At 38.6% G+C, this 57671-nt stretch carries 57 protein-coding genes, 1 tRNA gene and 1 pseudogene (2 of these 59 running past the window's edge); 51 read left to right on the forward strand and 8 right to left on the reverse strand.

What is annotated here, in order from left to right:
• The 15 genes and pseudogenes from selB to G6W45_RS00655 form a co-directional block, all read left to right on the forward strand.
• Window positions 1–701, forward strand: the 3' portion of a protein-coding gene (gene selB / locus G6W45_RS00585; RefSeq protein ID WP_194167177.1) for a selenocysteine-specific translation elongation factor. 1120 nt of this gene lie to the left of the window's left edge; only the last 701 of its 1821 coding nucleotides appear in the window; its start codon lies beyond the left edge, outside the window; the stop codon is at window positions 699–701.
• A gap of 53 nt (window positions 702–754) precedes the next feature.
• A complete protein-coding gene (locus tag G6W45_RS00590) occupies window positions 755–1495 on the forward strand; it encodes a thioredoxin fold domain-containing protein (RefSeq protein ID WP_194167178.1) in 741 nt (246 codons plus the stop codon).
• 302 nt (window positions 1496–1797) lie between these two features.
• Window positions 1798–2004, forward strand: coding sequence for a twin-arginine translocation signal domain-containing protein (locus G6W45_RS00595; RefSeq protein WP_194167179.1), 207 nt, complete (start codon window positions 1798–1800; stop codon window positions 2002–2004).
• Window positions 2005–2081: 77 nt separating this feature from the next.
• Window positions 2082–2276: pseudogene (locus G6W45_RS10025) on the forward strand (hypothetical protein); the annotation flags it as partial.
• A gap of 60 nt (window positions 2277–2336) precedes the next feature.
• Window positions 2337–4991, forward strand: a complete 2655-nt coding sequence (locus G6W45_RS00605) for a formate dehydrogenase subunit alpha (protein ID WP_242039049.1) — start codon at window positions 2337–2339, stop codon at window positions 4989–4991.
• Window positions 4992–5002: 11 nt separating this feature from the next.
• Window positions 5003–5563 (forward strand): formate dehydrogenase FDH3 subunit beta, encoded by a 561-nt coding sequence (gene fdh3B / locus G6W45_RS00610; protein WP_021090689.1) that lies wholly within the window; start codon window positions 5003–5005, stop codon window positions 5561–5563.
• Between the two features lie 269 nt (window positions 5564–5832).
• Entirely contained in the window at window positions 5833–7773 is a 1941-nt protein-coding gene (locus tag G6W45_RS00615; protein WP_194167180.1) for an FTR1 family iron permease, read from the forward strand.
• A 20-nt stretch (window positions 7774–7793) separates the two neighbouring features.
• Window positions 7794–8315 carry an iron transporter gene (locus tag G6W45_RS00620; RefSeq protein ID WP_084041674.1) on the forward strand — a complete coding sequence of 174 codons (522 nt, stop codon included), beginning with the start codon at window positions 7794–7796 and terminating at the stop codon, window positions 8313–8315.
• Between the two features lie 49 nt (window positions 8316–8364).
• Entirely contained in the window at window positions 8365–9744 is a 1380-nt protein-coding gene (locus G6W45_RS00625; protein ID WP_194167181.1) for a Fe-S-containing protein, read from the forward strand.
• Entirely contained in the window at window positions 9741–11033 is a 1293-nt protein-coding gene (locus tag G6W45_RS00630; protein WP_087578347.1) for an ABC transporter permease, read from the forward strand. Before G6W45_RS00625 ends, G6W45_RS00630 begins: the two co-directional genes overlap by 4 nt.
• Window positions 11020–12162 carry an ABC transporter permease gene (locus G6W45_RS00635; RefSeq protein WP_194167182.1) on the forward strand — a complete coding sequence of 381 codons (1143 nt, stop codon included), beginning with the start codon at window positions 11020–11022 and terminating at the stop codon, window positions 12160–12162. The genes G6W45_RS00630 and G6W45_RS00635 overlap by 14 nt, the downstream gene beginning before the upstream one ends.
• Window position 12163: 1 nt before the next feature.
• Window positions 12164–12853, forward strand: coding sequence for an ABC transporter ATP-binding protein (locus tag G6W45_RS00640; RefSeq protein ID WP_054196145.1), 690 nt, complete (start codon window positions 12164–12166; stop codon window positions 12851–12853).
• Window positions 12843–13337 carry a TlpA family protein disulfide reductase gene (locus G6W45_RS00645; protein WP_103577010.1) on the forward strand — a complete coding sequence of 165 codons (495 nt, stop codon included), beginning with the start codon at window positions 12843–12845 and terminating at the stop codon, window positions 13335–13337. Before G6W45_RS00640 ends, G6W45_RS00645 begins: the two co-directional genes overlap by 11 nt.
• Before the next feature lie 8 nt (window positions 13338–13345).
• Window positions 13346–13924: a hypothetical protein gene (locus tag G6W45_RS00650; protein ID WP_194167183.1), complete on the forward strand. Its 579-nt coding sequence runs from the start codon at window positions 13346–13348 to the stop codon at window positions 13922–13924.
• 29 nt (window positions 13925–13953) lie between these two features.
• Window positions 13954–15201 (forward strand): DUF2920 family protein, encoded by a 1248-nt coding sequence (locus tag G6W45_RS00655; RefSeq protein ID WP_194167184.1) that lies wholly within the window; start codon window positions 13954–13956, stop codon window positions 15199–15201.
• A 44-nt stretch (window positions 15202–15245) separates the two neighbouring features.
• Here the strand turns inward: G6W45_RS00655 and G6W45_RS00660 are convergent, their stop codons facing one another.
• From G6W45_RS00660 to der, 6 genes are all read right to left on the reverse strand, one after another.
• Window positions 15246–17615, reverse strand: a complete 2370-nt coding sequence (locus tag G6W45_RS00660) for a tetratricopeptide repeat protein (protein WP_194167185.1) — start codon at window positions 17613–17615, stop codon at window positions 15246–15248.
• Window positions 17615–18859 carry a serine--tRNA ligase gene (gene serS / locus G6W45_RS00665; RefSeq protein WP_194167186.1) on the reverse strand — a complete coding sequence of 415 codons (1245 nt, stop codon included), beginning with the start codon at window positions 18857–18859 and terminating at the stop codon, window positions 17615–17617. The genes G6W45_RS00660 and serS overlap by 1 nt, the downstream gene beginning before the upstream one ends.
• Before the next feature lie 9 nt (window positions 18860–18868).
• The gene (locus tag G6W45_RS00670) at window positions 18869–19309 is read right to left on the reverse strand and encodes a hypothetical protein (RefSeq protein WP_021090475.1); all 441 of its coding nucleotides are present in this window, start codon (window positions 19307–19309) and stop codon (window positions 18869–18871) included.
• 12 nt (window positions 19310–19321) lie between these two features.
• Window positions 19322–20284: a tryptophan--tRNA ligase gene (gene trpS / locus G6W45_RS00675; RefSeq protein ID WP_194167187.1), complete on the reverse strand. Its 963-nt coding sequence runs from the start codon at window positions 20282–20284 to the stop codon at window positions 19322–19324.
• Between the two features lie 531 nt (window positions 20285–20815).
• Window positions 20816–21337: a shikimate kinase gene (locus tag G6W45_RS00680; protein ID WP_072593876.1), complete on the reverse strand. Its 522-nt coding sequence runs from the start codon at window positions 21335–21337 to the stop codon at window positions 20816–20818.
• Window positions 21318–22706, reverse strand: coding sequence for a ribosome biogenesis GTPase Der (der, locus tag G6W45_RS00685; RefSeq protein WP_072593875.1), 1389 nt, complete (start codon window positions 22704–22706; stop codon window positions 21318–21320). The genes G6W45_RS00680 and der overlap by 20 nt, the downstream gene beginning before the upstream one ends.
• 152 nt (window positions 22707–22858) lie before the next feature.
• On the opposite strand from der, the gene G6W45_RS00690 reads away from it, so the two are divergent.
• From G6W45_RS00690 to G6W45_RS00835, 30 genes are all read left to right on the forward strand, one after another.
• Window positions 22859–23749 carry a DMT family transporter gene (locus G6W45_RS00690; RefSeq protein ID WP_072593874.1) on the forward strand — a complete coding sequence of 297 codons (891 nt, stop codon included), beginning with the start codon at window positions 22859–22861 and terminating at the stop codon, window positions 23747–23749.
• 10 nt (window positions 23750–23759) lie between these two features.
• Window positions 23760–24566 (forward strand): 3-deoxy-8-phosphooctulonate synthase, encoded by an 807-nt coding sequence (gene kdsA / locus G6W45_RS00695; protein ID WP_194167188.1) that lies wholly within the window; start codon window positions 23760–23762, stop codon window positions 24564–24566.
• On the forward strand, window positions 24556–24885 hold the full coding sequence (locus G6W45_RS00700) for a DMT family transporter (protein WP_194167189.1): 330 nt from the start codon (window positions 24556–24558) through the stop codon (window positions 24883–24885). The genes kdsA and G6W45_RS00700 overlap by 11 nt, the downstream gene beginning before the upstream one ends.
• Complete coding sequence (locus tag G6W45_RS00705; protein WP_194167190.1) at window positions 24882–25205, forward strand: DMT family transporter; 324 nt, start codon at window positions 24882–24884, stop codon at window positions 25203–25205. The genes G6W45_RS00700 and G6W45_RS00705 overlap by 4 nt, the downstream gene beginning before the upstream one ends.
• Window positions 25206–25215: 10 nt before the next feature.
• Window positions 25216–25686: a 6,7-dimethyl-8-ribityllumazine synthase gene (ribH, locus tag G6W45_RS00710; RefSeq protein ID WP_194167191.1), complete on the forward strand. Its 471-nt coding sequence runs from the start codon at window positions 25216–25218 to the stop codon at window positions 25684–25686.
• A 1-nt stretch (window position 25687) separates the two neighbouring features.
• Complete coding sequence (nusB, locus tag G6W45_RS00715; protein ID WP_103580031.1) at window positions 25688–26083, forward strand: transcription antitermination factor NusB; 396 nt, start codon at window positions 25688–25690, stop codon at window positions 26081–26083.
• Window positions 26080–26760, forward strand: coding sequence for an orotidine-5'-phosphate decarboxylase (gene pyrF, locus G6W45_RS00720; RefSeq protein WP_194167192.1), 681 nt, complete (start codon window positions 26080–26082; stop codon window positions 26758–26760). Before nusB ends, pyrF begins: the two co-directional genes overlap by 4 nt.
• A gap of 149 nt (window positions 26761–26909) precedes the next feature.
• A complete protein-coding gene (locus G6W45_RS00725) occupies window positions 26910–27089 on the forward strand; it encodes a Pathogenicity locus (RefSeq protein WP_194167193.1) in 180 nt (59 codons plus the stop codon).
• Between the two features lie 106 nt (window positions 27090–27195).
• Window positions 27196–27286: transfer RNA gene (locus tag G6W45_RS00730), tRNA-Ser, on the forward strand.
• Window positions 27287–27774: 488 nt separating this feature from the next.
• Window positions 27775–32802, forward strand: a complete 5028-nt coding sequence (locus G6W45_RS00735) for a retention module-containing protein (protein WP_194167194.1) — start codon at window positions 27775–27777, stop codon at window positions 32800–32802.
• A gap of 100 nt (window positions 32803–32902) precedes the next feature.
• Window positions 32903–33496 (forward strand): LemA family protein, encoded by a 594-nt coding sequence (locus tag G6W45_RS00740; protein ID WP_103588873.1) that lies wholly within the window; start codon window positions 32903–32905, stop codon window positions 33494–33496.
• Complete coding sequence (locus tag G6W45_RS00745; protein WP_194167195.1) at window positions 33493–34350, forward strand: TPM domain-containing protein; 858 nt, start codon at window positions 33493–33495, stop codon at window positions 34348–34350. The genes G6W45_RS00740 and G6W45_RS00745 overlap by 4 nt, the downstream gene beginning before the upstream one ends.
• Window positions 34351–34415: 65 nt before the next feature.
• Window positions 34416–35096: a sulfate ABC transporter ATP-binding protein gene (locus G6W45_RS00750; protein WP_194167196.1), complete on the forward strand. Its 681-nt coding sequence runs from the start codon at window positions 34416–34418 to the stop codon at window positions 35094–35096.
• Complete coding sequence (locus G6W45_RS00755) at window positions 35077–35598, forward strand: 4'-phosphopantetheinyl transferase family protein (protein WP_194167197.1); 522 nt, start codon at window positions 35077–35079, stop codon at window positions 35596–35598. The genes G6W45_RS00750 and G6W45_RS00755 overlap by 20 nt, the downstream gene beginning before the upstream one ends.
• A gap of 23 nt (window positions 35599–35621) precedes the next feature.
• Window positions 35622–35999: a hypothetical protein gene (locus G6W45_RS00760; protein ID WP_194167198.1), complete on the forward strand. Its 378-nt coding sequence runs from the start codon at window positions 35622–35624 to the stop codon at window positions 35997–35999.
• A complete protein-coding gene (locus G6W45_RS00765) occupies window positions 35983–37152 on the forward strand; it encodes a beta-ketoacyl synthase N-terminal-like domain-containing protein (protein ID WP_346265353.1) in 1170 nt (389 codons plus the stop codon). Before G6W45_RS00760 ends, G6W45_RS00765 begins: the two co-directional genes overlap by 17 nt.
• Window positions 37149–37592, forward strand: a complete 444-nt coding sequence (locus G6W45_RS00770) for a hotdog family protein (protein WP_107709175.1) — start codon at window positions 37149–37151, stop codon at window positions 37590–37592. Before G6W45_RS00765 ends, G6W45_RS00770 begins: the two co-directional genes overlap by 4 nt.
• Window positions 37585–38304 carry a 3-oxoacyl-ACP reductase FabG gene (fabG, locus tag G6W45_RS00775; RefSeq protein WP_107709173.1) on the forward strand — a complete coding sequence of 240 codons (720 nt, stop codon included), beginning with the start codon at window positions 37585–37587 and terminating at the stop codon, window positions 38302–38304. Before G6W45_RS00770 ends, fabG begins: the two co-directional genes overlap by 8 nt.
• Window positions 38304–39557, forward strand: coding sequence for a beta-ketoacyl-ACP synthase (locus G6W45_RS00780; protein WP_107709537.1), 1254 nt, complete (start codon window positions 38304–38306; stop codon window positions 39555–39557). The genes fabG and G6W45_RS00780 overlap by 1 nt, the downstream gene beginning before the upstream one ends.
• 11 nt (window positions 39558–39568) lie before the next feature.
• Window positions 39569–39985, forward strand: coding sequence for an excinuclease ABC subunit A (locus G6W45_RS00785; RefSeq protein WP_107709171.1), 417 nt, complete (start codon window positions 39569–39571; stop codon window positions 39983–39985).
• On the forward strand, window positions 39985–40653 hold the full coding sequence (locus G6W45_RS00790; protein ID WP_194167199.1) for a beta-ketoacyl synthase chain length factor: 669 nt from the start codon (window positions 39985–39987) through the stop codon (window positions 40651–40653). Before G6W45_RS00785 ends, G6W45_RS00790 begins: the two co-directional genes overlap by 1 nt.
• Window positions 40643–41389 (forward strand): lysophospholipid acyltransferase family protein, encoded by a 747-nt coding sequence (locus G6W45_RS00795; RefSeq protein ID WP_194167200.1) that lies wholly within the window; start codon window positions 40643–40645, stop codon window positions 41387–41389. The genes G6W45_RS00790 and G6W45_RS00795 overlap by 11 nt, the downstream gene beginning before the upstream one ends.
• Entirely contained in the window at window positions 41373–41630 is a 258-nt protein-coding gene (apeE, locus tag G6W45_RS00800) for an ApeE family acyl carrier protein (RefSeq protein WP_021090881.1), read from the forward strand. Before G6W45_RS00795 ends, apeE begins: the two co-directional genes overlap by 17 nt.
• A 2-nt stretch (window positions 41631–41632) precedes the next feature.
• The gene (gene apeF, locus G6W45_RS00805) at window positions 41633–41878 is read left to right on the forward strand and encodes an ApeF family acyl carrier protein (RefSeq protein WP_021090641.1); all 246 of its coding nucleotides are present in this window, start codon (window positions 41633–41635) and stop codon (window positions 41876–41878) included.
• Window positions 41868–42413 carry a COG4648 family protein gene (locus G6W45_RS00810; protein ID WP_194167201.1) on the forward strand — a complete coding sequence of 182 codons (546 nt, stop codon included), beginning with the start codon at window positions 41868–41870 and terminating at the stop codon, window positions 42411–42413. The genes apeF and G6W45_RS00810 overlap by 11 nt, the downstream gene beginning before the upstream one ends.
• Window positions 42403–43959 (forward strand): AMP-binding protein, encoded by a 1557-nt coding sequence (locus tag G6W45_RS00815; protein WP_194167202.1) that lies wholly within the window; start codon window positions 42403–42405, stop codon window positions 43957–43959. Before G6W45_RS00810 ends, G6W45_RS00815 begins: the two co-directional genes overlap by 11 nt.
• A complete protein-coding gene (locus G6W45_RS00820; RefSeq protein ID WP_194167203.1) occupies window positions 43956–45566 on the forward strand; it encodes a glycosyltransferase family 2 protein in 1611 nt (536 codons plus the stop codon). Before G6W45_RS00815 ends, G6W45_RS00820 begins: the two co-directional genes overlap by 4 nt.
• 2 nt (window positions 45567–45568) lie before the next feature.
• Window positions 45569–45991 (forward strand): acyl-CoA thioesterase, encoded by a 423-nt coding sequence (locus G6W45_RS00825; protein WP_242039015.1) that lies wholly within the window; start codon window positions 45569–45571, stop codon window positions 45989–45991.
• Window positions 45988–46506, forward strand: a complete 519-nt coding sequence (locus G6W45_RS00830; protein WP_194167205.1) for a LolA family protein — start codon at window positions 45988–45990, stop codon at window positions 46504–46506. Before G6W45_RS00825 ends, G6W45_RS00830 begins: the two co-directional genes overlap by 4 nt.
• The gene (locus tag G6W45_RS00835; protein WP_194167206.1) at window positions 46503–48731 is read left to right on the forward strand and encodes an MMPL family transporter; all 2229 of its coding nucleotides are present in this window, start codon (window positions 46503–46505) and stop codon (window positions 48729–48731) included. The genes G6W45_RS00830 and G6W45_RS00835 overlap by 4 nt, the downstream gene beginning before the upstream one ends.
• Window positions 48732–48906: 175 nt before the next feature.
• Here G6W45_RS00835 and G6W45_RS09710 read toward each other — a convergent pair whose 3' ends face one another.
• Both G6W45_RS09710 and G6W45_RS00845 read right to left on the reverse strand, forming a co-directional pair.
• Entirely contained in the window at window positions 48907–49047 is a 141-nt protein-coding gene (locus G6W45_RS09710) for a hypothetical protein (protein WP_242039016.1), read from the reverse strand.
• A 301-nt stretch (window positions 49048–49348) separates the two neighbouring features.
• Window positions 49349–50446 carry a CinA family protein gene (locus tag G6W45_RS00845; protein WP_194167207.1) on the reverse strand — a complete coding sequence of 366 codons (1098 nt, stop codon included), beginning with the start codon at window positions 50444–50446 and terminating at the stop codon, window positions 49349–49351.
• 95 nt (window positions 50447–50541) lie between these two features.
• Here G6W45_RS00845 and ileS point away from each other — a divergent pair, with 95 nt between their 5' ends.
• The 6 genes from ileS to G6W45_RS00875 form a co-directional block, all read left to right on the forward strand.
• Window positions 50542–53298, forward strand: coding sequence for an isoleucine--tRNA ligase (gene ileS, locus G6W45_RS00850; RefSeq protein ID WP_194167208.1), 2757 nt, complete (start codon window positions 50542–50544; stop codon window positions 53296–53298).
• A 99-nt stretch (window positions 53299–53397) separates the two neighbouring features.
• Window positions 53398–54756 carry an Asp-tRNA(Asn)/Glu-tRNA(Gln) amidotransferase subunit GatA gene (gene gatA, locus G6W45_RS00855; RefSeq protein WP_194167209.1) on the forward strand — a complete coding sequence of 453 codons (1359 nt, stop codon included), beginning with the start codon at window positions 53398–53400 and terminating at the stop codon, window positions 54754–54756.
• A 4-nt stretch (window positions 54757–54760) separates the two neighbouring features.
• Window positions 54761–56209 (forward strand): IMP dehydrogenase, encoded by a 1449-nt coding sequence (guaB, locus tag G6W45_RS00860; RefSeq protein ID WP_194167210.1) that lies wholly within the window; start codon window positions 54761–54763, stop codon window positions 56207–56209.
• Complete coding sequence (gene metX, locus G6W45_RS00865; protein ID WP_194167211.1) at window positions 56209–57315, forward strand: homoserine O-acetyltransferase MetX; 1107 nt, start codon at window positions 56209–56211, stop codon at window positions 57313–57315. The genes guaB and metX overlap by 1 nt, the downstream gene beginning before the upstream one ends.
• Before the next feature lie 3 nt (window positions 57316–57318).
• Entirely contained in the window at window positions 57319–57510 is a 192-nt protein-coding gene (gene xseB, locus G6W45_RS00870) for an exodeoxyribonuclease VII small subunit (protein ID WP_194167212.1), read from the forward strand.
• Window positions 57503–57671 carry the start of a carbon-nitrogen hydrolase family protein gene (locus G6W45_RS00875; protein WP_103619458.1) on the forward strand. 626 nt of this gene lie beyond the right edge of the window, so only the first 169 of its 795 coding nucleotides appear in the window; it begins with the start codon at window positions 57503–57505; the stop codon falls past the right edge of the window. Before xseB ends, G6W45_RS00875 begins: the two co-directional genes overlap by 8 nt.

Here is a 57671-nt window from a genome sequence, read left to right on the forward strand (position 1 = left end):
CCCACAAAAATGGCTTTGGCATCATCTCGTCTTATCAAAGATTTGGACTAAGTCACGAAGAGGCCATAAATGTGGCTAAAAAAGTCTCAAACGTCTTTGTCGATGAAAAAGCTTTAAATATCTACGATTTAAGTGCGGTTGAGCGGATAAAGTCTGTGGTTAAATTTATGATAGAAAAGAACGAATTTGCCGTTTTCTCAGCTCAAAGTATAAGCTTAAAGCTTGCTTGGGCTAGTCAAAATTTGGCTCAAAAAGCACTTGATGAGCTTGAAAGTATAAACTTAATCTCTAAAAATGATGGCGTCTATACAAAAAATGGCGTTGATATAAGCAAACTAAAAGTAAGGCTTGAAGAGAAAATTTATGAAATTTTAGAAAACGGAAAGCTAGCTCCAACGGCGCCTTATAATATATATGATGAGCTGGAAATAGATAGGCTAAGTGGCGATAATGCCCTTAAAAAACTAACTGCAATGGGTAGAGTTGTAAGGCTGGAGCATAACCTTTTCATCACTAGAAATTCGCTAAAAATGGCACTTGATAAGCTAAGAGAGATCATCAAAAATCAAGGCTTTGTAAATGTCACAAACGCCAAGGATGCACTAAATTTAAGTAGAAAATATGTAATCGCTTATCTTGAGCAACTTGACCTTGAGAGTGACATAATGAAGCAAGGAAATGATAGGGTTTTTCGCAGTTAGTATTCATTTACAAAAAGCAAATATAATCCGCCAAATTTTTTAAAAGGAAAAAAATGAAAAAAGTGGTTTTGGCCTCAATATTAGCAGCAACTAGCCTAATGGCAGCTAGTAATAAGCAAATAGAAGATTTTTACTCAGAAGTTTTTAAAAATCAAAATATCGAAGATGTTAATGTGAAAGTCGTAGAGCGCACTAAAATTTTAGATGATATAGAAAAAGTAAGCTTAAAATTTAGCAAAGGGGATATGTCTCAAGAAGATGTGACTTTTGTTAAGGGTGATCTTATGTTTCCTGATGTTGTAAATTTAAAGGAGCAAAAGTCTTATTTGGCTGAAGAAAAAAAGGTAATCGCAGAAAAAGCAGCACTTGATTTAGTAAAATCACTAGCTAAAATTTATAAAAATGAAGACAAGGCAAATGTTATAACTCTTGGCAATGATAGCAAGAAGCCAACTCTTATTATGTTTTCAGATCCTGAATGCCCATATTGTAGAGCCGAGCTAGCAAAGATAGAAACTACGCTAAAAGACAATAACGTTGAAATCATCCTAACTCCAGTGCATGAACTATCGTCTTTGCAAAAAAGTGCTTTGATCTATAAAGATATAAAAAATGCAAAAAGTGATAGCGATAAGGTTAAAATTTTAAGAAAGTATTTCTCTGAAGATTATAACGTAGATGAAAAAAATGTTAGCAAAGAAGAGAGCGACAAGATCGATACTTTACGTAAAAAATATTTCTCAGCTGGCGTTAGATCAGTGCCATTTATAATAAATAAAAGTGATTTAAAATAATCTTTTCTAGGGATCTCTCCCTAGAATTTATACTTTAAATTAGCTTTTCTCTCAAAATTCATAAAAGTTAAAATATTAAATATATTTTCTTATATTTTTAACAATAACTTAACATATTTAATTAAAGCTTTATATTTACTTTGATTATCTTGCAATTATGCTAAATTTGCAGAGTTTAAATCTAGGCTATAAAAAGCCCTGAAATAGGCCTTGCAATATTTTAGAATTTCTAAAGTTGCAAATTATGAAGACCAATCAAACCAAATTCTCAAATTTTTAAGTTTGAGAGCTAAGGAGAAAAAATGCAAGGATCAAGAAGAGATTTTCTAAAAAAATCTCTAAAAGTCAGTGCTGCCGGCGGTGTACTCGCGGTCTCAGCCGTAGCAAAAGTGACTAGTGACGACTTAGCTCCTGATGACAATGGCGTCGTCGTTGGTAAGTCAAACAAAAAAGAGGTGCTTTATAAAAAAAGCAAGAACTGGGAAACCTACTATAAAATCGCATACTAAGGGAGAAAACCATGAGTGATGCACGTATAGGAAGACGTTCATTTTTAAAGCTAGCCGCACTTGGTGCTGGAAGCACAATGGCTTTTGGAGAAAATGAAACGATAAGAAAAGCAAGTGATGAGGAGATAAAAAATCCTTTCCCTGGCTCAAAAAAGGTTAGAACGATTTGTTCTATTTGCTCAGCAGGCTGTGGTATCGAGGCTGAGGTAAAAGATGGTGTTTGGGTTCGTCAAGATATGGCGATGCATCATCCGATATCTCAGGGCTCACACTGCTCAAAAGGTATCGATCAGATCGACCTTACACACAGCAAACAACGCATCAAATATCCTATGAAAAAAGTTGATGGTAAATGGCAAAGAATTTCATGGGATCAAGCTGTAAACGAGATCGGCGATAAGATGCTTCAGATCCGCAAAGAAGATGGCCCTGATAGTGTTGTTTTCTTAGGATCGGCTAAATTTAATAATGAGCAAGCATATTACTTTAGAAAATTTTGTGCATTTTGGGGTACAAACAGTAACGATCACGTAGCAAGAATTTGACATAGCGCAACAGTCGCCGGTGTGGCGAATACTTGGGGTTATGGCGCGATGACAAACCACTTTGGAGATATGGCTGCAAACTCAAAATGTATATTTATCATTGGAGCAAACCCAGCTGTGGCAAACCCAGTTGGTGGCATGAAGCACACTTTACAAGCAAAAGATAGAAACAATGCAAAAGTAATTGTAGCTGATCCAAATTTTACAAAGACAGCTGCACATGCTGATCTTTATTTGAGACAAAGATCAGGAACTGATATTGCACTTGTTTATGGTCTTATTCACATCATTCTTAAAAATGGCTGGGAAGATAAAGAATTTATAGAAAATAGAACTTATGGTATTGATGAGATAAGAAAAGAGGCTGAGCACTGGACACCAGAGGTTACATCTGATGTTACTGGAGTACCAGTTGATAAGCTACTAAAAGCTGCAGATATCCTAGCTCATACAAAACCGGGTACTGTTGTTTGGGCACTTGGCATTACTCAACACTCAGTTGGTACATCAAATACAAGAATTTTACCTATCCTTCAACTAATTCTAGGAAATATGGGTAAAGCAGGTGGTGGCTGTAATATCATTCGTGGTCACGACAATGTTCAAGGCTCAACTGATATGTGTAACCTTTCAGATAGCTTGCCAATGTATTATGGCTTAACTGATGCAGCATGGAAATATTACTGCAAAGGCTGGGGCGTTGATTATGATGAATTTATTAAACGCTTTGCGGTCTCAACAAAAGAGCCAAAACAAGGCGGCACTCCTGTTAAAAACACAGTCTTTGAAGAGTATTATTACCACGACCCTAAACATCCAGAAGATAGGAACTGGAGAAACGAAAAAGGCTGGTCACTTTCAAAATGGTGGCAAGGCGTCTTGAAAGAGGAGAATACATTTAGTAGTGGTGCATTGAGAGTTCTTTGGGTTCAAGGAACTGGTCTAACATCTATGGCGCACTTAGCTAAAATCCAAGAAGCAGCTTCAAAACTAGATATGATCGTTGTAGCTGAACCATTTGTAAATGAAATTTCTATCCTTTCAGACAGAAAAGATGGCGTTTATATCTTGCCAGTAGCAACTGCATTTGAAAATGAAGGTCACCTAAGTGCTACAAACCGCTCAGGACAATGGAGAACAAAAGTTGTTGATCCACTTTATGAGAGCAAGGGCGATCACGAAGTAATGTTCTTATTTGCTAAGAAATTTGGCTTTTACGATGAATACGTAAGAGGCATGAAAATGGGTATCGTAGATCATGAAATAAAACAAGTAAAAGATGATTTTGTATGGCCTGATGATGCGACAAATGAGATAGCAAGAATTGGAAATTCTATAGGTTATGGTGGTAGAACAGCCGAGATGTTTAGACGCCATCAAGCAAACTGGGATAAATTTGATCCAGATACGTTAATAGGTATTGGTGGTGAAGTCAAAGGCGAATATTACGGTAAACCATGGCCAGCATGGGATGAAAAACACCCTGGAACACCAATACTATATGATATGAGCAAGCCTTATGTTGAAGGTGGTTCAGGCTTTAGAAATCGCTTTGGTCTAGAGCATAATGGCGTTAGTCAGCTAGCTAGCGAAGAGACAACACTTGTTGGCTCAGCTATAAAAGGTGGCTATCCACAAATCACAAAAGAGAATATAGAAAAAGTCTTAGGTATAACTCTAACTGAAGAAGAGAAAGCTAAGATGGGACCAAGCTGGAGTATGGATTATAGTGGTATTATCTTTGAAAAATGTCGCGAAAAAGGTGTTGTACCTTATGGTAATGCAAGAGCAAGAGCTATCGTTTGGGAATTCCTCGATCCTATTCCAAAACATAGAGAGCCTGTTCACTCACCACGCTGGGATCTTGTTCAAAAGTATCCGACATTTGAAGATCAAGCTAGAAATTTCCGTGTTTCTACTAAGTTTAAGTCAGAGCAACAAGCAAAAGATTGGTCGAAAGAGTTCCCTATCGTGTTTAGCACGCAACGCGTCGTAAACTTAAGTGGTGCAGGAATGATCGAAAGAACTAGTAAATATCTATCAGCTATTACACCAGAGATGTTTGCTAATGTTAATCCAGAGCTAGCTTTAAAATACGGCATAAAAGATCGCGATATGATGTGGATTCACAGCCCACAAGGCACAAAGATCAAAGTAAGATGCTATCACAGCCAGATGGTAACTCCAGATAGAATTTGTATGCCATACAACTTCGCTGGTATTATGCAAGGCGTTGATCTTTCAGCTCGCTATCCAGAGGGCACTAAGCCTTATGTTATCGGCGAGAGCTTTAACACAGTTACTAACTACGGATTTGACCCAGTTACTCAAATTTCAGAGTTTAACGCAGGCCTTTGCCGTATAGAAAAAGCTGAGGAAAATACATTTAAAACATCGTTTTTCCATGAATATGGCGAGAGAGACGCCATGGGTAAAGAGTAAGGAGGAATAAAATGGCAAGAATGAAATTTTTCGTAGATACTGATAGATGTATTAGTTGTTATGGTTGCCAAGTTGCTTGCTCTTCTGCTCATGAACTTCCAGTAGGAATTTATAGAAGAAAGGTCATTACACTTCATGATGGTATCGAAGGTAAAGAGGTTTCAACTACTATTGCATGCCAACACTGTACTGATGCACCTTGTGAGCAAGTTTGCCCGGTTGATTGTTTCTACATTAGAGCTGACGGCATCGTGCTTCATGATAAAAATATATGTATAGGCTGTGGTTACTGCTTATATGCTTGTCCATTTGGTGCACCACAGTTCCCTAAAGATGGAGCATTTGGCGTAAAAGGTGTTATGGATAAATGTACAATGTGTGCAGGCGGTCCAGAGCCAACAAACTCACACGAGGAGAGAGAGCTTTACGGTCAAAATAGAATGGCTGAAGGAAAAGTGCCTATGTGTGCGGCTGTTTGTGCTACAAATGCACTTTTAGTTGGAGATGCGGCTGAAGTATCAAACGTATATCGCAAACGCGTTATGCTAAGAAACACTGGGCTAAATGCCTAACAAGAAGGAGAGCATTTGCTCTCCTTTAAATTCTAAATTTTAAACTTAAAAACCTTTTCATTATTTTATAAAGCTACTATTTTTTATTCAAAAGATAAATTTTAAATTTACATTAGAAAATTTCTAAAACTATTTAAAATTGGCTATTTGAAGACAAATTTCTATTTATTATCTCAATTTGCTCTATTTTATGATAATCGTTTTTATTTTAATCAAAGTAAAGCCTTGATAATATTCGTTTCAAAAAAATCTCACAGGTGGTTTATTTAATGAATAAATTCTTAAAATTTATGCTAATTATGTTGTTGCCTATTTGGCTTATGGCAAAAAATGACGACTATGAGCAAGTCGCAGCTCAGATAAAAGAGTCGCTACAAAAAGTAATAACAGAGTATAGAGCAGGCAATGTTGAACAAGCAGTCAGCGATACTCAAAATGCTTATTTTGGCTTATTTGAAGACGTTGAAGCTGGTATTAGAATAAATTTAGGCCAGAAAAAAGCTTACTCTATGGAGAAGCAGTTTGGCGAGATCAGAAAGGCGATAAAAGCAGGCGAAGCGCCAGATGATGTGCAAAAAAGAATAGATCAGATAAATAGCGAGATCGCTGAAGTTCTACCAGTTATTTTAAAAGGACATAGACTAGTTGGTGAGTATTCAGACAGCCCAGCTCAAGCTGCTACAACTGATTATGATACTTCTAAATTTATCCCTGAGTGGAAGGTGGCATTTACAAATTTATCAGCCGATATAGATAAAGCAATAGCAAGCTATGAGAGCGATAAACAAGATGATGCTAAAAGTGCTATCCAAGATGCTAAATTTACAGACTACAGAAATACTCAACTTGAAATCGCTATTCGCCAGCATATAGAAAATGGTAAAAGCATAGATGCTGATATCCAAAGAAAGATGGGCGAAGCGATCAGCGGCATTACAAATGGCATAAGCAAAGACGACTTTAAAACTAAGCTAGATGAGATCAAAAAGCTAGCGTATGACGCTGTCTCAAAACTACCAGCTGATACTGCAAAACTTGCAAAAGTTGATGTGAGCGATGTAGAAGCAGCTTCTGAAGAAGATAGTGGTGTAGATTATACCAAAGTCGTTCAAAACATAAACGATAAAATTCAAGCCGCTATCACACTTTATAAAAACGGTGATGCAAAAAAAGCCATGGGCGATATCCAAGACATCTACTTTGATGAGTTTGAAGGTAGCGGCATGGAGAATAAAGTAGGTGCAATAGATGTAAATTTAAAAACAGCTATTGAAGCTACATTTGGCAATCTTGTAGCCCTTATGAAGTCAGGCGCAGACGAAAAAACTCTTCAAGAAAGTGCAAGCAAGATGTCATCTCAGCTAGCAGCTGCACTTGAGAAAACTAGCAGTTCAAGCTCACCTTGGTCTTTATTTGTTTGGGCTTTGACTATCATCTTAAGAGAGGGCTTTGAGGCACTTATCATTGTTGCTGCTGTTGTTGCATATCTTGTAAAAACTGGTAATGCTAAAGCGATGGGCAAAGTTGTTTATAGCTCAGTTGGCGTGGCTGTTATCTTAAGTTTTGTCATGGCGTGGCTAATGAATGTCATTTTTGGCGAGGCAGCAGGTCAAAAAAGGGAGCTTATGGAAGGCATCACGATGCTTGTTGCAGTGGGACTTCTATTTTATGTTGGTTTCTGGCTTCTTTCAAATGCTGGTGCTAAAAAATGGAATGACTACATCAAATCACACGTCTCTGACTCTATCTCAAGTGGCTCAACTACAACGCTTTGGTGGACTGTATTTTTAGCAGTATTTAGAGAGGGTGCTGAAACTGTACTATTTTATCAGGCACTTATTTTTGGAGCTAAAGATTCAGCTGGTTACTCGATGATAGCAGCTGGCTTTGTGATAGGACTTGTCGTTCTTTTAATAGTCTATTTCTTATTTAAAATTTTTGCTGTTAAAATTCCTATTAAACCATTTTTTATATTTACGTCAGCTATTATCTTTTATATGTCGATTGTCTTTGTTGGCAAGGGTGTCGGCGAGCTAGTTGAGGGTAAAATTTTCATCCCAACTATCATAAATGGACTTAGCTTCCCTGACTGGATGAGAGACTGGCTAGGATTTCAGCCATATTATGAGAGTTTAGTGCCTCAAATCATTATGGTACTTGCCCTAGTTATAGGCATCGTTATTATGAAATCAAAACAAAATAAAAATTAATCTTATTTAAAGGAGAGAATATGAATAAAATTCTTAGTTCAGCCCTAGCACTTAGCCTAGCAGCTGGTTTTGCACTTGCTGGAGAGCATCCAATCGGTGAGCCTGTAGAGGCTAATGGCATGGAGATAGCTGCAGTTTATTTGCAACCAATCGACATGGAACCAAAGGGTATTGACCTAGCTCCAAGCCTAGCTGATTTTCACCTAGAAGCTGACATACACGCTATTGCTGGTAATAAAAACGGCTTTGGCGAAGGTGAGTGGATCCCATACCTAAAGATTAACTACGAGCTAAAAAACCTTGATAACGGCAAAGTTAAAAAAGGTACCTTTATGCCAATGGTTGCAAGCGATGGCCCACACTATGGTGCTAACGTAAAAATGGATACAGGCGTAGGCAACTATGAGCTTAAATTCCACATTGATAATCCAGAAAAACAAGGTTTTGGTCGTCACGCTGACAAAGAGAGCGGTGTTGGTAAATGGTTTGAGCCTTTCACAACAACTTATAAATTTCAATGGACAGGTGGTCCTGTTAAATAATCACCAGGGGCGTTCTCGCCCCTTTTAAAAATTCTCATAGGGTTTAGTTATGTCAATTTATTTCTATCAGGTCTTTTTAGCCCTCCTTGGATTTACGCTTTTTGCTGCCTTAAATAACAAGGATAAAAGTTTAAAAACACTCTTTTTACCGTCACTTTTTGGAGTCGTAGCTGGCGTATTTATCTTTAAAGTCGTTCGTCATGCACTTATAGATGATCAGTTTAAAATTTTCATTGATTCAGTGACGCTAGTTTTTCTACTAATTAGCATTTTATGGATATTTCTTGAGCTTAAGATAGCAAAAATTGTAACGTTTTTTATTTTAGGCATCGGCTTTGGCTTTGGCTATAGTTCAAGCAGTGTGTTATTCCCGCTATTTGGTGGTGAGCTACTAGATACGCTTTCGGTCATTAGCTTCTTTCTAATGATATTTGCAATGATCTTGCTCGTATTTTTATTCTTTTTTATTTCGAATTTAAAATCTAGCATTTCTCCATTAATAGCTAAAATTTTAGCCCTTATTACTTTAGTTTTCTTGCTAATCGATAGGAGCTCTCAGACAGCACTTGAGCTTTTGCGTGCTGGGGCTTTAAAGATAAGTAGTGAGTTAAACTCTCAGATTCTATCTGTTAGTGCAAAAGGTATTTACGTATCAGAATTTGGTACTTATTTTTATATCTTTGTGATCTTACTTTTATGTATCACCGCACTTTTCTTTATGCCAAAAAGTATTGATAAAAATAAATTTGGTTCTATCAAATACCGTTTTACAAAAGCCATTAGAGAAAATATTTCTGATAATGCAAAATTTGCATTTTGTAGTATTTTGATAGCACTTGGATTTTCGCTCTATTATGATCTTTACGCATCTCGTCCACCTGAAATTTCAGAGCCAGTCTTGGTTGAGCCAGTGGGAGATAAATTTATATTTGATGTTGATATGCTAAAAGATAATGAACTTCACAGATTTGCTTATATTACAGATGAGGGTAAGCAGATAAGATTTTTCTTGCTAAACCGCTTTAGTGACCGCATCTCGCCTGTCATCGTCTTTGACTCTTGTATGATTTGCGGTGATATGGGCTATATAAAGAGAGGAAATGACCTTATTTGTATCTCTTGTAATGTTAGAATTTTTTTGCCATCAGTTGGCAAAGAGGGTGGTTGCAATCCGATACCAATGCCATTTATCTTCGATGGCAAAAATATTATAGTTGATTATAAAACTATTACAGATGGAGCAAATTTCTTTAGTAAGGTTGTCGAAAAAATGGTGCTTGACCCAGTTAGTCGCAAAAAGGTGAGCAACCTTGAGTCAAGATCATATTTATACTATGGACGCACATATTTCTTTGAAAATAACGAAACTCAAGCGAAATTTGAAGCAAATCCAGAAAAATATGTAGAAACAAATGGAACGTTAAAATGAAAAATATGCAACTAAGAATGATAAAAAGCTCGATCACGGGCTCAAAGGTGCAAAAGACGATGGCCTTTATCACTATACTACTAGCTGCTCTTTTGATAGCTTGCATGCTAAATATCACGCTAAAAATCGGCGATCAAGTAGCAACTGAGCTTAGAGGATATGGCTCAAATATCGTTGTTTTGCCACGAGGTGAGAGCTTAAGTATCGAGATCGAGGGTAAAAATTTCACTCCACTAAAATCACAAAATTTACTTCCAGAAGCTGATATTTATAAGATAAAAGAGATCTTTTGGAGAAACAATATCGTTGCTTTTGCGCCATTTTTAGAAGCAAAGGTTAAAGATGAAAAAGGAATTGAATTTGCCTTTGAAGGAACCTATTTTGATAAAAATATTGGTCTAAAAGATGAGCCAGAATTTAGCACAGGCGTTAAGAGCTTGTATGGATTTTGGGGCGTTGAGGGTGTTTGGCCAAAAGATGAAAGCATGGATGAAATTTTAGTTGGCGAAGAACTTTCTAAGGCTAAAAATTTAAAGGTTGGCGACAAGCTTAGCCTTACTGGCAAAAACGGCGTAAGAGAGGTTAAAATAGTTGGAATTTTAAAAGGAGCTAGTGACGAGACGCATAAGCTAGTTGGCTCACTAAAGCTTGCTGGAGATCTTTCAGGTCACGCTGGCTCATATACAAAGGCTGAAGTCTCAGCTATGACAATCCCAGAAAATGACCTATCGTTAAAAGCAAGAAGAAATTTAGACAACCTTGATAGTGCAGAGTACGACAAATGGTACTGCTCAGCCTATGCTGGCTCGATCGCATTTCAGATAGAAGAAAATTTACCAAACGTTAGCGCAAAGGCAAGCCTTCAAGTAAGCGATGCAGAGAGTAACATAGTAAAGAAAATCCAAAGCCTAATGGGTATTGTTAGTATCATCGCTCTTGTGGTCTCAGCCATCGGTATAACATCGCTAATGACAAGTGAAATTTACCGCCGTAAAAAAGAGATCGGTCTTTTAAAAGCCATAGGCGCTAGCAACTTTGAAATTTACGCCCTTTTTGCTAGCGAAAGCCTTGTGGTTGCCTTTTTTGCAGGCATCACGGGAGCATTTTTAGGATACGCACTAAGCTACGTGATGTCTTACATCATCTTCTCTCACGGCATAGGCATAGCTTGGATAGTGCTGCCAATAAGCGTGGCATTTGCCCTGCTTATCTCAGTCGTTGGCTCGCTAATGCCAATGAGAAACGTCATAAATTTACTACCTGCGGAGGTGCTATATGACCGCAAATAGCAAATTCTTTTACAATACAATTTATAAAAGTTTAAAAAATGGCTCATCAAGAGTCATGGTCATCGTGATCTCTATCTTGCTTGGAGCATGCGTGTGTGCTGCGTTTGTTAATGTCTATCTAGACATCGACTCTAAAGTCTCACGTGAGCTAAAAACTTATGGTGCAAATATGATCTTTGCTCCAAAAGATATGGCGACAAGTGATGATATGAGCGAAAAAACTTACAATGAAATGATCGCTAAAGTGCCAAAAGACAAGCTTCTTGGTGAGAGCGGTTATCTCTTTGCTCAGGCAAATATCGGCCCGACAAATGCTATCATCATGGGAACAAAATTTAGCAATCTAAAAAAAGTTAAACCATTTTTAGATGTTAGAGATGGAACGATGATAAATGTTGATTTTGACGATAAAAATGTGCTAATAGGCGTCGATCTAGCTCGTCAGGCTGGCTTTAAAGCAGGCGATGATATAGAAATTCGCGCCATTGGCTCAAATGAGAGCATAAATGTAAAGATAAAAGGCGTAGTCGCAAGCGGCGATAAAGAGGATGCACTTTTGATCACGTCACTATCTTTGGCTCAAAAAATTTCAAATAAAGCTGGCAAAATAAACTATGCTGAAGCTGTTGTGCTTGGTAACTTTGACGAGATAACATCGCTTGCAAAGACTATAAGCAATGATGAAATAGCTGCAAAACCAGTGGCAAAGGTCTCAAAGTCTGAGGGCTATATTTTGGAGAAAATAAAGCTATTAATGGCACTTGTTAGCCTTGTTATTTTGCTCATTACTTCAATGTGCGTAAACACAACGCTTAGTGCTATCTTGCTCTCTCGCTCAAAGGAGATCGCACTTCTAAGAGCCATAGGTGCAAGCAAAAAAGATGTATTAAAGCTATTTGGCTTTGAGACATTTGTGACAGCGCTCATCTCAGCATTAGTTGGTGCATTTTTAGGATATTTACTAGCTCAAATTTTAGGTTATGCGATATTTGATTCTAGTATTGATTTTAGAATTTTAAGCATCCCAGTAGCTGTGATAATATCGCTTTTATTTGCAGCGATCGCAGCATTTTATCCGATCAAACGGGCACTTAATAATAAAATGGCAGATACATTAAGAGGAGAATGATATGCAAAATGCACTAGAATTAAAAAATATTTGTAAAATTTTTGGCGATGTTAAAGCACTTGATGATATAAATTTTGAGGTTAAAAAAGGTGAGTGGGTCAGCGTCATGGGGCCAAGTGGTAGTGGTAAGAGTACGCTTGTAAATATCCTTTCTCTAATGGATACTCCAAGTAGTGGCACTTATATGCTTGGTGGCGATGATGCGAGCAATCTAAATGCTGACGATACACTTAAATTTAGACGTGAAAAGATCGGTCTTATTTTTCAGCAGTTTCACTTAGTGCCATATCTTAGCGCACTTGAAAATGTGATGATCGCTCAGTACTATCACAGCTCAGTTGATGAAGAGGACGCTAAAAAGGCACTTGAGGCAGTTGGCCTTTCTCACAGGCTAACACACAGACCAAGTCAGCTAAGTGGTGGCGAGCAACAACGCCTTTGTATCGCTCGATCACTCATAAACGATCCTGAAATTTTAATAGCAGATGAGCCAACTGGTAACCTTGATGAAGCAAATGAAAGAGTTATACTTGATCTATTTTGCAAGCTAAGAAAAGATGGCAAGACGATACTTCTAGTAACTCACAACCCTGATCTTGGCGAGTATGGCGATAAGATCGTCTATCTAAGACATGGTAAGCTAGAGAAAATTCGCACTATTGAAAACCCAAAGGTGCCAAATGAGATATAAAATTTTATTTTTATGTCTAGTCTCAGCCCTAGTTATGGGCTGCGTCAAGCAGTATGAGAAGCATCATATCACTCTAAATGACTCAAGCGGTATTGATACGCAGTTTTTTCCAACGGAAAAGAGGCTAAAGATAGACGATAAGCCATATATGCTATTTTTCTTTGGTACGGACTGCGGAGTGTGCAAGGCTGCTATACCTGATCTAAATACACTTGAAAAAGAGTATGGTAAAGAGGTTCAATTCATTGGAATTTTGGGGCCTAGCAAGGGTTTTGATAAAGATATTGAGCTTTTAAAAGAGCACAACATTACATTTAAAACTACGAGCGACAAGGTTTCAGTTGATTACTTTAGCAAGGCAGTTGGTGGCGTCATGGGCGTGCCAGTTATCTATTTTTTTGATAAAGATGGTAAGATGCGATCAAAATTTATCGGTCTTACACCAAAAAGTGTACTTGAAAGTGCTATAAGATCGCTCTTGTAGGAGTGAATATGAAAAATTTCTTTTTATTTGTCTTGGCAGTATTTTTTGTTGGATGTGCTAGTAGCACTCCAAATATCTCGGTTAAAACGAGCGATCCGATCTTTTTTACGCTTAATGAAGCAAATAAAAGCGTCTATGTAAATTTTAAAAATAGTGCGACTGGGCAAGATGTAAATGCTGAAATTTTAAGCGAGTTTGCAAAGGCTGGCTTTAGAAACGAACCAAATATCAAAAATGCCGACTTCATCATCCTTGGCGATGTGCAAAGCTTTTCTAGGATAATCAAAAGAGATCCTAGATTTTCAATGGGAATGGGATATGGCTTTGGCAGACCAAGCTTTGGCTTTGGCTACTCGATGTTTTTCCCATTTGGCTATTACGATGATGATGACTTTAGCACGAATAGTTATACTTATCACATGCAAGTAAGCGTGCTAGTGCGTCCAAAAAATGGTGGCGAAAAGGCGACAAATATCTCGCTTATGCAAGCTGGCAATGTCTATTCGCCAAGCTACATTTGGCCATTTTTTAAAGAACGCCTAGCAAAACAGATCGTTAGCTTTTTTTATAACGTCTCGCAAAAATAGGAGAAATTAGTAAATTTAAAAGGATTTAAATGCTAGTTGATGGAAGCTATGAAATTTCATCTTGTGATGATATTGAACTTGGTATAAAAAGAAGCTCTCTTCTCTCCTTTTATTCCTGTTATGACAATGCCAAGGATGCAAAAGCTCTTTTGGTTATTATCCCTGGGCTTGGAGAAGACTCTGACCTTGGATATAGAGCTAATCTTATTCGGACTATGGCAGAGACTTATGATGTTGTATGCATTAGTGTGGATTATCACTGCATAGGCAACCGCCCACAGCTTGGGGCGAAATTTGGACTTGATGATATAGATCGCGAAATCTTAACAAGAGAACTATCAAGCATAGGTATAAATTTACCAATTGATCTAAAAAGTATCGACTGCCACGAGAAGGTTGATTTGCTGCTTAAATTTCTTAGCAAAGAGATTACTATTCGAAAAGAGAGAGGTATTTTGCCGGCTGATTTTAGACTAAATGCTAGCATTACGATGGTGCCAACAAAAAATGAATATCAAAATTTTGGCGTTATGCAAGCAATGGATGTGCTAAATGCTGTGCTTTATACAAAAAAATATATAAATAATGCCAAATTTGAACATCTGCCAGTGATAATGGTAGGCAGCTCACATGGTGGATATCTGGCACATATGTGTGCTAAGATCGCTCCATGGCTAGTTGATGCCGTGATAGATAATAGCTCTTATGCCATATTTTTATGGCGTCTTATTGGCTTTGGTAAAGAGATAAATTTTACTAACTATTTTTGTTTTGGCACTGACACTTTGTATCAAAATTTATATCTTTATTTTTTTGATAAGACCTACTGGACGCTTAATGAAAAATCACCATACTATTTTATTGACGCAAGAGAAGAGATAAGAAGCATCCTAAATTTAGATCATTTAAATGTTCAAAGCGGCTATAAAAAGCCAATTTACGTGAGCTATCACTGTATTTGTGATAAAGAAATAGCTCCAGCAAAGGATAAAATCGAGCTTTACGAGGCTCTTAAGAAACTTAAATTTAACGCAACACTACATATGATAAAAGATGAGAGTGAGGTTGATGGTAAATTTATAAAGTCCCTAACGCACGGAATGGGGATGTCTTATAAACTACTTTTACAAAAAGAGCTTCCCAGTATGATGGAGAAAATTTTATCTCAAAAAAATAAAAAGAGCTGCAAGAGTATTGAGTATAAATGCGGCGATATGATCTATAAATTTAGTGAAGTCTTAGATCAAATAAATCTTGAAATTTTAGATATTGCTTAGTATTTAAAATAATTAAAACTAGACGCATAAAGACCTAGTTTTTATCAGTCATTATCTATCTCAAAGTCGTAAAATTCGCTTTCATACTCAACATTTCCTATTTTGCTGTATTGTATAAGAGCTGCTTTTATATTATCTATCTGCTGATACATTAGGCCAAGAGCTATTCTATTTTCGATAGCACTAGCATCATTTAGTTTTGTTAGCTCTAAAAGTACGATCGCGTTTGATACTTTTCCAGCTCCTGTTGCAGCCACAGATGCTAAAAATAATGTGCTAGCGTCATTTGCCTTAAACTCATCGATCGCTTGATTGTAAAGTTTATAGCTCTCATCAAAGTCGTTTGTAAAGATATCGACATAGGCTAGAGTTTGGATTAAATTTATATTCTTTGGAGCATTTTTTAGCTCAGCTCTTAACTTATCACGCTCTCTTGTAAGTAAGCCTGAAATTTGAAGTAGCTTGATGTATTGCTTTTTGATGATATCAGCGCCGTGATAGAAAGCGTTTGAATCAAGCTGCTTACCATTAAAGTGAATCTGTATCGCTTTTGCATACTCTTTGACATTTTGCTCTTTGTTTTTCGAGATAAAATTTAAGATATTTGCAATAATATCATTTGGCAAAATTTTTAGTAGCTCATCAGCTTTTTTTACCATTAGCTCATCATTGTTTGTTATTTTTGCGATGATGATATCAAAGGCTAAATTTAGCATTGTCTGCTCTTTTGGCTCTTCAAGCCATCTTATCATCGCACTTTGGTTGCCGCTAACCAGGCTTAGAAGCGAGGCATATAAATTTACAGGCTTTAAACTCTTATCGTTTTCTAAATTTTCGCCGATCTCTTCAATGAGTTTTGGGTTTAAATTTCTATTTATATCTAGACAGATCGCCCCAAAAATACCTGCAAGATGGTTATTTACATCTTGATGATAGCTTGCTATGAAGTGCTTTGCTGCAAGGCTAAAATTTCCAAGCTGAGCGTAGCTTAGAGCAAGGTTGTATTGTAAGATAGAGTGATTTGGGTAAGTGCTGGCTAGCTCTTCAAACTCTTTATTTGCTTCTTTTAAGCGGTAGCTTAGTGCTTTTGCAATAGCTTCACTAAGTTTTGCATTTACTTTTGAAACAGCTGCACTTTGGCTAAGATAGTCGTTTGCTGCTGATGTATCGTCTAAAAAGACGCTAACGCCGCCTTTTCTTATCTGCTCGATGCTCTGTTTTGCATCAAAGACCTTGTAAGGTGCGAAGTAAAAAAGGGTCTCATAGCGCCTTGTTCTATCAAAAAACATATCATCACTAAAGTGTGCCTGAGCTAGGCTGACATCAAAAAGATCAGGCTTTAGTATCGTTTTTATCTTGTAAATTTTGCTTGGCAAAGAAGCATTGTAGTCGTAAACATCTTTGATAAATGCAGCCGCATCGCCGTAGTCAGCAGTTTTTAGATCAATTAGCGCCTCAGTCATCTTGATAAGATCGATATTTGGCGTATTTTTAGAAGCTTTTGTTAGATAATCCCTTGCTTTATCGTATTTGCCAAGTCTTGCATAGAGCTGTGCTAGCGTGAAGTCGGCCTTAAACGCCTTTTGGCTCTCAAGCTTAGCTATTGCTCTCTCATCATCTCCAAGAAGTGATAAAATCTTTGCACTTAAATACGCATATTCGTTTTTATAATCTGCAGTATTTGGATGAGAAAGTGCTTGAAGCGCCTCGTAATAGTTGCCTTTATAATAGTTTATAAGCGCGTAGTAATAGCTATAAAGTGGCGAGTTGTTTTCATACTGCAAAAATGAGTCAGCAAGTCCTATATAGTAGTTAAAATTTTTGGTGTTATTTAGCTCAAGCGAGCAAACAGCAGCGTTTATGGCACTAACCGCCGTGTTTTCTCTATCAGTTATTGCTTTATTAAAAGATACGATCGCCTCATCACATCTTTCTTGTTTCATCTGCGAAACACCGAGGTTGTAGTTTGAGAGAGACTGGTTATAAACAGCTATGTTTTCATAAATTTTTAGAGCCTCAAATTTATTGCCACGCTCATAAAGCTGATTGGCCTTATTTATCATTTCATCGATCTTTGAAGCGCCAAAATTTTGCGTTTGGTAGTTGTTTTCTATATTTTTTACGATACTTGCAGTATCTATGTTCTCTTTTTTGTCTTTCTTTAGTAAGATAACTAGCAAAACCACTATCAAGATGATAAGTACTAGAGCGACCACGCCTGCTATTATAAAGAGCTTTTTATTGCTCTTTTTTACAGGGATTGGCTCTGGGATGCTCTCATCTTGTAGAACACCCTCACTTGCGATACTCTCAAGTGAGACGATCTCTTCAGGTGCCTCGGCTTTTGCCTCTTCAGGCGCTTGCTCTGCTTGCTCGCCAGGTGGTTTTAAAACTACAACCTCTTCTTCAGCCACTACATATACCTCTTAAGAACTTCTGGAATTTCGATAGTGCCATCTGCTTTTTGATAGTTTTCCATGATGGCAATAAGCGTCCTACCCACAGCTAGACTCGAGCCATTTAGCGTATTTACAAGCATATTTTTCTTGCCATCTTTAAAGCGAATTTTTGCACGCCTTGCTTGAAAATCACGAGTATTGGAAATAGAGCTAATCTCTCTATATTTACCTTGACCAGGCAACCAAACCTCAAGGTCTATCGTCTTTGCCGCGCTAAAGCCAAGGTCACCACTGCAAAGAAGCATATGGCGGTGAGGAAGTCCAAGACTAGTTAGTAGATCGCTCGCGCACGCTACCATCTCATTTAGCACGTCTTCGCTTTGATTAGGCTTTGTGATGCTTACAAGTTCTACTTTTTCAAACTGGTGCTGACGGATCATACCCCTCGTATCACGTCCTGCTGAGCCTGCCTCTTGGCGGAAGCATGCTGAGTAGCAAGTCATCTTTATAGGAAGCTGCTCAGCTTCAATGATCGTGTCATTGTATAAATTTGTCACAGGCACTTCGCTGGTTGGGATGAGGTAGAGATCCTCGTCGCGCACTTTGTAAAGATCCTCTTCAAATTTAGGTAGCTGACCAGTACCAAAAAGCGTGTTTGAGCTTACTAGATAAGGGACATTTACAAGCTCAAAGCCACGCGCGCTGTTAAAGTCGATCATATAATTAACGAGCGCTCTACTAAGCCTTGCTCCCATGCCACGAAGCACGGTAAAGCGAGATCCTGAGAGCTTTGCGCCCCTTTCAAAGTCAAGCCAACCAAGGCTCTCACCTAGCTCCCAGTGCTCTTTTGGCGTAAAGCTAAATTTAGTTGGCTCAAGCACCGTTTTTATGCAGACATTATTGTCCTCGTCCTTACCAAATGGCACGTCATCATCGGTGATATTTGGCACGTTAAATGAAATTTGCTCAAGCTTTTCTTCATATTGTTTAACGATCTCATCAGCGTCAGCAAGTGCAGCTTTGTTTAAATTTAGCTCATTTTTAAGCTCACTCACGTCTTCACCGGCTCTTGCCTTTATGCCAAGCTCTTTGCTCTTTGCATTTTGGATCGCTTGGAAATTTTCAAGTGCTTTGCGCTTTTGCTTTAGCTCATTAAAAGTTTGTAAAAGCTCGTCAAGTAGCCCAGCTTTTACATTTTTTCCCTCAAGTTTTTTTACAAATTCATCGTAATTTGTCTCGAGTAGTTTTAAATTTATCATCCTATATCCTTAAACCATAAACATAACTTTTGCAAAAAGTACGATAAAAACTGCCGCTGTTAGCGCAAATGGGTGAATGTTGCCAAGTGGGCTAGGGCGTTTAAATATAAATTTGCAGCTCAAATTTGTTATAACCGCAGCTACGATTAGCATTGCTAAGAAAAATTTGATCATAAAAATGATTTGTAAATTTGTCTCAAAGTAGCCTCCAGCCTTTGATCCGACCCAGTTACTCATCATCATGCCTCCAGTTAATACCAAAAGCAAGATGCAAAGTGGCATTATCTTAATAGCAACTGAACCGATAGCTTGTTTTGCCTTTTGAGCAAGCTCAGGTGGCATTTTTTTACAAGCTGCCTTAAAAATGATTACATCAAAAAAGAGGTAACCAACAAAGATGATTGCACAAAAAAGATGAACTATCTGTGCGTATGGATATAAATTTTGCATATTTTTCCTTTATTAATAAATTCCGACTGCTTCACGAACTTTTTTTATTGTTGTTTGAGCAACATTACTTGCCTTTTTGGCTCCTATTTCTAAAATTTCAGACACTTCGCCAGGATTATTTTGATAATGCTCAAATTTCTCTCTCGCATCTTTAAAATAGCCCCAAATAAGCTCATTTAGATAAGCTTTAAAGTGCCCGTGACCCTCGCCACCACGCTCATATCTAGCTTGAAGCTCTTTTTGTCCACTCTCGTCTAAAAAAAGTTTGGCGATATTATAGACGTTGCAGTTTTGCCACTGTTTTGGCTCTTCAAGCGGTGTGCCATCAGTCACGATGCTAGAAATTTGCTTTTTAAGCGTTTTAGCATCGGCAAAGATGTCGATTGTATTGCCATAGCTTTTGCTCATCTTTTCACCGTTTGTGCCAGGTACGGTGGCGACATTTTCATCGATCTTCGCCTCAGGTAATGTAAAAATTTCTCCATGTTCGTTATTAAATTTTATCGCGATATCACGTGCGATCTCTACGTGCTGGATCTGGTCTTTACCCACGGGTACGACCTGCGCATTATAAAGCAAAATGTCAGCTGCCATCAAAACTGGATAGCTAAAGAGTCCGTGGTGCGAGCTAAGACCTTTTGCGACTTTATCTTTGTAACTATGCGCGCGCTCAAGTAGGCCCATAGGCGTGTGCTGGCTTAGCACCCAGTAAAGCTCAAGCACGTCTTTAACGTCACTTTGCACCCAAAATATGCTTTTATTTGGATCGATCCCAAGTGCTAAAAACGCACACGCAGCCTCAAAAGTGTTTTGTTTTAGGGCTTTGGCCTCGCTAAGGCTCGTCATCGCGTGATAGTTTGCTATAAACATAAACATCTCATTTTGCTCTTGCATATCAACCATCTGCTTTATCGAGGCAAAGTAGTTGCCAAGGTGTAGTTTGCCGGAGGGTTGGAGGCCGGTTAATACTCTCATCTTATCCTTTCAAATTTTAGCTTTTTCTCGTGAGCGCTTTTGATAGAGATTTGAAATTTTAAGCTTTCGGCAGACTATGTGTCTAGCCTCGGCTTAAAATTTCTACACAACTATCAAAATCATCTCACGATACTTCGCCAAAAATACTTTTTAAATTTTAACGTTACATTAGAGTTTTTGTATCTAATCTAATCTTAAAATTTAACTGGTAGACCATGCGTCTAGCCTTCGCTAAAAAATAAAATTTTGCCTCGCCTAAACAAAAAATCTTTGCCAAAAGCTTTTAAATTTTAACATCACGTTAGACTTTATAGTCCAGCTTAATCTTAAATTTTTACTACACAACTCTCGTCGCTTTAGCGTTGCGAACAAAGTGAAGCAAAAAAATCATCTTACGATACTTCGCTAAAATTTCTAACTACAAAACGTTAAATTTAGCTCAAATATTTCAAATTTTAACACCACACTAGATAGCCATCTAGCCTGATCTTAAAATTTATCGTTGCAAGCAGCACTCTAGCCACTTTGCAACTAAATTTTTAAAAGCATCCTTATCTCTTTTACGATCTGCTTTGGAGTTTTACCCTCGACTTCAACGATGTAATCAGCCTTTTTCTCATAAAGCTCCTCTCGCTCCAGATGCAATGCCTCAGCTCTTTTTAGATCACTTAAAAGTGGACGTTTGGCAAGCTTTTTCTCGCTATTTTTGCTATTTTTTAGCCTTTGCATGATCGCGTCAAAACTAGCTTTTAGATAGATCACGGTGCCGATCTTATTTAAATTTTTAACCTTTGCAAAGCCTCCGCCAGTTGAGATGATTGCATTTTTGACATTTGTTGCTAGAAATTTAGCCAGATCTTTTTCAAGCTGCCTAAAATGCTCCTCCCCATACTCTTCAAAGATAGCTTTTATCTTCATATTTTGTGAGCTCTCTAGCAGGTCGTCGCAGTCAAGATTCATCGTCTTTAGTGCCTTGCTTAGCGCCCTTGCAGTCGTGCCCTTGCCAACGCCCATAAATCCTATCAAAACGATATTATTGTTCTTTGTTTTCATCGCTCTCTCCACGTTTTTTAGGGATTAGCACGATAGGCACGCCAGTTAGATTAAAGCTCTCTCTAAGCTTATTTGTTAAATAGCGTTTGTAGCTAAAGTGCAGGCATTTTGGGCGGTTCATTATGAGCGCTATCATGATGGGTGCTGTCTTAAACTGCACTGCGTAGTAGATTTTCACGACTCTGCCTTTATCTCGTGGCAGTGGGTGAGCTTTGGTCGCTTCGCCGATCACTTCATTTAGCTTTGAAGTTTGGATTTTTTGTGTGTAGTTTTTGTAAATTTCAACTATGAGTGGATAAATTTTATGCACTCTTTTGCCACCAAGTGCCGAGACGCTGATGATCGGCGCGTATGCTAAGAATTTAAACCTATCCTTTATCTCTTTGCAAAGCTCGTCAAATTCTTCGCTACTTTTATCCCATTTGTTTAGCACGATGATGACGCCAAGCTCAAATTTTGAGGCGATGCCAGCGATGCGCTCATCAAGCTCGGTTAGTGGCTCAGAGCTATCAAGCACAAGTAATGCTACGTCCGTCTCTTCTAAAATTTTCTCAGTTCTATTTAGTGCGTATCTCTCGATGCCCTCGATCTTGCCACGCTTTCTGATACCAGCAGTATCGACAAACTCAAAAACTCTGCCATCATGCTCGTAAATTTCATTAACTGGGTCGATCGTAGTGCCTGCCACGTCGCTAACGACGGCGCGACTCTCTTTTACAAGAGCATTTAGGAGTGAGCTTTTGCCGACATTTACACGTCCTATGATGCCAACTCTAATGTTTTTACTCTCATAGTCTATCTCGTCGCTTAGCTCGCCCTCGTCATTATAATTTTCTAAAAAATCATCAAAATCTTCACTCGTATCGGCCTTTATCTGCACTTTATCTTCTATATGCTTTGCTAGCCACATACTAAGCTCATCTATGCCTGTGTTGTGACTTACGGAAATTCCAAAGGAATTTTTCGCGCCAAAGCTTATAAATTCCCACTCCCTTTGCTCATCTTTTTTGCTGTCTATTTTATTAATGACTAATGCGATTGGTAAATTTAGCTTGCTAAGCTCATAAAAAATGGCTCTATCCTCGTCATCTGGCATCATTTTGCCATCGACCATGTATAAAATGACGTCTGAATTTCTAGCCTCTGCCAAGGTCTTTGCTTTTACATTTTTAAAAAGCTCGCTACTATCATCAAGGCCACCACTATCGATTAAAATGCACTCTTTGCCCTCAACCTCGATCTTGGCTTTATTTGTATCTCTTGTAGTGCCGCTAACGTCGCTTGTTATAGCGATACGACGACCAGCTAAGCGGTTAAAAAGTGAGCTTTTGCCGACATTTGGCTTGCCTACTAATATTACTTTTTGCAAATTTTGTCCTTTTCGTGATGGCTGATTATACAAATTTTTGACTTATATAAAGTATAAAAATTTGCTTAAAAGCGCCAAAATAAAAGAAAAAATCAACCAAAATTTAAGCCACTTTTCATTAAAATGGCTACTTTAAATTTAAAGGTCTTGTGATGTTAAAAAGGTTTTATATTTCGCATCTTGGCATTTTTTATATGCTTTTTGCTTGCTTTATGTTTGCCGTTACTGGCGCATTTGCAAAGTATCTTAGCAAAGATATGCCATCTATCGAAGTTGTATTTTTTAGAAATTTAATAGGCCTTTTTATCGTTATTTATGCCATTTATAGATTTCCATTTAAGCAAGCTGGTGGACACTTTTTTTTGCTAATGTTTCGTGGCTTTGTGGGCACAGTGGCACTTTTTGCTTTTTTTTATAATGTCGCTCATGTAAATTTGGCCACAGCTTTTACATTTCAAAAGACAAATCCAATCTTTACAGCTATCCTTGCAGCTTTTATTTTTAAAGAGCGTCTAAGCTCACTTGGCTGGTTTGCTGTATTTTTGGGATTTGGTGGAATTTTGCTTGTTATCCAGCCAAATTTAGGCATAAGCAAGACTGATATTATCGGTGTTTGGAGTGGCCTTGGTGCGGCGATCGCATACACGAGCGTTAAGGAGCTAAACAAGAGCTACGGTACAAATGTTATAGTGTTAAGTTTTATGCTTTGGGGCTCGTTTTTGCCACTTATTTGCATGGGGTTGGCAGAATTTTTCACCTACGAGCCACTTGATTTTTTATTTTCAAAATTTAGCATGCCAAGCTGGTATAACGTTGTTTTTATCTTGCTAATGGGACTTAGTGGATATTTTTTTCAGTCGTACATGACAAAGGCATTTGCGGTTGGTAAAAAGGCTGGAGTGATCGCTGCAGTTAGCTATGCAGACGTTATTTTTACGCTTATAATTGGCTATTTTATGGGTGATGTATTGCCAAATCAAACGGCACTTTTAGGCATCTTACTAGTAATAGTGAGTGGAATTTTAGTTGTGAAAGAAAAATAAAGGAGAAAAAATGATACTAATAGCGGGACCTTGCGTCATAGAAAGCGAGCAGCTCGTTTTCGACGTGGCAAAAAGGCTAGTTAAATTTAACGAAGATAAGCGGATAGATTTTTATTTCAAATCAAGCTTTGATAAGGCAAATCGCACAAGCATAAGCTCATTTCGCGGACCCGGGCTGGAGAAGGGTTGCGAAATTTTAGCCAAGGTCAAAAAGGAATTCGGTTTTAAAATTTTAACCGATATCCACGAGAGCTACCAGGCCGCGCCCGTAGGCGAAGTGGCCGACGTGCTGCAAATCCCGGCGTTTTTGTGCCGCCAGACCGATCTGCTCGTAGCTGCGGCTAAAACAAAAGCGGTCGTAAATATCAAAAAAGGACAGTTTTTGGCGGCGTCTGCGATGAAACACTCGGTCAAAAAAGTGCTAGAAACGCGCGGCGTAAAGGGCGACGGGTACGAGGTTGCTAAACAAAACGGCGTGTGGCTAACGGAGCGAGGCAGCACCTTTGGCTACGGAAATTTAGTCGTAGATATGAGAAATTTGGTGCTGATGAGGGAGTTTGCGCCCGTGATTTTCGACGCTACTCACAGCGTGCAGATGCCATCGGCCCTTGGTGAGAAAAGCGGCGGTGACGCGAGATTCGTGCCGTATCTAGCGCGAGCTGCTGCGGCTACGGGCGTGGACGGATTTTTTTACGAGACGCACGTAAATCCTTGCGAGGCGCTTTGTGACGGGCCGAATATGCTAAATTTGGACGAGCTAGACGCAAATATCGCTCAAATTTTTAAGATAAAAGATGCCCTAGGCGATGCAAACTAAGGGCTTTTTGTGGGTGCTAGGCGGCGCGGTCGCCGAGTGCGGCTGGGCGTACGGGCTAAAACACGCCCAAAATGCCATAGGATTCGCGCTTACTGCCGCGTTAGTCTGCGTTAGCTTCGTATCGTTTATGAAGGCTATGAAATACTTGCCCGTTAGCGTCGCATATACCGTATTTGTGGGATTTGGAGCGTTTTTTATCGTGGTCGCCGAAAGCGTTAGCGAATACACCTCAAGCGGCCAGGCGCCCGATCCCTTGCGGCTATTTTTCATAGCGACGCTAGTTGCGGGCGTGCTAGGGCTAAAAAGGCTGAAATCTTGATGCACGTTTTAGCTCTTTTAGCGGCCGGGTGCTGCGAGGTTTTGGGCGTGTTTTTTCTAACCAAATTTCAAAAAAGCATCGGCGTGAAAAAGGCGGCGAATTTTTTGATTTTGGTCGCAAATTTCGCCCTTTCGCTCTGGCTTTTGAGCTACGCGATGCAGGCGATGGCGATGTCGGTGGCGTACGCGATTTGGACCGGTATCGGAGCGATCGGAGCCGTGGGCGTCGGAGTGGTTTTTAACGGCGAAAAAATGAGCGCGCAAAAGGCGTTTTATCTATCGCTAATAACGCTAAGCTCGGTAATGTTAAAGATAATTTAAAGGAGAAATCATGAAAATAATCGAAGGAAATTTGGCTTTAAAAGGCGGCGAAAAGGTCGCCATAGTGGGCGCGAGATTTAACCACATCATCACCGATAGGCTGGTCGAGGGTGCGAGGGACGCGTTTTTGCGCCACGGCGGCGATGAGGCGAATTTGAGCCTCATTTTGGTGCCGGGCGCGTTTGAGATACCGATGGCGCTTGAAAAGGCGCTAGCCAGCGGTAAATTTGACGCAGTTTGCTGTGTGGGAGCGGTGATCCGCGGCTCTACGCCTCATTTTGACTACGTAAGCGCCGAGACCACCAAGGGTATCGCAAACGTCACGCTAAAATACGGCAAACCGGTGACCTTTGGCGTGCTAACGGTCGATAACATCGAGCAAGCCATCGAGAGAGCGGGCTCAAAGGCCGGAAACAAGGGCTTTGAGGCGATGACGGGCGTGATCGAGATGCTAAGCTTATATAAAAATTTGGAGGCGTAAAATGGCGACTCGTCATCAGGTTAGGCAGGCCGTCGTTTCGCTGCTCTACTCAAATGAGATAAATCCGGTAACTGCTGCATTTGAAGAGGAATTTCTGGAAGAGAAAAAGATAAGAAACGAGCGAAAAAGTGAGGCGCAGCAGACTTTTAAAGAGGTGCTCGCAAATAAAGAAAAACTAGATGAAATTTTAAAGCCATATCTAAAAGACGGCGATTTTAGCAAAGTTGGCGCGACTGAGCTTGCCATTCTTAGACTTGGGCTTTATGAGATGAAATTTAGCCAAACTGATAAAGCCGTCATCATAAACGAAGCGATTGAGCTTGCGAAAGAACTTGGAAGTGATCAGGCGCCAAAATTTATAAATGGCGTACTTGATAAGCTAAAGGACGATCTATGAGGCTCTGTGTCGCACTTGATATGGCTAGCCGTGAAGAGAATTTAGCCCTTGCTCGCGAGCTAAAAAGGCTTGATCTTTGGCTAAAAGTGGGGCTTAGAAGCTATCTTAGGGACGGAGCAAAATTTATAGAAGAGCTAAAAGGACTTGGAAATTTTAAAATTTTCCTCGATCTAAAGCTCTATGATATCCCAAATACGATGGCAGATGCGGCTGAAGTCGTCTCAAAAATCGGCGTAGATATGATAAATGTGCATGCTAGTGCTGGTGAACGCGCGATGAAGACAGTTATGGATAGGCTAGCTGGTCTTGGAAGCCGTCCTTTGGTGCTCGCAGTATCGGCACTTACTAGCTTTAGTGAAAGCGAATTTGACACTGTTTATAACGATACGATCGCAAGAGCTGTTAGAAAATTTAGCCAGATGAGTTTTGAAGCAGGGCTTGATGGAATGGTATGTTCTGTTTTTGAAAGTAAGCTCATCAAAGATGTAACAAATGAGAAATTTATCACTCTTTGCCCTGGTGTTAGGCCTTTTGGCGAGAGTGCTGGAGATCAAAAAAGAGTAGCAAACTTAGTGAGCGCAAAGCAAGAGGGCAGTGATTTTATAGTTGTTGGCAGGCCGATTTATGAAAATGCAAATCCAAGAGAAATTTGCGAAAGAATTTTGGAACAAATTTAAAATTTGAACTTGTGTGAAGTGGTTTTTAACTAAGCTTTTTTACAAAATGTTGCGTGAAGATGATATCAAAGCGAAGTGAGGAGCTAAATTTGAGTGATTTTAAGAAAATCCTCTTGTTGGCTGAGCGGCTAAAGCGTATCTACTAGCACTTGGTTAAGGATATCGCTTTACTAAATGGCGCGGATCATAGCAAGATGTTCGAGTGCACAAAGGCGTTTGGTCGCGGTAGCGATAGGCGTTTTTATATGTTTTATCGTATGATTTGCTACTATGTAAATACGCCGCACCTAGACAAAGCCAAGCTAAAATGGTGGCTTTGGAAGGACTAAATTTATAAATTTTTGTTTTAGATTTTTTATCTAAAGTCTGCAATTACGAAATGTAAATTTAAGCAAGATATCAGCGGCCTTCAATTATAATGCGATTTCTTTTTATGGACAGATGGGTGAGTGGCTGAAACCACACCCCTGCTAAGGGTGCAGCTCTTAATCGGGGCTCGAGGGTTCAAATCCCTCTCTGTCCGCCACTGCTTATAGATAATCATAAATTTTATTATTGTTTAACATTATTTTTTAAATATCTTTATATAAAATTTTTCGCGTTAGAAAATTGCTTACCTAGTAAAACTTAACTATAAGTTTGTAGATTTTAGACTGATGATTTTTTGTGAAATTTATAAGTAAAAATTTTATAGTGATCACACATTTTTTAAAAAATATGATTTTTTTGGTTATATTGTTGTTTCAAACTAATTAAAAATATCTTAAATTAAGTTTTTATTATAAAAAATATTATATTTTGCTTAATTAATTATATTGATAATCAAAAAGCTATTTTTTGATAAAAGCTTATAATTCGCTTTTTACAAACTATTGACATTTGGAATTTATATATTTAATTAATATATTTTTTTCTTAAAAGATAAAATTTCTCATATAAAGTTATATCTTATAAAGATAGTATATAATCACGTAAAAATTTAAATAATACAAAAAATAATAATAAGGAGTAATCTTGGCTAAAGAAGCTGGAGTAGTAAAATTTATTAGTGGCAAGGCGGTCGCTATCGATCAAAACGGAAATGAGAGAGAGCTAAAAGTAGGTGACATCCTTTATATGGGGGAGAGTATCAAGACAAGTGATGCAGCTGATAAAATAACAATTGTTTCAAATAATGGAAAAGAGATTACGATTGTAGGCAATGAAACACTTGCGTTAAATCAAAGCACCATAGGCGCGGAAGGCTTGGCAGATGTTAGTGATTTGCAAAATGCTATTTTAAATGGTGGAGATCTAACAAAACTTGAAGAGACTGCTGCTGGTGGAAACACTGCTGCTGGTGGTGGAGATGGTGTTAGCCTAGGTGATGCTAAATTTGCTGAGGGTGGCCACTATTCAAACATTAATGCAACATATAGAAGTTTAAGTGATACAAACAGAGCTTTTGCATCATACGATAGCCCAATAAGCGGATACAATGGTGGAGATGATACTATAATCCCAAGCGATCCTCTTGTAACTTTTATAAGCGATCTTAATAATGATGGTACTTTAAGCAGGGTTGAGCATGCACGTGATACAAATTTAAATACGTCAAAAGTTCTTATTACAATTCCAAATGATGGCACAGTAAGGGCCGGAGATATACTAAATATCACTATAACTAAGCCAGATGGTAATACTGAAAATAAAACAATTCCTATCACTCCAACTATTATAAGTAATGGTTATCAGTTTGATGCGCCAATACAGACTGGCAAAATTTCAAAAGTTGATGCAACTATTACAAATTTTCAAGGAAATGTTAGTGGTAGAAGTGAAGATAGCGTAACTTCAAGTGGCTTTAGTGCTCCAGAGGTTAAATTTACAGAGGATAATGGTCCTGATAATAATCTATTAACATATACTGAAAATGCTAAAGATGGCAAATTAAATGAAACTCCAGTGCTTATAACTGTAAAAGATGTGATTGTTGGAGATGTGCTTCACGTGACTTTGACAAAGCCTGATGGTACAACTGAGGTTAGAAATGTACCTATTGATCAAAACATAATAGATAATGGATATAAGATAGATAATATGCAAGTCGAGCACGGGAAGCCTTCAAAAGTAGAAGCTTATGTAGCAGATAGTACAAACACGATGAGAAGTGCAACTGCAAGTGACTCTACTACTCTTGATGTAAAGCCGACTTTGAAATTTACTGAAGATACAGATGATAATATCTATCTATATGATAATGAAAATAAGCAAGATAACGACTTTAGAAGCACGACAGTAGAGATAACTTTACCAAAAGATGTAGTTATTGGCGATAAGATCGTTATAACTTATACCGACCCGCTAACTAAGCAAAATACAACAAAAGAAATTTCTCTTACACAAGAGATGATTGATAATCAAAAAGTAAATACATCTCTTCCGATATTTCCAGATGTAAGAACATCAGCTAGTGTTCATGTGGTAGATAAAAACAATGTTCGAAAAAGCGAAGAGTCAGATCAAGATAGTGTAATGCCTATTGGTAGAAATTTAGAAATGACATTACCAGAAGAAAAGACTCTTCATGAAATTTCAAGACAAGAAAGTACTGATGACAATAAAGTAAATAAAACCACAGCAAGGATTACTCTGCCAAATAAAATTGATAATGGCGATAAGCTTACGCTAACTATTACTGGACCTGATCCTGATGATCCTGTAAATAATCCTTCTAAAACTTATACAAGAGAATTTACTATACATATGGATAGTAAAGGTGTCGTAACTAGTGTAACAGAAAATGGAACTTCCAATGTTTTAACGCCTATAAAAGCAAGTGATAATCAATATATCATCAATGTTTCTGGTATCCAACTAAAGCATGGAGAAGATACGACTATTAAGGCCAAAGTTACAAATTTAAATCCAAATAGACATACATCTATAAATGAGCCAGAAGTATCGGCTAGTTTAGAGTATGTAAAAAAACCTGAAGTTATCTTTGAAGAAGCTAAAGGTGCCAAGAGTATGACTAGAGAGCAAGCTATGAGTGATCATGATCTTAATAACACAACAGTCACTATAAAGCTTCCTAAAAATGCAGTAAGCGGAGATAAACTAACTGTAACTATAAAAGATCCAAATGAAGCTACTGCTAGAGAAATAAAATATACTATTGGAAAAGATAATAATGGTAAGTTCTTTGTAAAAGATAGCGATGGTAATAAAGTAGATACAGAAACAGATGGTAGAAGCTTTAAAATTTCTGGCATTAAAACAGCGACTGGTCTAGAAACTAAAGTAACAGCTGAGATAAAAGATAAAGATGGTATTCAGCATGCAGAAGATACAAGCACGGTTACTATCTCAAATATAAACGATATGGCGGTATATTTCAAAGAGGACGCTGACCGTAACGTATCTTTAACGAGAGCAGAGAGCAAGGACGCGGATGGCGACCTACATAAAACGACAGTAGTAGTAAAAGTGCCAAATAACGTTATAGCTGGTGATGTGGTAACTGTAAAAATAGATAATGGCACTTCACCTAAAACTTATAAGGTTACAGGTAGAGATCCAAGCGGTAAAATCATGCTAGAAGATACTTCTACCCATACTTCTATAACTGCAAGTGATAAAAATGAGATAGAAATTCCTGGCGTAGAGATCATTGCTGGCAAGACCATCAATGTAACTACTGAGACCACCGATGCAAGTGGCGGCAAGAAGGCCGAAGCTCAAAATCATAATACTCTTGAAAAGCTTCATGAAGACATGGAGATAACTTTTGAAAAAGATACCAATAATGATGGTATTTTGGGCAGCACAGAGGCAACTGGAGCGACTACTATAGCAACTATCAAGCTTCCTTCAAATTTTGTTTTAGGTGATAAATTAATAGTAGAGTCACACAACGAAGACACGCCAAACAATAAAACGACCAAGACATATGAGATAGTAAAAGACAATAACGGCAAATTGATAGCCAAAAATGGCAGTGAAGAGCTTGATATTACCGATGATGCTGATAGCAATAAGGTGGTCAAATATACACTTGGCTTAACAGAAGATCATAAGACTATCATTAATGCCAAGGTTACTGATAATACTGGTGCTGATAAGGTTGAGACAAATAGTGATATTACGCTTGATGCTCAAGGTAGCGGTTCTGGAACAGGCTTTAGGCTATTTATTGATGAGGATAAAGATAGAAACGGAGTTCTAAGTAGAGATGAAGCCATGAAGGATGGAAATTTAAATACCACTTCGGCAATACTTCAAATCCCAACCACTGTAAATAGTGGTGATGTTATAAAAGTTAAGATAAATGGTGGGGCAGAGAAAACTTATACCGTTGCTTCAAATGATGGTACAAACGTTACTATAAAAGATGCAGGTGGCAGCATTGTCGCACTTGAGCCAGGAAATAAACTAAAAATTGCTAATGTTCATATTGATAAAGATAATCCAGCAGTGGTTGAAGCTACTATAAATGGAGTAACAAAAATAGCTAAAGCTACATTAGAATCAGTAGATACTAAAAATTTAAAGATTGAATTTGTTGAAGATAATGCAAGTAGAGACAATGTAATAGATAGAGATGAAGCTATTTTGGACAATGATATAAAAAAGACAATTATAAGCGTTCAGGTGCCGCATAATGTCACAAATGGCGATAAGGTAGCAGTAACAATAAAAGAGCCTCAAACTAATGGTACAACAGGATCTAGAACTATAACTTATACTGTTTCAAAAACTGCTAATGGTAAAATTTCATTAACAGATGATAGTGATACTACTCATACTCCACATGAACTAGAAAATAACACTATAAAAATTCCTGGCGTTGCTATGCTTCCAGATCGCGAAACTAGTGCAGTAGCTACTATAACAAATGGCGCTGAGACTACAACTAGTAGTGAAGCAAAAGCTAAACTTGCACCTTTAAGTGAAGCGGGTTTAAGTGTAAGCATAGTTGCTGACAAAAATGACAATGGCATTATCTCAAGAGATGAGTCAGGTAGTAAAATTTCAAAGGTTTATGTTTCTATCCCAGGAAGTGTTGTAGCTGGTGATAAGATAGATGTCAAGATAACGAATCCTGATGGATCTACTGCGACTAATCATTACGAAGTTATAGGAAAAGACGTTAATGGTAAAACTACTTTAAAAAATATAGCAGATCCTATGCATCCGATTACACTAGGTAGGGATAATCCACTTGAACTTGATGCTACTATCGCAGTTGATAAAGAAACAAAAGCTGAAGTTACTCTAACTGACACATTTGGTGAGAGCAAAACAGTAAGCGATACGGCACATGCTGAGATCGATGCTATAAGAGGCATCATGTTTAATAAAGATATAAAAACCTCAGAAAGTGGTGAAAGATCTACTTCGGTTAAAGTTTATCTTAATGAAGATGCCAGAAATGGAGATACGGTAGAGTTTAAATACACTGATCCAGACAACCATGCATTAACTAAGACCGCAACATATACTCTATCAGCTGCAGATATAGCAAAAGGCACATTTGACCAAGAGCTTGATATCAATGCAAGATCAGCCTATGATTTAAATGTTAAAGCCTCACTTAAAACTTCAGATGGCTTAGAGTCTAAATCTTATGAGCCTTATAAACCACTTCATATAGGCGTTGAAAACTATACGGTTAAATTTGACGCAAGTAAAGATATGAAAGGTGGCGAAGGTCATGATACTTTAGTGTTTGATAAGCAAATAGTTGATCTTAGAGGCATTACTAATCTTGATTCAAAAGTGGAAAGCTTTGAAAACCTTGAGCTTAAAGGAGAAACAAAGATCAAATTTAATGCACAAAACATCCTTGATATCACTGATAATCCTGATACGGTGCTTAAGATAAAAGGTGGTGATGTTGATGCTAATGGCAATAAAATCACAAAAGTTGATCTAGTTCATAAATGGACCGAAGATCATTCTTATGATACTGCTGGATTTAAAGGCTACTCAAGCATATATCAAATAAATGGCAAAACTATCCATATCCAAATAGACGACAAAATCCATACTGATCTTTAATCCCCAAAATGAGTGCGTAAATTCGCACTCATTTCAAACTCAAACTCACATTATTTTTTAAGTCTTGTTTTACTAATATTTGCTCCTTAAAGGAGAAAATATGAAAAATTTAATAGCCGTTATTATAGTTATTGCTGCACTTGCTTTTGGTGCTTTTAAGTATATAAATTCATTTGTTGCGCTTGATGAAAATGTAAATGCAAAGTGGTCACAGGTGTTAAATCAATATAAAAGAAGAGCTGAGCTTGTGCCAAATTTGGTTGAAACTGTAAAAGGCTACGCAGCCCATGAACAAAAAATTTTTGAAGATGTGGCAAATGCTAGAAGCAAGAGCATGCAAGTAAGCGTTGATGCAAGTGGTCTTAGCGATGAAGCTAAGATGAAAGAATTTATGACAGCACAAAGCTCATTTGGCTTGGCACTTGGCAGGCTTATGGCAGTTAGTGAGAACTATCCAGAGCTAAAAGCAAATCAAAATTTCTTATCTCTTCAGAGTCAGCTTGAAGGTACGCAAAACCGCATAAGCGTAGCAATGCATGATTATATTGAAGCTGTAAAAGAGTATAACGTAGCCCTTAGAAGCTTTCCAAATAAATTTATAGCAAGTGCTTTTTATCCTGAGCTAAAGCCAAAACAAAATCTTGAAATAAGCAACGATGAGAAGATAAATCCAAAAGTTTCATTTGAGAAATGATAAAGAAAATTTTTGCTCTTTTATTTTTTACATTTTGCTTTTGTTTTGCCATAAATTTTAACGAGCAGATAAATGATGAGGCTCAAATTTTCTCTAAAAATGAGAAAGCTGAGCTTTTAAGTTTGGTGCAAAATTACGAGCAAAATAGTATGACGCAAATTGCTATCGTGACGCTTAAATCACTAGAAAATAAAAGCATAGAAGAGATCTCTCTTGAGATAGCTAGAGGCTACAAGCTGGGACAAAAACAAAGCAGTAATGGAGTGCTTTTAATAATCGCTCCAAACGAGAGAAAAGTACGTATAGAAGTTGGTTATGGGCTTGAAGGCGTACTAACTGACGCTATATCAAGCCAGATCATAAATGATGTGATAATACCTAAATTTAAGCAAGGCGATATGGGCGGTGGCGTGATAGATGGCATAAGAGCTATCATAAAAGTAGCTAGTGGCGAAGAATTTGAAAGCGAGAGCGATGAAGAAGAGATACCATTTGGAATAGTTGCCTTTTTCGCTGGCATGATCTCGTGTTTTATCTCTGGCTTTTTAGGTAAATTTTTTATGCGAATTGGCTTTAGTGCGTGTTTTGCAGGGCTTACATCTACGGTATTTGAGCAATTTTTTGGCGTGCAAAATTACTTCATTGTCTTTGCTATTGTGTTTGTAATATTTTTTATTATTTTAAAAAATGCCTTTAAAAAAAATACTCAAAGCAAAAATACATATAGTGGCTTCAGACGAGATAGATCAGACTCAAATAGCAGTGGCAGCGGCCATTCAAGCAGTTCAAGAGGTGGTGGTTTTAGTGGCGGCGGAGGCGGTTTTGGCGGAGGTGGGGCAAGTGGCAGCTGGTAAAATTTCATCAAAGATTAGTTTGAAAAACCCAAATCCTTTAAAATATAAAAAATTTAGGAGCAAAAATGCTAGCTGGCGAGCTACTTAAAAGCCATTTTGCTAAATTTGATCTGGTGGCGGTGCTTAGTAAATTTTTAGAGCAAAGTCATTTTGATAAAGAAAAATTTGATCTGCTCAAACAAAATAACTTTAAAATTTTAGATAAAAATATAAAGCAAGAGATAGTTGGGACTGCTGGTTTTAAAGAGTTTTTTGACGAGAAATTTCAGAGCTTTTTATGCGAGCTTATGCAAAGTAAAGTTTTAATTGTTTCTGGCAAAGAGTATAAATTTAGCGAGCTTGAAATTTATACTTGTTTTGACGCAAATACCTACAAAAGGCAGTGCGAGGCAGGAGAGATTTACTTTCACAACTTTGGTTTTGACATATCTTTTAAAAGCGAGCCATCGCTTTATGGTGGCATTTTAGTAAGAAGCCTAAAGCCCTTAAGCGGACAAAATTTTATCTTTGGGCCAAGAAAATGTGCCTTGCATATCTTAAATAGCAAAATGAGCAATTTAAACTTTGATCTAAAAGAGGCTGATCTTAGAAAAGATAAGATTACTTTTGCGTCACGTATTAGATCATTTGGCGATGAAAACCAGCAAAAAAATGATTGTCTTAGAGCATTTACTGCTGAGTTTGAAAAAGCATTAGAGTTTGATGAAAATTATAAAAAGAGATTAAATGCCTATAAAAAGGGGTGAAATTTATCTTCTTATCAGCTTTTGCGGTGAGAAATTTAGCTCAAAAATGCTAGATAAAAAAGATCGCAGAAGAGTAAAAAAATATCCAAATTTAATAAAACAAAACTTATTTAAAATATCTCGCTACTTAAAATTTAAAGCAAAGATGCGAGGTAAAATCTGTCTTTCTCATAAAGAAAATATCGCAGTTTTAGCCATTTCAAAAGAAAAGATCGGAGTCGATGTAGAAGAGCTAAAGCAGAGAAATTTTAACTCAGTAGCTAGCTTTTGCTTTACAAAAGATGAGAGCAAAATTTTAGCAAATGCAAAAGACAAAATGCAAAAATTTTATGAAATTTATACTGCAAAAGAGGCAATTTTAAAGCTTAAAAATTTATCGTTTAGCGATCTTGGTACTACCAGCTACGATGAAATGGCAAAAAAATACTTAATTATTAATAATTCATTTATTATTTGCCTTGCATTTAAGCAATGCAAAGATATAATTATTAAACTTTTGTAATTTTTAATATTAAAAGGTAAAGATTGCTTATAAAAAAAATAGTCATAATCCTTGCTATTTCGCTTTTTGCTCTTGGATGTGCAAAGAAATTTGATACACCGCAGATGGCAGATTTTGACTTGAAAACATTTAAGGTAAGCTCATCAAAAGGTCTACTTTTGCTTTATGTGCAAAATAGCGGGAACGAGTATAAATTTAGCCTTGTAAATGCACTTGGCGCGCCAGAAGCTAGGCGAATTTTAAAAGAAGGTAGCTTTAGAAATTTAGGTTTTTTGCCACCAAATAGTGCCTACAATGAACTTTTTATAAAAGTGCTAGAGATGATTAAAGATGAAAAAAGCGAGCAAAAATTTATGATAGATGATCAATATTATGAGGTAGAAAGTGTTGATCTACGTTAGCAAGCCAGCCATTATCAGTGCCGCTGGGAGCAGCAGTGATGAGAATTTAAGATCGCTTTTAAGTGGAAAGAGATTTCTAGGCCTTAGCAGTGAGTTTCATCTTGAGAATAAATTTTTAGTTGCGAAATTTGATAAGGCGCTGCCAGAGTTTGCCAAGAATACAAAAGAACACTTTAAAACAAGAACTAATGCTTTGCTTTTAAATACGCTCCTTGAGCTTGACGATGAGATCAAGAGGGCTATCAAAAAATTTGGCAAAAGCCGTGTAGGTGTTATTTTAGGCACTACAACGAGTGGAATTGAAGAAAATTTTTGGACCTTTAAAGAGTATATAAAAACTGAAATTTTTGATAAAAGCAAGTTTGGCATAGACAGAAATTGTCTTGCAAATGTGACCGAATTTGTGAGCGAATTTTATGGATTAGAAGGTCCAAGTTTTTGCGTTTCAACTGCCTGTACTTCTGGTGTTAAGGCGATTATTGAGGCACAAAGACTAATAAAAAGCGATATTTGCGATGCGGTTATATGCGGTGGCGTCGATAGTTTAAACACATTAACCATAAATGGCTTTAACTCACTTAGCATTTTAAGTCAAAAACCAAGCGAACCCTTTTCTAAAAATAGAGAGGGCATAAACATAGGCGAGGGAGCTGGACTGTTTTTGCTGAGCCGTGATGAAATTTCAAACGTCGTTGTCGCTGGCTCGGCCTCAAACTGCGACGCTTTTCATATGACTCAGCCTGATTTTAATGCCAAAATGGCAATTTCTTGTATAGAAGAAGCTTTAAAAAAAGCTTGCATGGACGGCGTGGACTATGTAAATTTGCATGGCACTGGCACGCAAGCAAATGACAAAATGGAGGCAAAAGCTGTAAATTTAACGCTTGGCTTTGCATATGCTAGCTCGTTAAAACCGCAGATTGGACACACACTTGGAGCTGCTGGAGCCATCGAGAGCGCCATTTGCGCTATACTTTGTATGCAAGAAAATAGCACCTTGCCGCCACACGTTTATGACGAAGAGTATGATGAGAGCTTGGAAGCTATAAATTTAGTAAAAAGTGGCACGAAATTTGACGTAAAAACAGCGATGTCGCTATCTTTTGCATTTGGTGGAGATAACGCCGCGATAATATTTAAAAGAGTGAGATGATGATAAGTGATTATTTACCGCACAGTAGCGCCATAACCCTGATCGATGAAATTTTAGAATTTACCCCTTGTGAGAGCATAAAAGTAAGAAGTGTGATAAATGAGCAAACTCCATTTTTGGAAGATGGAAAATTTTACATGCAAAAGGCGATTGAAATGATGGCTCAAAGCCTTGGTATTTATGACTCAAAGATGCGTGAGCTAAAAGGCGAGAAGGCGATATTTGGCTTTTTGCTTGGCAGTAGAAAATTTGAAATTTTTAGGCCGTATTTTAAAGTGGGCGATGAGATAGTGATCATCTCAAAGTGCTCGATCCAAGATGAGAGTGGATTTGGCGTTTATGACAGTGAGCTTTTTGTAAACGGCGAGCTTGGCGCAAGGGCGGTTTTAAACGTGATGAGCCCTGATGAAGAATTTGTAAAAAAGGCACTTAGTGAGTAAGAGAGTATTAATAACTGGATCAAGTAGAGGCATAGGAGCTAGCATCGCTAAACGCTTAGCTAACGAGTACGAAGTGGTGCTTCACGCAAGAAGTAAGAGCGATGAGCTTTTAAAGATAGCTAGTGAGCTTGGAGCTAAATTTTTGACATTTGACGTGGCTGATACCGCTGCAGCTAAAGAGACCATAGAGGCTGACATGGAGGCAAATGGCGTCTACTACGGCGTTGTGCTAAACGCTGGCATAACAAGAGATAACACCTTTGTGGGGCTGAGCGATGAAGAGTGGTTTGACGTGATAGATGTAAATTTAAATGGTTTTTACAACGTCCTAAGACCAGCGCTAATGCCCATGATAAGGGCTAGAAAGCCAGCTCGCATCGTTACTTTAAGCTCAGTTTCTGGGGTTATTGGTAACAGAGGTCAGGTGAACTACTCAGCTAGCAAGGCAGGCATCATAGGAGCTAGCAAAGCCCTTGCAGTTGAGCTTGCAAGCAGAGGCATAACAGTAAACTGCGTAGCACCAGGGCTTATAAAGACAGATATGAGCGAGGAAATTTTAAATAGCGACTTTTTATATGAGGTGCTAAAGGCCATACCTGCAAAAAGAGCTGGAGAAGCAGATGAGGTGGCAGGGCTGGTTAAATTTCTACTAAGCAGTGATGCTAGCTACATCACAAGGCAGGTTATCGGCGTAAATGGAGGACTTTGCTAATGCGTGTATTTGTCACAGGTATCGGCGCAGTCAGTGCTTTTGGCAACAGCTGGGAGGAGATGAGGGCTAAATTTCTTGAGGGTAAAAACGCTGTTAGATACATGAGCGAGTGGGAGTGCTATAAGGACCTAAACACGCGCCTAGCTGCACCAATTATAGACTACAAATATCCGCAAGAGTGGGATAGAAAACAGCTAAGAAGCCTTGGCAAGGTGTCGTGTTACAGTGTGCATGCGGCTGGACTTGCTTTAAAAGATGCTGGATTATTAAAAGGTGATGAGTTAAATGAGTCAAATTTAGACCCAAGTGTGCAAGATGGCAGAATGGGTGTGGCAAGCGGCTCAAGTACTGGCAGTACCGACTCTATCCTTGATATGGCAAAGCTAGTTTTGGACATGGATAGTGGCTTTAACGCAAATACCTACATAAAAATGATGCCTCACACTACAGCGGCAAATATCGCGCTATTTTACTCGCTAAAAGGGCGCATCATCCCTACATCTTCGGCATGTACAAGCGGTTCGCACGCCATTGGCTACGCATACGAGAGCATAAAAAATGGCAGCATAGATATGATGCTAGCTGGTGGGGCTGAAGAGCTTTGTGTGAGCGAGGCATACGTCTTTGACAAGCTTTACGCGACTAGCGTAAAAAATAGCACGCCAAATTTGAGCCCAACGCCGTTTGAAAAAGATAGAGATGGCTTGGTGCTTGGCGAGGGAGCTGGATTTTTGGTACTTGAAAGTGAAGAGAGTGCATTAAAAAGAGGAGCTAAAATTTACGCTGAGGTCGTTGGTTTTGGCTCAACATGTGATGGCACGCACATCACTAGACCACAAAGCGCTACGATGAAAGCGGCGATGAGCTTAGCGCTTAGAGATGCAAATTTAGAGCCAAAAAGCATAGGTTACGTAAATGCCCATGCGACTGCGACAAAGCATGGCGACATAGCCGAGAGTATCGCTACAAACGAGCTTTTTGGAGAGGATATCGCCATTAGCTCGCTTAAAAGCTATCTTGGCCATACGCTTGGTGCTTGTGGCGGACTGGAGGCGATCGCCTCTATCATGATGATGAGAGAAGAGCTATTTTTCCCAACTATAAATTTAAATGTGATCGATCCCGAGTGTGCAAAGCTAAACTATTTAAAAGAGCCAACCCCGATAAAGACGGACTTTGTTATGAGCAATAACTTTGCATTTGGCGGCGTAAATACATCTTTGATATTTAAAAGAGTGAAAAACATTTTTTAAAAAGGATAAATATGAAAAAATTAGTTTCATTAGTTGCCATTTTGGCATTTGCTACAAGTCTTAATGCAAGAGATGATGTGAAATATCACTCACTTGATTTCCTAAATGGCCCAAAAGCTAAAAATTTTTTACTTCCAAATGTAAGTATCAGCTTTGGCACAGGCTATAACGGACAGGTAATCGTAAAAGATCTAACATCAAATAAAAAGACAAATGGTTTTAATAAAAGTGATGAAGAGGCATGCCAAATAGCACTTCTTTCGGCCTTAAAGACTTTCCAAGAAAGAGCATTAAAAGAAGGTGGCACAAAGGTTGTAAATCTAACTGGCTACTACAAAAAACAACCATTTAACTCAAAAACTCAGTTTCAGTGTGGAAGCGGTGCTTTGATGTCTGGCGTTACTCTAAAAGGTGATATCGCGAAATAATGAAATTTCAAATTGATTTTTTTGATGCGATAGCTTATGGCGATGTCGGCGAGGATCTGGCTAGATACAAAAAAGAATTTGATCTAGCAAAAATTCCACCAATTCAAAGAAGAAGGCTAAGTAGTGCTGCAAAGTGCGCTTTTAGCTTGCTTAGTGGTTTTGACGAGCTTGATATGCCAGTTATTTTTAGCTCATATGAAGGAGAGATAAATCGCTGCTTTGAGCTAGAGACTACGCTGGCAAAAGCTGAGCCAGTTTCGCCTACTTCGTTTTCACTTTCTGTGCATAACGCTATCTCGTCGCTTCTTAGCATAGAAGCTAAAAATCATAATGAAATTCTTGCCATTTCCTCTTTTAGTCCAGTCGAAGATGCCTTGCAAGCCGCGTTTTTAAGACTAAATGACGGATATGAAAAGGTGCTAATACTTGCCTATCATGAGTCGATAAAGCAGAGTTATTTTGATGAGAAAAAGCCGTCATTTATGCTCGCTCTTGTTGTCTCAAAGGCGAAAAATGAGAGAGTTTTAACTCTAAAAAGAGCTAAAAAAGAAAAAGAAATTTGCGGGAATTTATTAAAAAGCTTTATTGTAAATTTTGATCCAAAAATATCAAAAAGCTGGCAAAGTTGTAGTTATTCTTCATCTTGGGATTTTAGCTATGAGCCTTAAAATTTTAAGAACTGGATCTTTTTTTTTCTTTTTTGCGATTATTTGCATAAGCGGAGATTTACTGCTTGTGCCAGTGGTGCTTTTGGGGCTAAATAAATTTAAATTTATACAAAATTTATGCCGCGATCTAGTTAGAATTTCTTGGGGATTTTTTATAAAAGTTACTAAAATTTGTGGGTGTTTGGACTATAAATTTGAGCTTAGCGAGCTAAATGGCGGATCAAATTTAGTCATAGCAAACCACCCTTCGCTTCTTGATGTGGTCTTTTTGGTTTCAAAATTTAAAAGAATAAACTGCATCGTAAAGGGCGAGCTTGGCAAAAATATATTTTTATTTGCAGCTATTAGGGCTTGCAACTACATACCAAACACAAATAACGAGGAATTTTTACAAAAAAGCGTAGAGGTTTTAAAAAGCGGTGAAAATTTATTAATTTTCCCAGAAGGCACACGTACGAAAGATGAAATTATTTTTCATAAGGCAGCAGCTTACATGGGTGTAAAAGGCGCTAAAAAGATTGTTTGCATCGGTATCAATATGCACCCAAGAAGCCTTAGAAAAAATGAACCATGGTACAAAACGCCAGATGAAAAGATAAAATATCATTTTAAAGAGATAAAAATTTTTGATGTTGATATGTTTTTAAAGGATAGGCCAAGCCCCGTGAGGGCTAGAGCAATGCATGATGAGATAAGTAAAATTTATAAGGAGGAATTTGGTGAAAGAGCTAGTTAATGAGATAAAAGAGTTGATCATCACAAGCTTAAATTTAGAGGATATGAAGCCAAGCGATATTGATGAGAATGCGCCACTTTTTAATGATGGTCTTGGGCTTGATAGCGTTGATGCTTTAGAACTTGGGCTTGCGGTGCAGAAAAAATATGGTCTTGTGCTTGACTCAAAGAGTGCAAATCTAAAAGAGATATTTTTTAGCGTATCTTCTCTTGCAAAATACATTTACGAAAATAGGAAATAACGATGAGTGAAAAAGAAATTTTTGAAATTTTAAAGAAAGCCTTGATTGATCTTTTTGAGATAGATGAGAGCAAGATAAAGCCAGAGACTAGGATATATGAGGATTTGCAGATTGATAGCATCGACGCTATTGATATGATTGATTACATCAAACGTCAAACCGGACATAGGCTGATGCCAGAGGATTTTAAAAACGTAAAAACGCTTGATGATATCGTAAAAGCCGTAGCAAAGAAATTTGAAGCATAAAATAGTAAACCTAGCACTAGTTTTAGCAAGCATTGCTTACCCTTTAGTGCTATTTTTTTGGCAAGAAAACGCCACTTTGATATTTGGTGTTTTATGTGTGCTTTGGGTGCTTAGAGCCTATTTTGAAAGTGGCAGAAAAAGGCAGGCTTGCTTATTGGCTGGGGTGTTTTTTGTCATTTGTGCTATTTTTAGAAGCGTAAGTTTAGCACTTTTATATCCAAGTATCGTAAGCCTTGGCTTTTTGGCGGTCTTTTTTTACAGCTTAAAGGGCGAGGCTGTTATAACTAAAATCGCTAGATTAAAAGAGAAAAATATAGATGAAAAGGTCGTTAGCTACACAAGAGGGCTAACAAAAATTTGGTGCTTATTTTTTGTATTTAATGCGGTTTTAGCATTTATTTTATCGTGCTTTGAAAATAAATTTTATTGGAGTATTTACTGCTCCTTTGTTTCTTATATTTTGATGGGATTTTTGTTTTTTGGAGAAATTTTATATCGCAAAGTTTTTATTTTAAAGAGGAAAAATGGAGTTTGAAAATAGTCTAAAAGAGTTTAAATTTGTTGATATTGATAAAAATTTATACTCACAAGTTGGTATTTTTGGGGCAAATTTAAAAGAGTATGGCGTGAGTGAGATAGAGATCTATCTGAGCGAAACTTTTGACTTTTGTGTCGCCTTTTTTGGAGCACTTGCGATCGGCGTGAGACCGATCTTGCTTGCAAAGCCTATTTTTAGTAGTGATAAATTTAATATCAATGATGAAAATTTCAAGAATTTTTTAGCTCCAGCCAGAAATATGGAGCCAAAATTTAATCTAAATTCTACTTTTTTTCTTCAAACTTCAGGCTCGACTGGAAAGAGCAAAAATATTCCAAAAAGACTTGGTGCGATGATAGAAGAAGGGCTATTTTTAAAAGAAGAACTTGGAGTTAATGAAAACGATACATTTTTTTCAAGCGTTTCACATCAGCATATGTTTGGCCTTACTTTTAAGGTATTTTTGCCCATCATCTCTGGTGCAAAGGCCGTTAGCAAGGAGCTAAATTACCCAGAGGCGATCTTTGAGCTAGAGCTTGAAAATTTAAGTTTCATAACAAGCCCAGTTTTGCTTCAAACGCTAATTTCTAGCCCAAGAGCAGCTGAAATTTCAGGGCTAAAAAACATCATCTGTGCCGGCTCAGCCCTAAAGAGTGAGCTAAGAGCTAGCATAGCAAAACTAAGCAGTGCGCGCATTATCGATATCTATGGCAGCACCGAAACTGGTGTAGTGGCTAGAAATTTAGGCGATGAGCTTTTGCTTTTTAGCAAGGTAAAAGCTGCTTTAAGCGAGGACGAGGCACTAAGCGTGAGCTCGCCATGGTGTGAGTTTTTCCAAACTAGCGACTGGGCTGAGATAAAGGGCAATAGGCTCACGCTAAAAGGCAGGATCGATAGGATCGTTAAGCTAAATGACAAAAGGGTCAATCTAATAAGCATCGAAAATAAGATGTTTGAAAGCGGCCTTTTAAAAGACTGCTACTGTGATACGCATCCAAAATTTAAGCGTCTGGCCGCACTTTTAGAGCTTAGTGAAGAGGGTGTGAAACTCTTTAGAAATAGCGGTAAAAAGGGCGTTGTGGCAAGGTTAAATGAGCTTTTAAGGCCTGAGTTTAAAAATAGTGTTAGGTATTTTAAAATCGTTAGCTCGCTTTGTAAAAACGCACAAGGGAAATTTCTAAAGGCAAATTTTAAAGAGCTTTTAGAAAAGAGTGAAGAGCCTAGCTGGGATAAAAGTAGCGAAAATGGCGTCTATAAATTTAAAACAAAGCTTAGCCCAGCACTTGGTATTTTTATGGAGCATTTTCCAAATTTACCACTATTGCCTGGCTTTGTGCAGCTTGATTTTGTATTTAAATTTGCAAGAGAGCTTGGCGCAGAAATAGGTGATCAGTGCGTGGTGGAGAATCTAAAATTTTTAAAATTTGTAAGGCCAAATGACGAGCTTTGTATAGAAATTTCGCAAAAAGATGAGAAGGTTTATTTTGAGATATTTTGCAATGGCGCTAGAAGCAGCGTTGGCAGGATAAAGCTGGGCTTATGAAGACGCTCTTTCTCATACCATTTTACAACCATCCAGAAAAGATCAAAGCCCTTTGTGAGGCACTTGCTAGCTATGATCTACACATTTTGATAGTTGATGATGGCTCAAACGAAGCTTCAAAAAAAGCACTAGAAAATTTGAGCGAATTTGGTGTAGAAATTTTGACAAGAACCCAAAATGGCGGCAAAGGAGCTGCGCTAAAAGATGGCTTTAGACATGCCTTGCAAAATGGTTACACGCACGCATTTCAGATCGACGCTGACTTTCAGCATGACATAAGTGAAGTGGCTGAGTTTTTGGAGCTTAGTAGAAAGTATCCACATGATATGATCTTAGCTGACCCCATCTACGGCGAGGATGCACCAAAGTCGAGATTTTATGGTAGAAAGATCACAAATTTTTGGGTCAAGGTAAATACATTAAGTACCGACATAAAAGACGCGATGTGTGGCTTTAGAATTTATCCACTAAAAGAGCTCGAGTGGGCGATATCTCAAAGCAAATCAAATAGGATGGAATTTGACATGGAGATCCTAGTAAATGCCGTAAGAGCAGGCATTAGACTAAAGTGGATACCATTAAAGGTAAGATATGAAAAAGGTGGAGTTTCTCACTTTAAAATGCTAAAAGATAACGCGCTAATAAGCCTTATGCATGCAAAATATTTTTTTAGTTTGGTTCCATTTTTGCTGAGCAAAGCCTTTAGGGGACAAAAATACGTATGGTGGCAAAAAGGCGAAAGATCAAATGAATTTTTCTTAAGGGTGAGTTTATTTTTAACCAAGAATTTGCCTATTTTTCTTATAAAACCTATCGTTATGATCGTCGTTTGTTTTTATTATATTTTTTCAAAAATAGAGAGAAAAAATATAAGAGAATTTTTGCAAAACGTAGAGAAATTTAGTGGTAAAAAACCAGCTACTGGTGTTTTTAGAAATTTTTATGAATTTGGTATTGCGATTTGCGATAAATTTCGTATTTGGCAAAATGGCGTGCTCGAAAATGAGCTAGATATTGACGAACTTATGTGGATAAAAGAAGAGTTTGAGGCATCAAAGCGTGGCAGAATTTTGCTAACAAGCCACCTAGGAAATGTAGAAATTTGCAAGACACTTTCGCTTAGATCGCCAAGTTTTCGTATGATCATCTTGGTTTATAGCAAGGGAAATGAAAATTTTTATAAAATTTTAGAGCAGATAAGTAAGGGGCAGATCAAGCTAATAAGCGTAGAAAACCTCGATGCAGCAGCTATGCTTGAGCTAAAAGAGGCGGTAGAAAACGGCGTAAATATCGGCATAATGGGCGATAGAACTCCGGTAAATGGCGATAAATTTGTTGAGGTTAGTTTTCTTGGTAAGATGGCTAAATTTAACTACGGCCCATACTTATTAGCTGGCATTTTGGGTGTAAAAATGAGCACGCTTTGGTGCGTGAAAAATGGCGATAAATTTAGTATCGAGCTAAGTGATATCGCAGATGAGATAAAACTAGGTCGCGACCGCAAGGCAAGCGTCATGCCATACGTGCAAAGCTATGTAAAACAGCTCGAAGATCACGCTTGCAAGAACCCATCGCAGTGGTTTAATTTTTTTGATTTTTGGAGATAAATTTGAAAATTTCACACGTTAGCACATTTAAAGTGGCGTTTTTTGATGTTGATAGCATGGAAGTGATGTGGCATGGCAACTATGTCAAGTACCTAGAAATGGCACGCTGCGAACTACTTGACAAGCTAAGGTACAACTACATCGCTATGAAAAAAGATGGTTACGCCTTTCCTATCGTAAAACTTGACGTAAAGTACGTACGTCCAGCCTTTTTTAACGACACTATCAAGGTCACGACGACGCTTAACGAGTGCGAAACATTTTTGAAATTTCACTATCTTATAGAAAATGAAAAGGGCGAAAAATTAAGCGAGGCAAATACCGCGCAAGCTGTCATCGATATGAAGAGCTTACAAACTTGCTTTGAGATGCCAGAGGCTCTAATAAAGGCGATTAAAGCTTACACGAAAAAGGAAAATTTATGAAAAAAATAGCTCTTTTTTTAGCCATTTTTATATCTTGCTTTGGCTATGAGCTGGGTGAGCTTAAAAATATAGTAAAAACAGATGGCGTAAGCGGAAATTTCACGCAGACAAAGAGCCTGGCTGGCTTTAATAAAAACATAAAAAGCATAGGCGAGTTTAGGCTTGAAAAGGGTGGTCTTTACTGGGACACGCTAGAGCCAGTCGTCTCAAAGGTTTTTATAAATAAAGATGGCATTTTTAAAAACGAAAATGGCAAGCTTGAAAAGACGAGTGCAAATTTTGACGAAAAGCTCTTTCTGGCCATTATCAGCCTCGATGAAAACGAGCTTAGAAAAGAATTTGATATAAAAACAAGTGGCAGCCTAAAAGAGTGGAGCATAGAGCTAAGCCCTAAAAATTTACTCTTTAAACAAATTTTTAAATCCATAAAGATAAGTGGCGATGAGGCGGTAAAAAAGATCGAGCTTGACGAGGTAAGCGGCGATAAAACGATAAATGAGTTTAGTCTAAAATGAAAAAACTAGCCACGATCTTGGCTTTTATCTTTATTTTTTTAGCCTCGCTTGGATATTCGCTTGCGAGCCTAAAAAACGTACAAACTGACATCTTTTCACTGATAAATTTCAAAGACGCCAAAGAGGCAAAGGTGCTAAAAGAGGTGCAAGATGAGATGGCGTCAAATTTTTTAGTGCTGGTAAATTCTAAAGAGCTGGCCAAAAATGTGCAAAGCTTAGCTCTTAAAAGTTCGCTTTTTAAGAGCTTTGAGGTGAACATTGACGTAAATTTAAATGATATAAAAAACGACATCAACCGCTCAAAGATCGCGCTTTTAAGTAGGGCTGATCTAGAGCTTCTAAAGAACGATAAAAACGCTTTTTTTAAAAAGCGCGCAGAGGAAATTTTTAATAGCTTTAGCTTTAGACTTTTAAATGTAAAAGATGATTTTTTCTCGCTAAGTAGCGGTTTTAGCGCAAAAAATGGCAATGTGAGATTAAATTTAGCAGATCTTATGCTTGAGGTAAAAGACGCAGAGAATAGCTTTTTCTTGCTAAAAGGCGAGCTAAAAAAGGAAGTTTCGAGTGAGGGGCTAATAAAATTTTACAATGAGTTACAAGCGCTTAAAGTTGGACAAAACGAGCTTTTTGTGCACTCAAGTGCCCTCTATCAGGCATTTTCAAAGCAAAAAAATGAGAGCGAGAGCCTTTATATGAGTGTGGTCTCGCTAAGCCTAACCGCTATATTTTTGATGCTTGCTTTTAGAAATTTGCGAATTTTTTATGTGATATTTATCGCTGTATTTGGCTTTAGCGTGGCATTTGCAGGCACTTTTCTCTGCCTAAATGAACTAAATATCCTTACTATTTTAATAAGCACAAGCCTTATTGGCCTCATGTTTGACTACGTCTTGCACTGGCTTAGCAAAAATGAGGGTGAAGCAATCAGGGCAGGCAGCATAAAAAATATGCTAAAAATTTTCTTGCTAGGCCTACTTATCACGCTTAGTGGCTATCTAGCTTTTACGTTTTCTGATCTTAAACTGCTTAAAGAGGTGGCACTATTTTCAACGTTTGCGCTAGTTGCTGCGTTTTTAGCTAGCTACTTTTTTATGCCTTTAGTCTTTGAAGGGGTGAAATTTTATAGATCAAAGGTTTTTGATACGTTTTTAACTAAATTTTGCAAGCTCTCTGCCCTAGTTGCTAGGCATTTGGGAGTTAAATTTCTAGCTTTTTCGCTTATTTTGCTAGCTATTTTTCTTGGCTTTGATCTTAAAAATTTATCAAAAAGCGAAAACGTAAAAGACTACTCAAATATGCCAAAGAGCCTACTAGCGGACTCTTCTTATATCTTAAATCTAACTGGCAACAACCAAAATACGATGATAGTGACAAGATCAAGAGGTGATGTTTTGGGAGGTGAAAAGAGCCTTTTAGATGAGCTAAAAAAGAGAAATTTGATAAAAGATGAGAGCTCGCTAAGCGATATGTTTTTAAGTAAAAGCGAGCAGGGTGAGCTAAAAGAGGCCTTTAAAAAGGCGCTTGATGATGAGCAAATTTATGTGATTTATGAGAAATTTGGTTTTAGCAAGGATGAGATAAAGGATGAAATTTTAAAAATTTTGGGCGAAAAAGAGCTTAGAGTTAGTGAAATTTTAGCTCTAAAATCAATGAAAGATTTTAAGAAATTTATGCTTGATGAAAATGCAAGTGTGGCTTACGCGAGCAGCTTTGTAAAAGGAGCTCAAAGTGATGAGGTGCTGAAGCGCTACAACGCTTTTAGCCTAAATTTTGCTGACTCGCTAAATGAGAGCCTAACTCAGGCAAAAGAGCTTGCTCTAAAGCTAAAAATAGCAGCACTTGTGATCGCGTTTTTACTGCTATGGTTTTATTTTAGTGCGCTTATCTCGGCACTTGTGATGGGCGTCATCATCTTTGGCGTGCTTCTTACGCTCTTTATCTTTGCTGTTTTTGGCATAAATTTAAGCATTTTTGGTGTCTTTGGACTAATACTTGCAAGCGCTGTGGGGATTGACTACATGATATTTGCGCTAAATGAGAGTCTTAGCGAAAAAGAGCGAATTTATGGGATATTTTGCGCATTTATAACGAGCTTTATCTCATTTTTTGCGCTATCTTTTAGCCAGACCGCTGCTCTTAGTGTATTTGGGCTAAGTGTTAGCCTTTGCGTGCTGATATATGGGCTGATCGCCAGCGTTTTATCTTGTAAAAATATAAAAATTTAGCTTAAATTCCTGGCTTCAAGCGTTTTGCCTATTTTGGAGGCTTTGGTAAAAATTTTTTATTAACAGCTAGTTTGCCACCATCTTCGTTTTATTCACCTTGTTCTGGATGTTTGAAGCTATATTGAGTTTAAAATTTATATGGCAGCTTGGCTAGTTTTTTATAAATGCTACCATTTTAGAAAAAGTTGGTGTTGCTGCTTTCAAAAATATATTTGTGGCTTACTAAATTTGCACGGCATGAGGCGCCGTAAGCTTGCATAAATTTGGCATAAGAGCTAAACTCACCACTGCTAATCTTGCTTATAAATTTATCCAACTACTCGCTCTTGCCATTTTGCGGGATATTACTTTCGCTAAGGTCTATGAGGTCATCCACATAGATAAAATAGTCGCGTATTTTATGAGCTCTTGTCTATCTTTTGTGACAACTTCTTTACTTTCTTTATCAGTATATCCACCAAATTTTGCGCCAATGTATCCAAAGGCGAGTTACTTGCTTTTATTTCGCCAGGCTATATCTTGGTGTCAAATGTAAGTAACTAGGAAATAGCGAGCAACAATATTTTTTTAAATATTTTTGGCTAGTTAAATTTCACGCAAGATTTTAAAGACAAATTTTAAGCAAAAAATATCTCACTTTTTAGGCGAAGTAGACATAGATAGGCGCTTAGCACGCTTTGCTCTCTTACGTAGTTGCGCTCCCCTTTTAAAAGAAGCCTCTCAACCTCGATATTACCGTCTCTATCGCCAGCTGCGACATATACTGTGCCAACTGGCTTGCTAGCTGTGCCACCACCTGGTCCCGCTATGCCGCTAATAGCAAGCGTAAAGTCCGCATTTGTCGTGCTTAGCGTGCCTTTTACCATCGCTTTTACGCAAGGCTCGCTCACAGCTCCGTAAGTATCTAAAATCTCATCCTCAACGCCCAGCCACTCGTGCTTTATGTGGTTTGCGTAGGTTACTAACGAGCCATCAAAGCTAGCCGAGATGCCGCCATATCTTGCAAATTTAGCTGCCGCCAGCCCAGCCGTGCAAGACTCGGCAAATGAAATTTTAAGTCCCTTTTGCATGAGCTTTTTTGCTATAAATTCGATCACATCTTTTTGTGGGATAAATTTTTGCGAAAATAGCGTTTTTACCCCTTGTAAAAAGCTCTCGATCTGACCAAATTTATTGCTTTTTGCCCTTACTAGTATCAAATTTGGCAGGATCTGCGCAAGAGTGATATCAACCTCGTAAGTTTTAGCAAGTGGCAGCATAAGGATCCTCGCACTATCAGCGTCGATGTCCATTAGATGAAAGTAACTAAAATCAGGCTCATACTCGGTGAGAAACTCGCCTAGCTCTTCATTTGGATTAGCTTTTATGAGATTTATCTGAGCGTTATTTAGGCTGGCTAGAAAGCTATTTTTAGAGTAGTCTAAGCTATCTTTAAGCGCAAGTGTCGTGCTATCTTTTAGCTCGAGAGAGCCCCCAGTTAGCGTCGCTACAATCTTTGCGGCGATGGCAAAATTTTCATCTGAGCCAAAAATGCTTACAAAGTCGTAATCTTTTGATAAATTTTCGATGATAAAAGGTAGCTCTTTGCTGTTTTTTGGAGCAAAACTGACCACTCCAAGCTCGCCAAAATGATCCTCGTAACTTTGAAAAATGTAGTTTAGAAATTCTCTATTTATCTCAAGATCTTCGCCTATTATCAAGATACTTTGTCTCATTTTTAAGCTCCTTTTTTTGCCCCATTATACTATTTTTCAGTGTGATTTAACCAGCACAGGTGTAAAATTAGCAAATTTTAAAATCAAGGTAAAAAATGGACTACAAAGAGACACTTTTACTCCCAGAGACAAATTTCCCGATGCGCGGAAATCTCCCACAAAATGAACCACAAAGACTAAAATCATGGTACGAAGAGCGCAAGGTTTATGAAAAAATGAAAAAAAACCGCCAAAAAGCGGTTAAAAACTTCAACATCCACGACGGCCCTCCGTATGCAAACGGCCATCTTCACATCGGCCACGCGTTAAATAAAATTTTAAAAGATATCATCACAAAAACGCACTATTTTTACGGCGAAAATGTCCACTACGTGCCAGGCTGGGACTGCCACGGCTTGCCGATCGAGCAACAAGTTGAAGTAAAGCTTGGCGATAAGAAAAAAGAGCTTAGCAAGGTCGAGATCAGGGAGCTTTGCAGGCAGCACGCGAGAGAATTTATAGACATTCAGCGCAATGAATTTAAAAGCCTTGGCATCATCGGTGACTTTGAAAATCCATACATGACGATGAAATTTGAGTTTGAGGCCGACATCTACAAAGCACTTTGCGAGATCGCTAAAAAGGGGCTTTTGATAGAAAGAAGCAAGCCAGTTTATTGGAGCTGGGCGGCTAGATCGGCGTTAGCTGAAGCTGAAGTCGAGTATGAGGAGAAAGAGGACTACTCTATTTACGTAGCATTTGAGCTTGATGGCGACGCGCTAGAAAAGCTTGGCGTAAAAGAGGCAAGCGCTGTCATCTGGACAACTACGCCTTGGACACTTCCAGCAAATCAAGCCATAAGTCTAAAACCAGATGAAATTTATGTGCTAACGGCTGAAAATTTGATATTTGCAAAGCCACTACTTGAAAGCGTTGTGCAAAGTGGTCTAAGTAAGGGCGAGATCAAAAAAGAGTTTAAATCAAGCCTGCTTGAAAATACTCACGCGATAAATCCACTAAACGGCAGAAAGTCACGATTTTTACTAGGCGATCACGTTATGATGGATGGTGGTACTGGACTTGTTCACACAGCTCCAGGACACGGCGAAGACGACTACTACGTATGTTTGAAGTATGGCTTTAGCGAAATTTTGATGCCAGTTGATGATGGTGGCTGCTACGATGAGAGCCTAAAACATCACGGACTATTTAGAAGCGACGTGGTAGACGAGTTTGTCGGCATGCACATCTTTAAAGCAAATGAGAAAATTTTAGAGCTACTTGGTAAAAGCTTGCTTAGCGTCTCTAAATTTAGGCACTCTTATCCATTTTGTTGGAGAACGCATAAGCCTGTCATTTATAGAGCCACAAAGCAGTGGTTTATAGCTATGGACGAGGCTAAACTAGGTGGAAAAACGCTTAGACAAACAGCGCTAAAAGAGCTTGAAAAGGTTAAATTTTACCCAAGTGTGGGCATAAAAAGAATAGGCTCTATGATAGAAAATCGCCCAGACTGGTGCATCTCTCGTCAGCGTGACTGGGGCGTGCCGATCGCATTTTTCAGAGATAAAGCGACAAAAGAAGTTATATTTGATAGTGAAATTTTGGACCACATCGTGGCTATCTTTAAAGAAAAAGGCGCTGATGCGTGGTGGGCGCTAAGTATAGATGAGCTTTTACCAAAAGGCACAAAATACAAGGCTGAAAATTTAGAAAAAGTGATGGACATCCTTGATGTTTGGTTTGATAGTGGCTCGACATGGCATGCAGTCTTGCAAAGCGACAACTACGACGCTGGCAAATACCCTGCAAGCATGTATCTTGAGGGCTCAGATCAGCACCGCGGCTGGTTTCAAAGCTCGCTTCTAGTAAGCACAGCTATAAATTCTCACGCACCTTATGAGAGCATACTAACTCACGGCTTTACAGTCGATGCTAAGGGCGAAAAGATGAGCAAGAGCAAGGGCAACGTCATCGCTCCACAAGACGTGGCCAAAACTCACGGCGTGGAAATTTTACGCCTTTGGGTTGGCATGAGTGATTACTCAAGCGACCTAAAAATAAGCGAAGATATATTAAAGCAAATAAGCGAGCAATACCGCAAAATCCGCAACACGATCCGCTTTTTACTAGCAAACGTAAATGACCTTGAGAGCCTAAATACAGAGTTTAACATTCTTGATAAATGGATATTAGCACGCGCTAAAAAGGTCTTTGACGAGGCGAGCGCTTGCTTTAGAAATTACGACTTTTCAAAGGGCTTTAACATCCTTTTAAATTTCCTATCAGCCGATCTTAGTGGCGTCTATCTTGACGTTTGTAAAGATAGGCTCTACTGCGACGCAAAAGACGCTCCAAGAAGAAGATCAGCCCAAAGCGCGATGGCGATCATCACAAAGGCACTTTTGCCACTCATCGCTCCAACGCTTACTTACACCGTCGATGAGGTGATGGATTATGCTCCAAAGATCATCAAAGGCGAGGCAAAAGACGCGTTTGATCTAGTCTATGAGCCGATCATTTTTGACCTTAGTTTTGAAGATGAGCTGCTTTTTGCTAGCAGGGAGAAATTTAACGAGATCGTGGATGTTCTTAAAAAGGATAAAAAGATAAAGTCAACCCTAGAGCTAAGCCTAGAGACCACAAGTCACAGCATCACAAGCTACGACGAGCGCGAAGTGGCTGATCTTTACATGGTAAGCTCAGTTAGAGCTTACGATGATAGCGAGCCGTTAGCTGAGTTTGAGCTGGAGGGTGATAAATTTAAGATCATAGCAAGCAACCTTCACAAATGCCCAAGGTGCTGGAAATTTAACGCTAGCAAAGAAGATGCGCTATGCCCAAGATGCGAAGAGGTCATAAGTGCTAAGTGAGCCAGTAAGCGCAACTATCATAATAGCAACGATCGCTGCGGTGGTCGTTGTTAGCTTGTTTGGCATATTTTTGGTTAATAAATTTAAAGGATAAAAATAGTGGTAACTTTGAAAGAAGCTTTAAAATTTTCAGCTGAAGAGATAAAAAATTTAAGAGCCGAGCTTGAGGCAAAGATCATAAAAGAAAAAGAGCTTGGCGCTTATGTCGAGCAGCTAGCAAATTTAGAGATTGCAAAACTAGGCGAGGGCGTGCCTATCGCTATAAAAGACAACATCCAGGTAAAAGGCTGGAATGTAACAAGTGCCTCAAAAATTTTACAAGGCTACGTAGCACCATATAATGCAACCGTAATAGAAAAGCTACTTAGTAAAAATTTAGCTCCATTTGGCCGCACAAATATGGACGAATTTGCGATGGGAAGCACGACTGAGAGCTCATTTTACGGCAAAACACTAAACCCACTAAATCATGCCCATGTCCCAGGTGGCAGTAGCGGTGGCTCAGCAGCAGCAGTCGCAGCTGGACTCGCAGTAGCTGCACTTGGTAGTGATACTGGTGGCTCGATCCGCCAGCCAGCGGCATTTTGTGGATGCGTAGGTTTTAAGCCAACTTACGGCAGAGTGAGCAGATACGGCCTTGGCGCCTACTCAAGCAGCCTTGATCAGATAGGTCCAATCGCTCAAAACGTAGAAGACGCAGCCATTTTATATGACGTGATCGCTGGGCATGACGAAAAAGATAGCACAAGTGCAGATGTACCGTTTGTGAGCATTAGTGACAAGATAGATAGCGAGAAGAAACTAAAAATTTGCGTTGTTAAAAACTACGTCGAAAACGCAAGCGAGCAGACAAAAGTTGCTTTAAATTTAGCCATTGAAAAGCTAAAATCACACGGTCACAGCGTAACTTATACAAATTTTGAAGACTCAAAATATGACGTCGCAACCTACTACATAATAGCAACTGCAGAGGCAAGCGCAAATTTAAGCCGCTACGATGGCGTAAGATACGGCAGACGCGCAGACGCTAAAAATTTAAAAGAGCTATATATTAACTCACGCTCTGAGGGTTTTGGTGAAGAAGTAAAAAGAAGAATTTTGCTTGGTACCTTTGTGCTAAGTAGCGGATATTACGACGCTTACTATATCAAAGCGCAAAAAGCAAGAGCGCATATAAAAGCTCAATACGAGAGAATTTTAGAAGAAAACGACCTTATATTTATGCCAGTAGCTCCGAGTACAGCCTATAAATTTGGAGCACACAGCGATCCACTTCAAGCATATCTAAGCGATATTTACACTATCAGCGTAAATTTAGCAGGCCTACCAGCTATCTCTGTGCCAGTTGGCAAAGATGATCTAAATCTAAATATAAGCGCACAGCTAATCGCAAAAGCATGGGATGAACAGACCTTGATAAATGGTGCCAAGAGCCTAGAAAATTTAATAAAAGGATAAAAATATGAAGATAGTAAAGAGAGCTTTAACATTTGAGGATGTGCTTCTTGTACCGCAATACTCTGAAATTTTGCCAAAGCAAGTTGATGTAAAAACCAGGATCAGCAAAAATGTAACGCTAAATATCCCGATCGTCTCTGCTGCGATGGATACGGTGACTGAGCATAGAACTGCTATCATGATGGCAAGGCTCGGCGGTATCGGCGTCATCCACAAAAATATGGACGTCGAAAGCCAAGCAAAAGAGGTCAAACGCGTCAAAAAAAGCGAAAGTGGCGTCATCATCGATCCTATCTTTATAAATCCAGAAGCAACCGTGGCCGAAGCTCTAAGCCTTATGTCAGATCTTCATATTTCAGGCGTTCCAGTCATCGACAAAGACCGCAAACTAATAGGAATTTTAACAAACCGCGATTTGAGATTTGAGACAAATATGAGCACTTTGGTAAAAGACCGCATGACAAAAGCACCGCTTATCACTGCACCAAAGGGCTGCACGCTTGATGATGCGGAGAAAATTTTCTCTCAAAATAGAGTTGAAAAACTACCTATCGTCGATAAAGACGGCAAGCTTGACGGTCTTATCACTATAAAAGATCTAAAAAAACGTAAAGAGTATCCAAATGCAAACAAAGACAGCTACGGCAGACTTCGCGTGGCTGCGGCTATCGGTGTTGGTCAGATAGAGCGTGCTAAAGCGCTAGTTGATGCTGGCGTAGATGTCATCGTCATCGACTCAGCTCACGGCCACTCAAAGGGTATTATTGATACTTTAAAAGAGGTAAAGGCAAATTTTAATGTCGATGTCGTAGCTGGCAATATCGCAAACCCAGCGGCTGTAAAAGACCTAGCAAAAGCAGGAGCTGATGGCATAAAAGTGGGCATCGGACCAGGTTCTATTTGTACCACAAGGATCGTTGCTGGCGTTGGCGTGCCTCAAATTTCAGCTATTGACGACTGCGCAAGCGAAGCAGCAAAATACGGCATCCCAGTTATCGCTGACGGCGGACTAAAATACTCAGGCGACGTGGCAAAAGCCCTTGCAGCAGGGGCAGCTTGCGTTATGGCTGGTAGCTTGCTTGCAGGTTGCGAAGAGAGCCCGGGCGAGCTTATAACATTCCAAGGTCGCCAGTATAAAGTATATCGCGGTATGGGCTCAATAGGCGCTATGACAAAGGGCAGCTCGGACCGCTACTTCCAAGAGGGCACCGCTCAAGACAAGCTTGTGCCTGAGGGCATCGAAGGCCGTGTGCCATTTGCTGGTAGCATAAAAGATGTGATCCATCAGTTAATAGGCGGCCTAAGAAGCGCTATGGGCTATGTCGGTGCAAAAGATATCCCAACTCTTCAAGAAAGAGCTGAATTTGTTGAGATAACAAGCGCAGGACTAAAAGAGAGCCACGTCCACGACGTAGTTATCACTCACGAGGCACCAAACTACAAAGTTAATTAGTGTTAGACCTGCAAACTAGAACTATTAAATTTAACGAGCCACTCTATCTTGAGAGTGGCCGTATACTATCAAATTTTAAGCTTATTTATGAGACTTACGGCACGCTAAATGCTGATAAAAGCAACGTTATCGTGATCTGCCACGCACTAACAGGCTCACACCACGCAGCTGGCACCTACGCAGGCGATGAGAAAGCTGGCTGGTGGGACGGGCTAATAGGCAGCAAAAAAGCGGTTGATACGGATAAATTTTACGTTATTTGCGTAAATATCTTAGGCTCGTGTTTTGGCTCGACCTCGCCGCTAAGCGTTGATCGAAGTAGCGGCAAAGAGTATAGGCTAAATTTCCCAGTCCTTGCTATAAGTGATGTGGTAAAGGCGCAGATGAGGCTATTTAGCGAGCTTGGCATCACGAGGGCAAGAGCTGTGATAGGTGGCAGTCTTGGCGGTATGCAGGCACTTTGCTATGCTATCGAGTTTCCAGAATTTGCGCAAGATATCATAATGCTTGCAAGCACCTATCAGACTAAGCCTTGGGCGATAGCGTTTAATAAAATCGCCATCGAAGCCATTTTAAATGATGAAAATTTCAAAAACGGCGAATATGACGCAGAATTTATAAGAAAAAATGGGCTAAAAGGTATGGCTTACGGCAGGATGGCAGGGCATATCAGCTTTTTAAGCCCTGATAGCATGGATAAAAAATTTGGACGCAACTACGTCGAAACCGACGGCCTTTACGATCTTTTTGGACATTTTCAGGTCGATCGCTACATGGAGTATAACGGCTACAACTTCCCAAAGAGGTTTGACCCGCTAAGCTACCTATATATCGTAAAGATGATGAATATCTTTGACTGCACAAGGCACTACGATAGCCTAAAAGACGCCCTTGCGCCGATCAAAGCAAATCTGCATCTAATCGCTTTCAAAGGCGATCTACTCTTTCCGCCAAGCTGCATGAGAGAAATTTATGACGCACTTTGCGAGATGGGCAGAGGTACAAAGACAAATTTTATAGAGATAGATAGCAACTACGGGCACGACGCCTTTTTGGTCGAGATAGAAAAATTTGATGGATATATAAAAAATATATTAAAAGGATAGAGAATGGAGCAAAAAGAGCAAAGCTTTGAAGAAAAATTAGCTCTAGCAGATAAAATTTTAAACGATCTAAACAAAGATGATGTGAGCTTAGAAAATAGCATAAAGCTGCACGAACAGGGCAAAAAGCTACTAAATGAGGCAAGAGAAATTTTAGAAAACGCAAAACTTAGCATAAAGCAGGTGGATAATGAGTAGAATTTGTGCTCTTCAGCTACCAACGCAGCCTTTAAGTGAGGCAAGGCTTGATTATTATCTAAAAATTTGTGCGGACGAAAACGCAAGACTTGTTGTGCTTGGTGAATATGTGCTAAATAGCTTTTTTAAAGAGCTCATTAGCATGCCAAAAAGCCTTATAA

This window comes from Campylobacter concisus (assembly GCF_015229955.1).
GTDB classification, from domain to species: Bacteria; Campylobacterota; Campylobacteria; order Campylobacterales; family Campylobacteraceae; genus Campylobacter_A; species Campylobacter_A concisus_AT.

Bases quoted from the DNA above. Each gene is read 5' to 3' on its own strand.
- G6W45_RS00590 (WP_194167178.1), top strand. From the start codon at position 755: ATGAAAAAAGTGGTTTTGGCCTCAATATTAGCAGCAACTAGCCTAATG.
- G6W45_RS00595 (WP_194167179.1), top strand. From the start codon at position 1,798: ATGCAAGGATCAAGAAGAGATTTTCTAAAAAAATCTCTAAAAGTCAGT.
- fdh3B (WP_021090689.1), top strand. From the start codon at position 5,003: ATGGCAAGAATGAAATTTTTCGTAGATACTGATAGATGTATTAGTTGT.
- G6W45_RS00615 (WP_194167180.1), top strand. From the start codon at position 5,833: ATGAATAAATTCTTAAAATTTATGCTAATTATGTTGTTGCCTATTTGG.
- G6W45_RS00620 (WP_084041674.1), top strand. From the start codon at position 7,794: ATGAATAAAATTCTTAGTTCAGCCCTAGCACTTAGCCTAGCAGCTGGT.
- G6W45_RS00625 (WP_194167181.1), top strand. From the start codon at position 8,365: ATGTCAATTTATTTCTATCAGGTCTTTTTAGCCCTCCTTGGATTTACG.
- G6W45_RS00630 (WP_087578347.1), top strand. From the start codon at position 9,741: ATGAAAAATATGCAACTAAGAATGATAAAAAGCTCGATCACGGGCTCA.
- G6W45_RS00635 (WP_194167182.1), top strand. From the start codon at position 11,020: ATGACCGCAAATAGCAAATTCTTTTACAATACAATTTATAAAAGTTTA.
- G6W45_RS00640 (WP_054196145.1), top strand. From the start codon at position 12,164: ATGCAAAATGCACTAGAATTAAAAAATATTTGTAAAATTTTTGGCGAT.
- G6W45_RS00645 (WP_103577010.1), top strand. From the start codon at position 12,843: ATGAGATATAAAATTTTATTTTTATGTCTAGTCTCAGCCCTAGTTATG.
- G6W45_RS00650 (WP_194167183.1), top strand. From the start codon at position 13,346: ATGAAAAATTTCTTTTTATTTGTCTTGGCAGTATTTTTTGTTGGATGT.
- G6W45_RS00655 (WP_194167184.1), top strand. From the start codon at position 13,954: ATGCTAGTTGATGGAAGCTATGAAATTTCATCTTGTGATGATATTGAA.
- serS (WP_194167186.1), bottom strand. From the start codon at position 18,859: ATGATAAATTTAAAACTACTCGAGACAAATTACGATGAATTTGTAAAA.
- G6W45_RS00670 (WP_021090475.1), bottom strand. From the start codon at position 19,309: ATGCAAAATTTATATCCATACGCACAGATAGTTCATCTTTTTTGTGCA.
- trpS (WP_194167187.1), bottom strand. From the start codon at position 20,284: ATGAGAGTATTAACCGGCCTCCAACCCTCCGGCAAACTACACCTTGGC.
- G6W45_RS00680 (WP_072593876.1), bottom strand. From the start codon at position 21,337: ATGAAAACAAAGAACAATAATATCGTTTTGATAGGATTTATGGGCGTT.
- G6W45_RS00690 (WP_072593874.1), top strand. From the start codon at position 22,859: ATGTTAAAAAGGTTTTATATTTCGCATCTTGGCATTTTTTATATGCTT.
- kdsA (WP_194167188.1), top strand. From the start codon at position 23,760: ATGATACTAATAGCGGGACCTTGCGTCATAGAAAGCGAGCAGCTCGTT.
- G6W45_RS00700 (WP_194167189.1), top strand. From the start codon at position 24,556: ATGCAAACTAAGGGCTTTTTGTGGGTGCTAGGCGGCGCGGTCGCCGAG.
- ribH (WP_194167191.1), top strand. From the start codon at position 25,216: ATGAAAATAATCGAAGGAAATTTGGCTTTAAAAGGCGGCGAAAAGGTC.
- nusB (WP_103580031.1), top strand. From the start codon at position 25,688: ATGGCGACTCGTCATCAGGTTAGGCAGGCCGTCGTTTCGCTGCTCTAC.
- pyrF (WP_194167192.1), top strand. From the start codon at position 26,080: ATGAGGCTCTGTGTCGCACTTGATATGGCTAGCCGTGAAGAGAATTTA.
- G6W45_RS00740 (WP_103588873.1), top strand. From the start codon at position 32,903: ATGAAAAATTTAATAGCCGTTATTATAGTTATTGCTGCACTTGCTTTT.
- G6W45_RS00745 (WP_194167195.1), top strand. From the start codon at position 33,493: ATGATAAAGAAAATTTTTGCTCTTTTATTTTTTACATTTTGCTTTTGT.
- G6W45_RS00750 (WP_194167196.1), top strand. From the start codon at position 34,416: ATGCTAGCTGGCGAGCTACTTAAAAGCCATTTTGCTAAATTTGATCTG.
- G6W45_RS00755 (WP_194167197.1), top strand. From the start codon at position 35,077: ATGCCTATAAAAAGGGGTGAAATTTATCTTCTTATCAGCTTTTGCGGT.
- G6W45_RS00770 (WP_107709175.1), top strand. From the start codon at position 37,149: ATGATGATAAGTGATTATTTACCGCACAGTAGCGCCATAACCCTGATC.
- G6W45_RS00780 (WP_107709537.1), top strand. From the start codon at position 38,304: ATGCGTGTATTTGTCACAGGTATCGGCGCAGTCAGTGCTTTTGGCAAC.
- G6W45_RS00785 (WP_107709171.1), top strand. From the start codon at position 39,569: ATGAAAAAATTAGTTTCATTAGTTGCCATTTTGGCATTTGCTACAAGT.
- G6W45_RS00790 (WP_194167199.1), top strand. From the start codon at position 39,985: ATGAAATTTCAAATTGATTTTTTTGATGCGATAGCTTATGGCGATGTC.
- G6W45_RS00795 (WP_194167200.1), top strand. From the start codon at position 40,643: ATGAGCCTTAAAATTTTAAGAACTGGATCTTTTTTTTTCTTTTTTGCG.
- apeF (WP_021090641.1), top strand. From the start codon at position 41,633: ATGAGTGAAAAAGAAATTTTTGAAATTTTAAAGAAAGCCTTGATTGAT.
- G6W45_RS00815 (WP_194167202.1), top strand. From the start codon at position 42,403: ATGGAGTTTGAAAATAGTCTAAAAGAGTTTAAATTTGTTGATATTGAT.
- G6W45_RS00820 (WP_194167203.1), top strand. From the start codon at position 43,956: ATGAAGACGCTCTTTCTCATACCATTTTACAACCATCCAGAAAAGATC.
- G6W45_RS00830 (WP_194167205.1), top strand. From the start codon at position 45,988: ATGAAAAAAATAGCTCTTTTTTTAGCCATTTTTATATCTTGCTTTGGC.
- G6W45_RS00835 (WP_194167206.1), top strand. From the start codon at position 46,503: ATGAAAAAACTAGCCACGATCTTGGCTTTTATCTTTATTTTTTTAGCC.
- G6W45_RS00845 (WP_194167207.1), bottom strand. From the start codon at position 50,446: ATGAGACAAAGTATCTTGATAATAGGCGAAGATCTTGAGATAAATAGA.
- ileS (WP_194167208.1), top strand. From the start codon at position 50,542: ATGGACTACAAAGAGACACTTTTACTCCCAGAGACAAATTTCCCGATG.
- guaB (WP_194167210.1), top strand. From the start codon at position 54,761: ATGAAGATAGTAAAGAGAGCTTTAACATTTGAGGATGTGCTTCTTGTA.
- xseB (WP_194167212.1), top strand. From the start codon at position 57,319: ATGGAGCAAAAAGAGCAAAGCTTTGAAGAAAAATTAGCTCTAGCAGAT.